The 57671-nt window shown below is 61.6% G+C and carries 48 protein-coding genes (1 of these 48 running past the window's edge); 21 read left to right on the top strand and 27 right to left on the bottom strand.

The genetic code is table 11. The annotated features are described in order from the left end of the window. From ACKJSM_RS20740 to ACKJSM_RS20710, 7 genes are all read left to right on the top strand, one after another. On the top strand, positions 1-435 hold the end of the coding sequence (locus ACKJSM_RS20740) for an acyl-CoA dehydrogenase family protein (RefSeq protein ID WP_410238685.1). Its footprint begins 564 nt before the window's first position; the window shows 435 of its 999 coding nt (coding positions 565-999); its start codon lies beyond the left edge, outside the window; the stop codon is at positions 433-435. Next, on the top strand, positions 432-1190 hold the full coding sequence (locus ACKJSM_RS20735) for a PIG-L deacetylase family protein (protein ID WP_410238684.1): 759 nt from the start codon (positions 432-434) through the stop codon (positions 1188-1190). Before ACKJSM_RS20740 ends, ACKJSM_RS20735 begins: the two co-directional genes overlap by 4 nt. Next, entirely contained in the window at positions 1187-1786 is a 600-nt protein-coding gene (locus tag ACKJSM_RS20730) for a class I SAM-dependent DNA methyltransferase (protein ID WP_236178454.1), read from the top strand. Before ACKJSM_RS20735 ends, ACKJSM_RS20730 begins: the two co-directional genes overlap by 4 nt. Beyond that, positions 1783-2442 carry a glycosyltransferase gene (locus ACKJSM_RS20725; RefSeq protein ID WP_410238683.1) on the top strand — a complete coding sequence of 220 codons (660 nt, stop codon included), beginning with the start codon at positions 1783-1785 and terminating at the stop codon, positions 2440-2442. Before ACKJSM_RS20730 ends, ACKJSM_RS20725 begins: the two co-directional genes overlap by 4 nt. 183 nt (positions 2443-2625) lie before the next feature. Continuing rightward, positions 2626-3387 carry a PIG-L deacetylase family protein gene (locus ACKJSM_RS20720; RefSeq protein WP_410238682.1) on the top strand — a complete coding sequence of 254 codons (762 nt, stop codon included), beginning with the start codon at positions 2626-2628 and terminating at the stop codon, positions 3385-3387. Positions 3388-3478: 91 nt separating this feature from the next. Continuing rightward, positions 3479-4276, top strand: coding sequence for an endonuclease/exonuclease/phosphatase family protein (locus ACKJSM_RS20715; RefSeq protein ID WP_410238681.1), 798 nt, complete (start codon positions 3479-3481; stop codon positions 4274-4276). A gap of 390 nt (positions 4277-4666) precedes the next feature. Continuing rightward, positions 4667-5737, top strand: a complete 1071-nt coding sequence (locus tag ACKJSM_RS20710) for an autotransporter domain-containing protein (protein ID WP_410238680.1) — start codon at positions 4667-4669, stop codon at positions 5735-5737. 65 nt (positions 5738-5802) lie between these two features. On the opposite strand, the gene glgB is transcribed toward ACKJSM_RS20710, so the two are convergent. From glgB to ACKJSM_RS20695, 3 genes are all read right to left on the bottom strand, one after another. Next, positions 5803-8043: a 1,4-alpha-glucan branching protein GlgB gene (gene glgB, locus ACKJSM_RS20705; protein WP_410238679.1), complete on the bottom strand. Its 2241-nt coding sequence runs from the start codon at positions 8041-8043 to the stop codon at positions 5803-5805. 2 nt (positions 8044-8045) lie between these two features. Then, positions 8046-11387 carry a maltose alpha-D-glucosyltransferase gene (gene treS / locus ACKJSM_RS20700; protein WP_410238678.1) on the bottom strand — a complete coding sequence of 1114 codons (3342 nt, stop codon included), beginning with the start codon at positions 11385-11387 and terminating at the stop codon, positions 8046-8048. 172 nt (positions 11388-11559) lie between these two features. Then, positions 11560-13557 carry an alpha-1,4-glucan--maltose-1-phosphate maltosyltransferase gene (locus ACKJSM_RS20695; protein WP_410238677.1) on the bottom strand — a complete coding sequence of 666 codons (1998 nt, stop codon included), beginning with the start codon at positions 13555-13557 and terminating at the stop codon, positions 11560-11562. 216 nt (positions 13558-13773) lie between these two features. On the opposite strand from ACKJSM_RS20695, the gene ACKJSM_RS20690 reads away from it, so the two are divergent. Continuing rightward, a complete protein-coding gene (locus ACKJSM_RS20690; RefSeq protein ID WP_236178446.1) occupies positions 13774-13932 on the top strand; it encodes a hypothetical protein in 159 nt (52 codons plus the stop codon). Here the strand turns inward: ACKJSM_RS20690 and ACKJSM_RS20685 are convergent, their stop codons facing one another. Beyond that, positions 13933-14469, bottom strand: a complete 537-nt coding sequence (locus tag ACKJSM_RS20685; protein ID WP_410238676.1) for an MgtC/SapB family protein — start codon at positions 14467-14469, stop codon at positions 13933-13935. A gap of 123 nt (positions 14470-14592) precedes the next feature. Between ACKJSM_RS20685 and ACKJSM_RS20680 the strand changes: the two genes are divergently transcribed. The 3 genes from ACKJSM_RS20680 (at position 14593) to mapR (ending at position 17962) form a co-directional block, all read left to right on the top strand. After that, positions 14593-14841 carry a DUF3203 family protein gene (locus tag ACKJSM_RS20680; RefSeq protein WP_236178444.1) on the top strand — a complete coding sequence of 83 codons (249 nt, stop codon included), beginning with the start codon at positions 14593-14595 and terminating at the stop codon, positions 14839-14841. Between the two features lie 195 nt (positions 14842-15036). Beyond that, positions 15037-16467 carry a cytochrome c oxidase accessory protein CcoG gene (ccoG, locus tag ACKJSM_RS20675; protein ID WP_236178443.1) on the top strand — a complete coding sequence of 477 codons (1431 nt, stop codon included), beginning with the start codon at positions 15037-15039 and terminating at the stop codon, positions 16465-16467. 85 nt (positions 16468-16552) lie between these two features. Continuing rightward, complete coding sequence (mapR, locus tag ACKJSM_RS20670; protein ID WP_410238675.1) at positions 16553-17962, top strand: GntR family transcriptional regulator MpaR; 1410 nt, start codon at positions 16553-16555, stop codon at positions 17960-17962. Positions 17963-18011: 49 nt separating this feature from the next. On the opposite strand, the gene ACKJSM_RS20665 is transcribed toward mapR, so the two are convergent. From ACKJSM_RS20665 to tpx, 7 genes are all read right to left on the bottom strand, one after another. Beyond that, a complete protein-coding gene (locus ACKJSM_RS20665; RefSeq protein ID WP_236178440.1) occupies positions 18012-18758 on the bottom strand; it encodes an SDR family oxidoreductase in 747 nt (248 codons plus the stop codon). Between the two features lie 85 nt (positions 18759-18843). After that, on the bottom strand, positions 18844-20925 hold the full coding sequence (locus ACKJSM_RS20660; RefSeq protein ID WP_410238674.1) for a putative bifunctional diguanylate cyclase/phosphodiesterase: 2082 nt from the start codon (positions 20923-20925) through the stop codon (positions 18844-18846). A 219-nt stretch (positions 20926-21144) separates the two neighbouring features. Beyond that, positions 21145-22614, bottom strand: a complete 1470-nt coding sequence (locus ACKJSM_RS20655; protein WP_410238673.1) for an efflux transporter outer membrane subunit — start codon at positions 22612-22614, stop codon at positions 21145-21147. Continuing rightward, positions 22611-25718: an efflux RND transporter permease subunit gene (locus ACKJSM_RS20650; RefSeq protein ID WP_410238672.1), complete on the bottom strand. Its 3108-nt coding sequence runs from the start codon at positions 25716-25718 to the stop codon at positions 22611-22613. Before ACKJSM_RS20650 ends, ACKJSM_RS20655 begins: the two co-directional genes overlap by 4 nt. Beyond that, the gene (locus tag ACKJSM_RS20645; RefSeq protein ID WP_410238671.1) at positions 25715-28819 is read right to left on the bottom strand and encodes an MdtB/MuxB family multidrug efflux RND transporter permease subunit; all 3105 of its coding nucleotides are present in this window, start codon (positions 28817-28819) and stop codon (positions 25715-25717) included. The genes ACKJSM_RS20650 and ACKJSM_RS20645 overlap by 4 nt, the downstream gene beginning before the upstream one ends. Next, positions 28816-30123 carry an MdtA/MuxA family multidrug efflux RND transporter periplasmic adaptor subunit gene (locus tag ACKJSM_RS20640; protein ID WP_410238670.1) on the bottom strand — a complete coding sequence of 436 codons (1308 nt, stop codon included), beginning with the start codon at positions 30121-30123 and terminating at the stop codon, positions 28816-28818. The genes ACKJSM_RS20645 and ACKJSM_RS20640 overlap by 4 nt, the downstream gene beginning before the upstream one ends. 188 nt (positions 30124-30311) lie before the next feature. Continuing rightward, positions 30312-30812: a thiol peroxidase gene (gene tpx / locus ACKJSM_RS20635; RefSeq protein WP_236178434.1), complete on the bottom strand. Its 501-nt coding sequence runs from the start codon at positions 30810-30812 to the stop codon at positions 30312-30314. Positions 30813-31083: 271 nt separating this feature from the next. On the opposite strand from tpx, the gene ACKJSM_RS20630 reads away from it, so the two are divergent. From ACKJSM_RS20630 to ACKJSM_RS20620, 3 genes are all read left to right on the top strand, one after another. Then, positions 31084-31509, top strand: coding sequence for a YciI family protein (locus ACKJSM_RS20630; RefSeq protein WP_410238669.1), 426 nt, complete (start codon positions 31084-31086; stop codon positions 31507-31509). A 149-nt stretch (positions 31510-31658) separates the two neighbouring features. Further along, on the top strand, positions 31659-33305 hold the full coding sequence (locus ACKJSM_RS20625) for a J domain-containing protein (protein ID WP_410238668.1): 1647 nt from the start codon (positions 31659-31661) through the stop codon (positions 33303-33305). Continuing rightward, positions 33302-34297 (top strand): DUF3829 domain-containing protein, encoded by a 996-nt coding sequence (locus tag ACKJSM_RS20620; protein WP_410238667.1) that lies wholly within the window; start codon positions 33302-33304, stop codon positions 34295-34297. The genes ACKJSM_RS20625 and ACKJSM_RS20620 overlap by 4 nt, the downstream gene beginning before the upstream one ends. Before the next feature lie 49 nt (positions 34298-34346). Here ACKJSM_RS20620 and ACKJSM_RS20615 read toward each other — a convergent pair whose 3' ends face one another. From ACKJSM_RS20615 to ACKJSM_RS20600, 4 genes are all read right to left on the bottom strand, one after another. Next, positions 34347-35018 (bottom strand): DUF3313 domain-containing protein, encoded by a 672-nt coding sequence (locus tag ACKJSM_RS20615; protein WP_236178430.1) that lies wholly within the window; start codon positions 35016-35018, stop codon positions 34347-34349. A gap of 147 nt (positions 35019-35165) precedes the next feature. Next, on the bottom strand, positions 35166-36140 hold the full coding sequence (locus ACKJSM_RS20610) for a hypothetical protein (RefSeq protein WP_236178429.1): 975 nt from the start codon (positions 36138-36140) through the stop codon (positions 35166-35168). 129 nt (positions 36141-36269) lie between these two features. Further along, positions 36270-36749 carry a DUF934 domain-containing protein gene (locus ACKJSM_RS20605; RefSeq protein ID WP_236178428.1) on the bottom strand — a complete coding sequence of 160 codons (480 nt, stop codon included), beginning with the start codon at positions 36747-36749 and terminating at the stop codon, positions 36270-36272. Continuing rightward, positions 36746-38419: a nitrite/sulfite reductase gene (locus ACKJSM_RS20600; RefSeq protein WP_236178427.1), complete on the bottom strand. Its 1674-nt coding sequence runs from the start codon at positions 38417-38419 to the stop codon at positions 36746-36748. Before ACKJSM_RS20600 ends, ACKJSM_RS20605 begins: the two co-directional genes overlap by 4 nt. A gap of 323 nt (positions 38420-38742) precedes the next feature. Between ACKJSM_RS20600 and ccoN the strand changes: the two genes are divergently transcribed. Next, a complete protein-coding gene (ccoN, locus tag ACKJSM_RS20595) occupies positions 38743-40170 on the top strand; it encodes a cytochrome-c oxidase, cbb3-type subunit I (RefSeq protein WP_410238665.1) in 1428 nt (475 codons plus the stop codon). A gap of 15 nt (positions 40171-40185) precedes the next feature. Then, positions 40186-40407, top strand: a complete 222-nt coding sequence (locus tag ACKJSM_RS20590) for a cbb3-type cytochrome c oxidase subunit 3 (protein ID WP_410238664.1) — start codon at positions 40186-40188, stop codon at positions 40405-40407. Positions 40408-40472: 65 nt separating this feature from the next. On the opposite strand, the gene ACKJSM_RS20585 is transcribed toward ACKJSM_RS20590, so the two are convergent. Then, positions 40473-40964 carry a hypothetical protein gene (locus ACKJSM_RS20585; RefSeq protein ID WP_410238663.1) on the bottom strand — a complete coding sequence of 164 codons (492 nt, stop codon included), beginning with the start codon at positions 40962-40964 and terminating at the stop codon, positions 40473-40475. Between the two features lie 239 nt (positions 40965-41203). Between ACKJSM_RS20585 and ACKJSM_RS20580 the strand changes: the two genes are divergently transcribed. Together ACKJSM_RS20580 and ACKJSM_RS20575 are read left to right on the top strand one after the other, a co-directional pair. Beyond that, positions 41204-42577 carry a hypothetical protein gene (locus ACKJSM_RS20580; protein ID WP_410238662.1) on the top strand — a complete coding sequence of 458 codons (1374 nt, stop codon included), beginning with the start codon at positions 41204-41206 and terminating at the stop codon, positions 42575-42577. A gap of 57 nt (positions 42578-42634) precedes the next feature. After that, positions 42635-43081 carry a DUF2599 domain-containing protein gene (locus ACKJSM_RS20575; RefSeq protein ID WP_410238661.1) on the top strand — a complete coding sequence of 149 codons (447 nt, stop codon included), beginning with the start codon at positions 42635-42637 and terminating at the stop codon, positions 43079-43081. A 98-nt stretch (positions 43082-43179) separates the two neighbouring features. Here ACKJSM_RS20575 and ACKJSM_RS20570 read toward each other — a convergent pair whose 3' ends face one another. Then, positions 43180-43695, bottom strand: a complete 516-nt coding sequence (locus ACKJSM_RS20570; RefSeq protein WP_410238660.1) for a GNAT family N-acetyltransferase — start codon at positions 43693-43695, stop codon at positions 43180-43182. Between the two features lie 379 nt (positions 43696-44074). Between ACKJSM_RS20570 and ACKJSM_RS20565 the strand changes: the two genes are divergently transcribed. Together ACKJSM_RS20565 and ACKJSM_RS20560 are read left to right on the top strand one after the other, a co-directional pair. Next, positions 44075-44446 carry a DUF6124 family protein gene (locus ACKJSM_RS20565; RefSeq protein WP_410238659.1) on the top strand — a complete coding sequence of 124 codons (372 nt, stop codon included), beginning with the start codon at positions 44075-44077 and terminating at the stop codon, positions 44444-44446. Positions 44447-44611: 165 nt separating this feature from the next. Continuing rightward, complete coding sequence (locus ACKJSM_RS20560) at positions 44612-45868, top strand: Ig-like domain-containing protein (protein ID WP_410238658.1); 1257 nt, start codon at positions 44612-44614, stop codon at positions 45866-45868. Positions 45869-45954: 86 nt separating this feature from the next. Here ACKJSM_RS20560 and ACKJSM_RS20555 read toward each other — a convergent pair whose 3' ends face one another. From ACKJSM_RS20555 to ACKJSM_RS20510, 10 genes are all read right to left on the bottom strand, one after another. After that, positions 45955-46932 carry a LysR family transcriptional regulator gene (locus tag ACKJSM_RS20555; RefSeq protein ID WP_410238657.1) on the bottom strand — a complete coding sequence of 326 codons (978 nt, stop codon included), beginning with the start codon at positions 46930-46932 and terminating at the stop codon, positions 45955-45957. Positions 46933-46971: 39 nt separating this feature from the next. Then, positions 46972-47904, bottom strand: a complete 933-nt coding sequence (locus ACKJSM_RS20550; RefSeq protein WP_410238721.1) for a peptidylprolyl isomerase — start codon at positions 47902-47904, stop codon at positions 46972-46974. An 11-nt stretch (positions 47905-47915) separates the two neighbouring features. Further along, positions 47916-48383, bottom strand: coding sequence for a YbjN domain-containing protein (locus ACKJSM_RS20545; RefSeq protein ID WP_410238656.1), 468 nt, complete (start codon positions 48381-48383; stop codon positions 47916-47918). A 17-nt stretch (positions 48384-48400) separates the two neighbouring features. Continuing rightward, positions 48401-49030: a DNA repair protein gene (locus tag ACKJSM_RS20540; RefSeq protein WP_410238655.1), complete on the bottom strand. Its 630-nt coding sequence runs from the start codon at positions 49028-49030 to the stop codon at positions 48401-48403. 17 nt (positions 49031-49047) lie between these two features. Then, positions 49048-50745 carry a putative porin gene (locus tag ACKJSM_RS20535; RefSeq protein ID WP_236182615.1) on the bottom strand — a complete coding sequence of 566 codons (1698 nt, stop codon included), beginning with the start codon at positions 50743-50745 and terminating at the stop codon, positions 49048-49050. Positions 50746-50784: 39 nt separating this feature from the next. Continuing rightward, positions 50785-51489, bottom strand: coding sequence for an energy transducer TonB (locus tag ACKJSM_RS20530; RefSeq protein ID WP_108561698.1), 705 nt, complete (start codon positions 51487-51489; stop codon positions 50785-50787). 3 nt (positions 51490-51492) lie between these two features. After that, positions 51493-51918 carry an ExbD/TolR family protein gene (locus tag ACKJSM_RS20525; protein WP_007955109.1) on the bottom strand — a complete coding sequence of 142 codons (426 nt, stop codon included), beginning with the start codon at positions 51916-51918 and terminating at the stop codon, positions 51493-51495. An 11-nt stretch (positions 51919-51929) separates the two neighbouring features. After that, complete coding sequence (locus ACKJSM_RS20520) at positions 51930-53729, bottom strand: DUF2341 domain-containing protein (RefSeq protein WP_410238654.1); 1800 nt, start codon at positions 53727-53729, stop codon at positions 51930-51932. Positions 53730-53743: 14 nt separating this feature from the next. Continuing rightward, positions 53744-55339: a ShlB/FhaC/HecB family hemolysin secretion/activation protein gene (locus ACKJSM_RS20515; RefSeq protein WP_410238653.1), complete on the bottom strand. Its 1596-nt coding sequence runs from the start codon at positions 55337-55339 to the stop codon at positions 53744-53746. 71 nt (positions 55340-55410) lie between these two features. Beyond that, entirely contained in the window at positions 55411-56022 is a 612-nt protein-coding gene (locus ACKJSM_RS20510) for a transposase (RefSeq protein WP_236182610.1), read from the bottom strand. A 269-nt stretch (positions 56023-56291) separates the two neighbouring features. On the opposite strand from ACKJSM_RS20510, the gene ACKJSM_RS20505 reads away from it, so the two are divergent. Then, positions 56292-57671: S-type pyocin domain-containing protein (locus ACKJSM_RS20505; RefSeq protein WP_410238652.1), on the top strand; the 1380-nt coding region annotated here is incomplete at its 3' end.

Here is a 57671-nt window from a genome sequence, read left to right as displayed (position 1 = left end):
CCGGGTTTCTGGCACGGCGGGATCGGGATCGCCGCGTGCTGGTACGGCGCCGCGAGGGAGATCGGCGAACGCCTGCGCCAACACTGTGCGCGCCGTGAAGAGCCGCATGCATTGGCCAGTCTCGGCGCCGTCGACGGTGCGTTGCACGCTGCCGCGCAGGTGCTGCGCGTCAGTGCCCTGGACATCGACAGCGATCCCGGAGCCAACGCCGAGTTGTTGGCCCGGCGGGTTCGCGGCGTGGTCGAAGATGCCGCCGAACAGGTCATCCGCGAGACGGGTCGGGCACTTGGCGCCGGACCGTTCTGCAAGGACCCGCACTTTGCCCGCCTGGCGGCCGACCTGCCGGTGTATCTGCGCCAGAGCCATGCCGAACGGGATCTGGCGGCACTGGGCCAACTGATTGCGCAGCAACCGTGCGCGAGTTGGGCCCTATGAAGCGCAATCCGATCGTCGGCGAGGGAACCTCCCTGCACGAGTGGCAGGGCTCACGGCATTTGGCGGCGGTGGAGAGCATCGACATTCTCGATCTGGTGCCGCCGGGCTCCCGGGCCGTGGTGATCGCGCCGCATCCGGACGATGAAGTGCTCGGTTGCGGCGGGCTGTTGCAACAGCTCGCTGCGGCGGGACGCACCCTGCAATTGATTTCGGTCACCGATGGCAGCGCCAGTCATCCGGGCTCGGAGCGCTGGCCGGTAGAGCGGCTGAGCGTGGTACGCCCGCAGGAGTCCGCTGAAGCCCTGCGTCGTCTCGGCCTGCCCATGCACCAGGTGCAATGGCTGCGCGGCGGTTTCCCCGACACCCGGGTCGCCGCACGCGAGTCGATGCTGTGTGACTACTTGACCGGTTACCTGCACGCCGACGACGTGATCTTCACCACTTGGCGCGAGGACGGCCACAGCGACCACGAAGCCGTCGGCCGCGCCAGCGTCGAAGCGGCGCGGCGCGTGGGTGCGATTTGCCACGAACTGCCGGTCTGGACCTGGCACTGGGCGACCCCGGAAGACGTCATCGTGCCCTGGGAGCGGGCACGCAAGATTCTGCTCAGTCCGGCGCAGGTCGCGCGAAAGCGTCACGCGGTACACGCTTTCGCCAGTCAGTTGGAAGGCGATCCTGATGCCGGCCTGGCTCCGGTGCTCGCGCCCTATGTCATCGACCGACTGCTGCAACCGTTCGAGGTGGTCTTTCTATGAGTGTCGAGGATCGCTACTTCGAAGGCCTGTTCGCCGGCAATAGCGACCCCTGGGGTTTCCGCCAGCGCTGGTACGAGCAGCGCAAACGCCTGGTGACTTTGGCGGCCCTGCCCCGCCCGCATTACCGGGCCATCTTCGAGCCGGGGTGCGCCAACGGTGAACTGAGCGCGGCGCTGGCCGAACGCTGTGATCGGCTGTTGTGCTGCGATACAAGCGAGGCCGCGGTCAATCTGGCGCGCACTCGCCTGAGCCTGTTCGACCACGCCGAGGTGCATCACGGTCGCCTGCCGGGCGACTGGCCCGCCGAAAAGTTCGATCTGATCGTCTTCAGCGAAATCGGCTACTACCTTGATCGACAAGATCTGACAGAGATCATCCGTCGCATCAGCGATTCGCTGACAGCGGACGGGCAATTGCTGGCCTGCCACTGGCGACCGCCCATCGAAGGTTGCCCGCTCAATGCGCGCCAGGTTCACGACCTGATTCACGAACAGTTGCACCTGCCACGGCTGGTCTTGCACCAGGAAGCGGATTTCCTGCTGGAAGTCTGGAGCCGCGAACCGCGTTCAGTGGCCGCGCTGGAGGGGTTGCGATGATTGGCATCCTGATCCCTGCACACAACGAAGAAGCGTGGCTCGATGACTGCCTGCATGCCGCCCTGCGCGCCGCCGGGCATCCCATGCTGGCAGGGGAACCGGTGGAGATCCTGGTGGTGCTCGACAGTTGCCACGACCGTTCGGCGCACATCGTCAGCCAGTATCCGGTGCAGGCGCTGAGCATCGAAGCGCGCAATGTCGGCCAGGCCCGGGCCATCGGTGCGCAACAACTGCTTGATCGGGGTGCCCGCTGGATTTCCTGCTCGGATGCCGACAGCCGCGTCGCCGAGGACTGGCTGGTTGAGCAACTGCGGCTGGGCGCCGATGCCGTGTGCGGCACGGTGACGGTCGAGCGTTGGCATGACTCATTCGATGAAGCCGCGCAGATTCGCTATCACGGTCATTACCAGGCCTGTGAAGGTCACCGGCACATTCATGGCGCCAATCTGGGCGTCAGCGCGCAAGCTTACGTGCGCGCCGGAGGGTTCGAGCCGTTGACCTGCGACGAAGATGTGCAGCTGGTGCGCCAACTGGAGCTTTGCGGGGCCAGCATCGCCTGGAGCCATCGTCCACAGGTCATTACCAGTGCCCGGCTGGACAGTCGCGCAAGCGGCGGTTTTGGCGACTATCTGCGACAGCTGGCACAGACTGAATAAAAAAAAACGGATCAGATTGATCTGTGACGCGACGAACCGCCCGTCTTGAGCAATACTCTGCTGCGCAGCAATCCAGGGTTCGGAGCGCAGCAGGGCTATCCACCAGCCTTCACGGGTCGTACACGCCTGGCAACATCACGGCGCGGACGACTGAGGGCGAGACACAACAAGGACGTATCACCCATGAAACCGTTATCCCTCAGCGAGAACGGCCTGCCGGCGCAGATCTGGAACAGCGCCCCGCAGCTCGACAACATTCCCGTCATCAATACCCACACTTTGGTGCCACCCGGCGCCCGCGCCGTGGTCATCGCCCCGCACCCCGGCGATGAAGTCGTGACCTGCGGCGGCCTGCTGCAACTGCTTTCCAGCCTCGGGCATCCCTTGCAGTTACTGTCGATCACCGATGGCAGCGCCAGTCATCCGGGCTCACGCCAGTGGTCGGAGAAACGCCTGAGCGTATTCCGCCCGCAGGAAAGCGTCGAGGCCCTGCGCCGCCTCGGTTTGCCGATGCACAGCCTGAAATGGGTGCGTGGTGGTTTCACTGACAACGCCCTGCACGATCAGGAATCTCAATTGATCGAGTTCATCGCCCGCTATCTGCGCCCCGGTGATGTGGTCTTCAGCACGTGGTGCGAAGACGGCACTGCCGATCATGAAGTGGTCGGCCGCGCCAGCGCCAAAGCGGCACAACAGGTCGCGGCCACCTACCACGATGTCCCGGTCTGGGCCTGGCACTGGCCGGAACGGGATCAGACGCAGATTCCCTGGCATCGCGCACGCAAGCTGCGCCTCGACACCTGGACCGTCGCACGCAAGAGCCACGCCACCCATGCCTACGCCAGTCAGCTCAATGGCGAGCCGGCGATCGGAATCGCGCCACTGTTGCCCAAGTCGATCCTGGAACGCATGCGCCTGCCCTACGAGATCGTCTTCGTCGATTGACAGTCCGTCGGGCGCGGGCGGCCAGTCAAAGTGAACTGCCCGCGCCCGGATCAGTCGCATGAACAGGCAGTCATGATTCAGAGGAGTGAACGTGTCCAGCGATCCCAAGCGTCATGTCGTCGACGCGCAGACGTCCGCCCCGTCCGCGATCCATCGCCTGCGGGTGCTGACGGTCAACACACACAAGGGCTTCACCGCGCTCAATCGACGTTTCATCCTTCCGGAGCTGCGTGAAGCGGTACGCAGCACCTCGGCCGATCTGGTGTTTCTGCAGGAAGTGGTGGGCGAACACGAGCGGCATTCCAGCCGCTACCACGAATGGCCGCAAACCTCGCAGTACGAATTCCTCGCCGACAGCATGTGGAGCGACTTCGCCTACGGCCGCAATGCCGTGTATCCCGATGGCCATCACGGCAACGCCCTGTTGTCGAAATACCCGATCCGCGAATACCGCAATCTCGACGTCTCGATTACCGGCCCGGAACGGCGCGGGCTGTTGCACTGCGTACTGGATGTGCCGGGGCATGCCGAAGTACATGCCATCTGCGTGCACCTGAGCCTGCTCGAAAGCCATCGACAATTGCAGTTGCAGCTGCTCTGCCAATTGCTCGAATCCCTGCCCGACGATGCGCCGGTCATCATCGCCGGTGACTTCAATGACTGGCAGTTGCAGGGCAATGTCGCCCTCGCCCGCCGCGACTACCTGCACGAAGCCTTCGAACGCCATCACGGCCGCCCCGCCAAGACCTACCCTGCGCGCTTCCCGTTGCTGCGTCTGGATCGGATCTACCTGCGCAATGCCAGCAGCCACGACCCGCAAATCCTCGGCAACAAACCGTGGACACATCTTTCGGATCATTTGCCGCTGGCCGTCGAAGTGCATTTGTAGCGCGATTCTGACAGCAGTCCTCACCCGCACAGTGGTGCGAAACCGGTTGCCTGGCCCGGTTTCGCAGACCGACTGTCGGTTGCAAAAGGTCTCTGCCTCGCGGTTTTCTCAGTGATTGGCACTACAAACAAGAACTTGGATAAATACGCAAAAACAAAAACTTGCATCGCCCGTTCTGACCTTACCGCTCATCGTCCAATTTCTTGACGCGAGGGCTCGGGTCTTCTTAGCTCTACCTTACTACCCCCGGAAACACTACTCGGGGCGAGCCTCAGATCACTCGTCAAAACGAGCGACCACGGGTTCGCCACGCTTCATTCGGTCGCCCCTCGTTCGGGGTAGGAGAGACGCCAAGGCGAGATACCACATGCGCTAGCAAGGTAGACCTCCATGAAAACTTCAATCACTTCACAAGAGATCAAAATCACGTTTTGCACTGTTTCAAGTTCTATCTTGCTGTGCTCGTCCATGGAGGCGCAGGCGGGTCCTGTGGCGGACGAGGCGACGCCCTGGTATCGCCAGGACATTCCGGTCATGACCCTCCCCGCCACGGTCGTGACCCCGGGCCCGCAACGTCTGAGCCCGAAACCGGATCTGCGCGGTGCCCAGTTGATCACCGAGGACCTTGCCCCTTCGGCCTGGGAGCAGCTTTACGGAGAGACTTCCCGCCAGGCGCAAACCGACGTTCTCAGCCCGGGCTTCGCCATGCCCGGCACTGGCGAAGCCAAGGGCCCCGCCGTGTTGACCCTGAAAAACAGCAGCGGCCACACCCAGCAGGTCGGGTTGATCGGCGGGGTCAGTCAGATTCAGGGCAATGGCAACGGCCTGATTACCAGCCGCGCCCTCGCCGACCCGAGCACCGACACCCTCAATCTGCAAGGCCAGAGCCTGGGCGCTTACTACAGCCTGACCGGCCCGCAGGGCTGGCACGTTGACTTGTCGGCCAGTGGCGGTCGGGTCAGCGGTTTCAGTCGCAATGAGCAAGGCGCACGTCGCGCCACCGAAGGCAATGCGATGACGTTGTCGGTGGAAGGCGGATTTCCGATCGGGCTGGGAGAAAACTGGGTGGTTGAACCGCAGGCGCAGTTGGTCAACCAGCGCATCACCCTGGATACGCCGTACGCTGGCTCGGGCAACAGGTCTTCCAGCGATATTTCTTCATGGAGCGGCCGGGTCGGTGCACGCCTGAAAGGCAGTTACGACCTCAAGGGCATGCCCGTCGAACCCTACGTGCGCACGAACCTGTGGCACACGGTGTACACCGGTAATTCGGTGACACTGGATCAGGTGGACAAGATCAGCAGCAGTCGCAAGTCTTCGACCGTGGAAGTCGGACTGGGGCTGGTGGCGAGAATGACGCCGATGGTGAGCGTGTACGTCAGTGCCGATTACAGCAGCGATGTGGACGATAACGACCTGAATGGGTTGATCGGGAGTTTGGGGATCCGGATGCGGTGGTGAGCACCCGTCATGATCGTTCCCACGCGGTGCGTGGGAACGATCAGTACTCCGCGTGGGGCGATCCGTTACGCGCTCGGGCCCTCAGGTTTGAGGATCAACACCGCCAACGGCGGCAGGTTCAGCTCCAGTGACAGCGCCTGGCCATGGCTCGCCACCTCTTCGGTGAACGCCCCGCCACCATTGCCATAATTGGAACCGGCGTAGGTGTCGGCGTCACTGTTGAGCAATTCCTTCCAGCGCCCGGCAAACGGTACACCGACGCGGTACGACTGACGCGGCACCGGGGTGAAGTTGGCCACCACCAGCACCGGCGTGCCGTCCTTGCTCCAGCGTAACCAGGCGTAAACGCTGTTGATCGCATCGTCGCCGATCAACCACTGAAACCCTTGCGGCGCATCGTCCTGCTCGTGCAGCGCCGGCTCGTCGCGGTACAGCCGGTTGAGGTCGCCAACCAGTTTCTGCACGCCTTTGTGTTCCGAGTATTGCAGCAGGTACCAGTCCAGTTGCTGGTCATGATTCCACTCGCGCCACTGGCCGAACTCGCACCCCATGAACAGCAGTTTCTTGCCCGGATGGGTCCACATGAAGCTCAAGTAGGCGCGCAGGTTGGCAAACTTCTGCCAGCGGTCGCCGGGCATCTTGTCAATCAGCGAATGCTTGCCGTGCACCACTTCGTCATGGGAAATCGGCAGGATGAACCGCTCGGACCAGGCGTAGACCAGACCGAAACTCAACTCATTGTGATGATGGGCGCGGTACACCGGATCCTGCTGGATGTAATGCAGCGAATCGTGCATCCAGCCCATGTTCCATTTATAGGCAAAACCGAGACCGCCCTGCTGGGTGCTCTGGCTGACGCCCGGCCATGCCGTGGATTCCTCGGCGATCACCAGCGCGCCCGGCGCTTCCAGTGCCACCACGTCGTTCAAGTGCCGCAGGAAATCGATGGCTTCCAGGTTCTCGCGCCCCCCATGACGATTGGGTACCCACTCGCCGGCCTTTCGCGAATAGTCGCGATACAGCATCGACGCCACCGCATCGACCCGCAGCCCATCGACATGGAAATGCTTCAACCAGTGCAGCGCCGACGCCAGCATGTAGCCGTGCACTTCGGTGCGGCCGAGGTTGTAGATCAGCGTGTCCCAGTCCTGATGGAAACCCTCCAGCGGGTTGCCATATTCGTACAACGCGGTGCCGTCGAACTGCGCCAGACCGTGGGTATCGGTGGGAAAATGCGCCGGCACCCAATCGAGAATCACACCGATGCCCGCCTGGTGGCAGGCATTGACGAAATCGCCGAACTGCTCGGGCGTACCGTATCGCGCACTCGGAGCGAACTGCGACAGCAACTGATAGCCCCATGAACCGCCGAACGGGTGCTCCATGATCGGCATCAGTTCGATGTGGGTGAAGCCCAGCTCTTTCACATAAGGAATCAGACGTTCGGCCAGTTCCGGCCAGGAGTACTGGCGCGCGACTTCGCCCAGATCATCCAGCTCGCACTGCCAGGAGCCGGCATGCAATTCATAGATCGACAGCGGCGCGTTGTGCTGCTGGCGCTCGCGACGGCCGGTCATCCAGTCCTCATCCTGCCAGTCGATCTGCAACGGCGCGGCGACTTTCGAAGCGGTGTCCGGCGGCAGGCTGGTGGCCAGCGCCATCGGGTCGGCCTTCAGCGGCAGAATGCCGTGGGCCCCAAGGATTTCGTATTTGTACAGCTCCCCTGCCTGCAGGCGCGGAATGAACAATTCCCACACGCCAGACGGATGCCGCAAGCGCATCGGATGCCGCCGCCCGTCCCAGACGTTGAAATCGCCGACCACCGACACCCGGCGAGCATTCGGGGCCCACACGGCAAAGCGCACGCCGTCTACGCCGTCGACGGTTTTCAACTGCGCGCCCAGGCAACTGCTGAGGTCGCGGTGATTGCCTTCGGCAAACAGGTACAGGTCCATTTCACCCAGCAACTGACCGAAGCTGTAAGGATCTTCCGCGACCTGCTCACCACCGGCCCAGCGGGTGCGCAACAGGTACGGCCGCGCCGACTCGAAATGGCCGACAAACAGCCCCGGCGTTTCAGTGGCATCCAGCGGCCCGAGCTCTTCGCCACTGTTCTTGTCCAGCACCGAAACGCTCAACGCGCCGGGCAGGTAAGCCCGGACAAATTGCCCGCCGGCACCATCGCCGTGGGGGCCAAGAATGGAAAACGGGTCGTGGTGTTCTGCGCGCACCAAGGCATCAATGTCTTTTGCAGCGGGCAGCAATCTTTCTTTAGCGTGACCCTGTTCCCTGTTCGAGAAACTCATGACTACTCTCCACCAAGATCGGAAAAGGGTTTGAGCCCCGTCAATAACCCATACAGACCGTGCAGCGGCACGGGCAGCCAGGTGGGGCGATTTTCGGCTTCATAGGCCACTTCGTAGGCCGCTTTCTCCAGACCGAACAACGCCAGTGCGGCGTCGGCACCTTCAGGATCTTGCCAGGCATGATCAAGACTAGCTGCCGCTTGGCGATATGCCTGGAGAAATGCGTCCCGTGCTTCACGCAAATACCGCTCCGTGACCCGCCGGCGCGCGGCTTCAGCCTCGGGGCTGTTGTCGACGTTGTGCACATTCAGGGCCATGGCCGCGGCATAGTCGAAGGAGCGCAGCACCCCACTGACGTCCTTGTACGGACTGTGCTTGCCCCGGCGCTCGGCCAGTGGCCGTGCCGGTTCGCCCTCGAAATCGATCAGGAAGGCATCGCCCTTGATCACCAGCACTTGTCCCAAATGCAGATCGCCGTGCACACGAATGCGTAAGCCGCCCGCGGATTGTTTTGCCAGTTCCTGCACATGGGCCAGGATGGTTTTCTTGTTGTCGAGCAATCGAGCGACAAGCTTCTGATCCGCCGCGTCGAGTTCGCCCTGATGTTGCTTCAGGAGTTTCAAAGCGTGCTCGACCTGCGCCCCGACGTCCTTGCCGATCGCCTGGGCATCCTTGGCCGAACTGACCTGCGGCGCGAAGTCGTTGTTGTCGCTCGGCGCTGCCAGCACCTGATGCATTTCCCCCAGGCGCTGGCCGAGCATGCCGGCGAAATCCTTCAGCTCACCGAGGGCGTTGTAGTGTTGCGCCTGTTCAGACATGGCGTCAGCCAGCTCATCGCGCAGCGCCCGTTCGAGGTTGTTCTGCGTCCATTCCCAGGCATCGCCCTGGTTGCTCAGATAGCCCTGCGCAATCATCAGCAGGTTGTCCTCGCCATCGGCGCCGCGGCGAATCACCGAACCCAGCAGCGGGGAGATATTGGCAAATCCGGCGGCGGTCAGGTAAGCGCTCATTTCCAGTTCCGGGTGTACGCCAGAAGCGACTTTGCGGATCAGCTTGAGCACCAGGCTGTTGCCGATCACCACCGAACTGTTGGATTGCTCGGCGGACAGATAGCGCACTTCGGATTCGGCGCCTAGGCCAAGGTTTTCCAGTTGCGGCGTTGCCTCGAAACGGATCTCGCCGTCACCGGATTCCAGCACCGTACCGCCCTGCATGCCTTGCAGCACCGCGCGAATAAACGCTTCAAGGCTGAAGGCATCGGTAATCAACCCGACCTGACGCACCCGGCGCACGCGGGCCAAAGCCAGTTGCTGCGGCAATGCCGGCCCGACCTGATCTTCGGATATGAAGCCGAACGGCAATTGATAGCGACTGGTCTGCCCGCCGCTCTGCACTTCGATTTCGCTCAACAGCACCGGATGCTGCGCATCGCCGAAGCGCACGCCATAGGCCAGGCTCACCTGGTCGATGGCGGCGTCCTTGCCGGCGAACCAGCGACGATTCTGCAGCCAGTTCGGCAGGATGGTCTGCTCGAGCATGGCCCGGGACGGTGCTTCGAGCAGTTCCTCCATGCGCTTTTTCAGCACCAGCGTGGTGAAGTCCGGCAGGCTCTGCGCCGGCTCGACGTGCCAGCTCGGCATCTGGTTTTCCGCCGCCAGGCCGAACCAGTAGAAACCGTAAGGCGGCAAGGTCAGCAGGAAACTCAACTGGCCGATGGGCGGGAACGCGTTACCGCCCAGCATCTCCACCGGCACCATGCCGACGTAGGCCGACAGGTCGAGCTCCACCGCTTGCGCGCTGCGCGACACGTTGGCCACGCACAGAATGATTTCGTGCTTGCCGTCCGGTCCGGTGTATTCGCGGGTGTACGCCAGAACGCGGCGGTTGGCCGGCGAAAGCATTTTCAACGTACCGCGACCAAACGCCTTCGATTGCTTGCGCACGGCCAGCAGACGACGGGTCCAGTTCAGCAGTGAATGCGGATCGCCGGCCTGGGTTTCGACGTTCACCGACTGATAGCCGTATTGCGGGTCCATGATCGGAGGCAGCACCAGACTGGCCGGATCGGCGCGGGAGAACCCACCGTTGCGGTCGATCGACCATTGCATCGGCGTACGCACGCCATCGCGGTCGCCCAGATAAATGTTGTCGCCCATGCCGATTTCATCGCCGTAATACAGGGTCGGCGTGCCGGGCATCGACAGCAGCAGACTGTTGAGCAGCTCGATGCGGCGGCGGTCGCGCTCCATCAGCGGCGCCAGACGCCGGCGGATACCCAGGTTGATCCGCGCGCGACGGTCGGCGGCGTAGTAATTCCACAGGTAGTCGCGTTCCTTGTCGGTGACCATCTCCAGCGTCAGTTCATCGTGGTTGCGCAGAAAGATCGCCCACTGGCAGTTGGCCGGAATCTCCGGGGTCTGGCGCAAGATGTCGGTGATCGGGAAGCGATCTTCCTGGGCCAGCGCCATGTACATGCGCGGCATCAGCGGAAAGTGGAACGCCATGTGGCACTCGTCGCCATTGACGCCCTCGGCGTCGGTGTCGCCGAAGTACAGCTGGGTGTCTTCCGGCCATTGGTTGGCTTCGGCCAGTAGCATGCGATCGGGGTAGTTGGCGTCGATTTCGGCGCGGATCTGCTTGAGAACGTCGTGGGTTTCCGGGAGGTTTTCGTTGTTGGTGCCGTCGCGTTCGATCAGGTACGGAATCGCATCCAGTCGCAGGCCGTCGATGCCCATGTCCAGCCAGTAGCGCATCACCGACAGCACGGCTTTCATGACTTGCGGGTTATCGAAGTTGAGATCCGGCTGATGCGAATAGAAGCGGTGCCAGAAGTACTGGCCGGCCACCGGGTCCCAGGTCCAGTTGGACTTTTCGGTGTCGAGGAAAATGATCCGGGTGCCGTCGTATTTCTGGTCGTCATCCGACCACACATAAAAGTCCCGCGCCGCCGATCCGGGCTTGGCCTTGCGCGCACGCTGGAACCACGGGTGCTGATCGGAGGTGTGGTTGATGACCAGCTCGGTAATCACCCGCAGGCCACGCTTGTGCGCCTCGGCGATAAAGCGCTTGGCGTCGGCCATCGTCCCGTAATCGCTGTGGACGCCTCGGTATTCGGCGATGTCGTAACCGTCGTCGCGGCGTGGCGAAGGGTAGAACGGCAACAGCCAGATGGTGTTGACGCCAAGATCGGCGATGTAATCGAGTTTGGCGATCAGGCCGGGAAAGTCGCCGATCCCGTCGTTGTTCGAGTCGAAAAAGGATTTGACGTGAACTTGATAGATGACCGCGTCCTTGTACCAGAGCGGGTCTTTGATGAAGGTGGCTGCCTTGGGTTTCTTCGCCATGTGAAACTCCTGTTGAATTCAATAAGGGCGCCCTGCGCAGATCGCTGATCGCTGATCGTTCCCACGCTCCGCGTCGGAATGCCGCCATGGACGCTCTGCGTCCGCTTTGGGACGCGGAGCGTCGCGGGATGCATTCCCACGCGGACGGTTCGACGCCTCGACGTGGGAACGATCAAGGGGAAGTAATGCGCCAGATTCCGAACGGCTGATACGCCGGGTCGATCCGCATGAACTGGTATTTGCCGTGCCAGTCCCAGCGATGGCCGTTCATCAGGTCTTCGCCGTGGGTGGTGGCATTGTCCGGCAGGCCCATTTCCCACAGCGGCAGCTCGAAATTCGCCTCCTGCACGTTATGCGGGTCGAGGCTGACAGCGACCAGAATGAAGTTGCTGCCGTCCGCGCTGCGCTTGCCGAAATACAGAATGTTGTCGTTCCAGGCGTTGTAGATCTTCAGGCCCAGGTGACTGTGCAGCGCCGGGTTCTGGCGGCGGATGCGGTTGAGCTGGGCGATTTCGGCAATGATGTTGCCGGGCTGGTTGAAGTCGCGGACACGGATCTCGTACTTCTCGGAATCGAGGTATTCCTCCTTGCCCGGCACCGGCGCCGATTCGCACAGCTCAAACCCTGAATACATGCCCCACAGGCCCGAGCCCATGGTCGCCAGCGCGGCGCGGATGAGAAATCCGGGACGTCCCGACTCATGCAGGAACGCCGGGTTGATGTCCGGTGTGTTGACGAAGAAATTCGGCCGATAGCATTCGCGCCACGGCGACTCATTCAGTTCGGTGAAGTAGGTCGCCAATTCGGTCTTGGTATTGCGCCAGGTGAAATAGGTGTAGCTCTGGGTGTAACCGACCTTGCCCAGGCGCGCCATCATCGCCGGCGTGGTAAAGGCTTCGGCGAGGAAGATCACTTCCGGGTACAGCGTGCGCACATCGGCGATCAGCCATTGCCAGAACGGCAGCGGCTTGGTGTGCGGGTTATCGACGCGAAAAATCTTCACGCCCTCCTGCACCCAGCCGACCACGATGTCGCGCAACTCGACCCACAGACTCGGGATCGCTTCCGGCGCATAGAAGTCGACGTTGACGATGTCCTGGTATTTCTTCGGCGGGTTCTCCGCGTATTTGATCGTGCCGTCCGGCCGCCAGTTGAACCAGCCCGGATGCTGCTTGAGCCACGGGTGATCCTGGGAACACTGGATGGCGAAGTCGAGGGCGATTTCCAGACCGTGCTCGGCAGCGGCCGCCACCAGCCGGCGGAAATCCTCGCGGGTGCCGAGTTGCGAGTGAATCGCTTCGTGGCCGCCCTCCTCGCTGCCGATCGCATACGGGCTGCCAGGATCATCCGGGCCGGCGGTCAGGGAATTGTTGCGCCCCTTGCGATGGCTGCGACCAATCGGGTGAATCGGCGTGAAGTACAACACGTCAAACCCCATGTCCTGAATCATCGGCAGCCGCGAATGCACGTCATTGAAAGTGCCGTGGCGGACAGGATCGTCGGTGATCGAGCGGGGAAACAGTTCGTACCAACTGGCAAACTCCGCCAGCTCGCGTTCGACGTCCACCGGAAATTCCGCACTGATGCTCAGGTAGGCGCGATGATCGGCCTCGGCCATCAGTTGCGCACTGCGCGAGTGCAAAAACAACGCAACCTGCTCGGTTTCGAGCAGGCCGGACAATTCGTGGTGCAGGCCGGCCAGCTGTTCGCTGAGCTGACCTTCGCTGCGCTCGGCAGCCTGCTGCACCAGGGTGCGGCCCTCTTGCAGCTCGAGGCTGACCGGGACGCCCGCAGTGTGTTTCTTCTCCAGCTCGTATTGAAAACTGGCGAACTGGTCGATCCACGCTTCGATCAGAAACAGATAGCGGCCCATGCGCTGTGGCTGGAACACACCGCGCCAGCCGTTATTGCCCTGATCGGACATGACCTCGGTCTGCCACGACTCGTCGCCCTCTTCGCGCCAGCGGATACGCACCGCCAGTTTGTCGTGACCGTCGGCGAACACCTTGCTGGTGACCACGATCTTGCGGCCAGCAATGGCCTTGACGGCAAACTGGCCGCCATCGAGGGTTGGCGCGGTGTCTTCAATGACGATGCGCGGCAACAGCAAAGCCTGCGACAGCGGCATGTGCGGGTTGTAGCTCTGTTCGGCGGGTTTTTCAGCAGTCATTGAGCATCTCTCCTTAACGCCCCAAGGACGCTCGTTTGCCTGTTTGGCGTTCACGGCCGGGCCTGGGCCCGGATGAACTCTCTCAGGTTCCGAGCGGCCGTCGCCGGGAAAAGTTCACAGGGATTTGCCCCGCTACAAAATCGGATCGATTTCGCAGTGAAGTGGTCAATCCACTTAAGCACGTCCCACGCCAAGTGCCACACGGAGGTTCACCCGATGACTATCCCGATTCCCGCCGAAACACCGGATCCGAACATCGACAAACCGATCCTGCCCGAGACCGAGCCACAGCCGATTCCCGAACAGGAGCCGCCTGGCACCACGCCACCGCCCAAGGAAGAACCGCCGACGACCATGCCGCCGGTGATCGTCTGATCAGCGCGGATCGTTGGGGTCCTTCTCGATACGATCCTTATCCGGTTCATCCTTCTCGAAGACGCTGACGATCCGCGGCATGACGCTGAAGATCCCCAGCGCCAGCAACGTACTGAGCACCGCTGTCGACTCGCGGCCCAACCCGGCCGCGACGCCGATGGCGGCGGTCAACCACAGGCCGGCGGCGGTGGTCAGGCCCTTGACGTGGCCTTCGTCACCTTCGTGGTTCTTCAGGATGGTGCCGGCGCCGAGAAAGCCGATGCCGGCGATGACCCCTTGCACCACCCGGCTCATGGCGTCGGCCTGGGACCCGGACAATTGCGGCACCAATACAAACAGCGCCGCGCCGAGGGCCACCAGCATGTGCGTTCGCACCCCGGCGGCTTTGCCTTTGTGTTCACGCTCGAAGCCGAGAATCCCGCCCAATATCGCCGCCGTCAGCAGGCGCACGGTGATCCGGGTCAGCTGCGACGCATCGTCGATGTCAGCGAATTCCGCTTGCAGGGTTTCCCACACTTCATGCCACCAGGCGTTCATCGTCCAGTCCTTGTAATGCGTTGATAAAGGATGGACAGCGGCGACCATTAATCGGTTGCGTCGAACGATCTGCAGAACCGCGCACCCTAACGTCTCAGACTCCCGTGAAAAAAGGACACGCCCATGCCCGTTCGTATCGATGAAAGCAATCCGGAATCGAAAGTCTGTTTTTTCACCGTGGAAAACGGTGAGGAAATCCGGATCTGCGACACGCTGGAAGTCAGGACAGATAGCGAAAAAGCCATGTCGTTCGTCGAAGTGGAAGGACGGCGCATCTACGTCACCGAAGCGGAAGCCGATGCATTGACCGTCGCAGGCGCCCGGGATGGTCGCAAACACCTGAAGGCCGACGACAGTGATTCGGTCATTTGACTGACCTCGATCAACAACCGGCGCAGAGCTCTGGGATAGGCCTCTGCGCTTTGGCCTGCGGGCTGCTTCAAGTTGTCGCAGGCATTGACTCAGAATCCATCTGATCCGCTTTTTATTGAAATACCTGAGTCTGTTATGCAAACAGATCGACGCTCATAGTTCCCTGGCCTGATGGAGGCTGATGAGCGAACGACCATGAGCGAACGAATCCCCGTCCGAACCGTAGAAGCATCTCCCCAGATCAAAAAAGTACCGGCGCGCCCAATGAAGGCGAAACACGCCACCAGCGACAACCAGATCTTCACCCGCAGCTTCACCGGCCTGTTCCGCACCTTGCGCATGAGCGGCGCGGGGTTTCTGTTTTTGCTGTTCTTCGGCACGGTGTGGCTGAACTGGGGCGGTCGTCAGGCAGTGCTCTGGGACCTTTCCGAAAGCAAATTCCACATCTTTGGCGCGACCTTCTGGCCGCAGGATTTCATTCTGCTGTCGGCGCTGCTGATCATCGCCGCATTCGGCCTGTTCGCCATTACCGTGTTCGCCGGTCGGGTCTGGTGTGGTTACACCTGCCCACAGAGTTCGTGGACGTGGATCTTCATGTGGTGCGAGAAGATCACCGAAGGCGAACGCAACCAGCGGATCAAGCTGCAAGCGGCACCGTGGAGCCTGAACAAACTGGCACGACGTGCGGCCAAGCACACGCTGTGGCTGGCGATCAGCGTGCTGACCGGCCTGACCTTCGTCGGCTACTTCACCCCGATCCGGCCGCTGGCCGAAGAGCTGCTGACCCTGCAGATCGGCGGTGTCAGTCTGTTCTGGGTGCTGTTCTTTACCGCCGCCACCTACATCAATGCCGGCTGGCTGCGTGAAGCGGTGTGCATGCACATGTGCCCGTATGCGCGGTTCCAGAGCGTGATGTTCGACAAGGACACCCTGACCATTTCCTACGACGTCGCCCGCGGCGAAAGCCGTGGCCCGCGCAAACGCGAGGTCAAACCGGCCGAAGCCGGCCTCGGTGACTGCATCGATTGCCAGTTGTGCGTGCAGGTCTGCCCGACCGGCATCGACATCCGCGACGGCCTGCAAATGGAATGCATCGGCTGCGCAGCGTGCATCGACGCCTGCGATTCGATCATGGACAAGATGAATTACGCCCGTGGCCTGATTCGCTACACCTCCGAACGTGAATTGCAGGGAGGCAAGACGCATCTGCTGCGCCCACGGCTGATCGGCTACGTCGCGGTGCTGGTGGTGATGATCGGCGCCCTCACCCTGGCACTGGTCGAACGGCCAATGGTGTCGCTGGACGTGACCAAGGACCGTGGTCTGTTCCGCGAGAATGGTCAGGGCCAGATCGAAAACATCTACACCCTCAAAGTCATCAACAAGACCCAGCAGCGCCAGGACTACAACCTGAGCCTGGTGGACGGTGACGGCTTCCAGCTGCAAGGCAAGACCGAACTGAGCCTGGCGCCGGGCGAGATCGTCGATGTGCCGGTGTCCGTGGCAATGACCACCGACCGTCCCGCCAGCAGCTCGCAGACCTTGAGCTTCAGGATTGCCGACAGTGATGAGCCCGAGATTTATAGCGTGGCGAAGAGCCGGTTTGTTGCGCCGATGAATCGGTGAGGCTTTAAGATGCTGTCCGTTGTGCCAATGGTATGGCTTGCATTGGCACAGCCGTTTTTCAAATTCCTTCCATTGCAGGACATCGATGAAACGCTACGAAAAATTCGCCGACGACATCGCTGAACTGATCCGCTCCGGCGTCCTCGGCCCCGGTCAGCGGGTGCCGTCGGTGCGCTACGCGAGCCAGACTTACGGCGTCAGCCCGTCCACGGTGTTCCAGGCCTACTATCTGCTGGAACGTCGCGGCCTGATCCGTGCCCGCCCGCGCTCCGGCTATTTCGTCAACACCCACGCCCCGAGCCCGTTCTCGGAGCCGGTGATCAGCAGCCAGGTCAACGAGTCGACCAAGGTCGACGTCAGCGAACTGGTGTTCTCGGTGCTGGAATCGATCAAGGACCCGAGCACCGTGCCGTTCGGCTCGGCGTTCCCCAGCCCGACCCTGTTTCCGCTGCAACGCCTGTCCCGCTCGCTGGCCAGCGCCGCGCGGGAGATGGACCCGCGCATGGTGGTCACCGACATGTCGCCGGGCAACCCGCAACTGCGCCGGCAGATCGCCCTGCGCTACATGGTCGGCGGCCTGATGCTGCCGATGGAGGAATTGCTGATCACCAACGGCGCCCTTGAAGCGCTGAACCTGTGCCTGCAAGCCGTGACCGAGCCCGGTGATCTGGTGGCCATCGAAGCCCCGGCGTTCTACGCCAGCCTGCAAGTGCTGGAGCGCCTGAAACTCAAAGCCGTGGAAATCCCCGTGCATCCGCGCGACGGCATCGACCTCGGCGTGCTCGCCCAGACGCTGGAACGACACCCGATCAAGGCCTGCTGGTGCATGACCAGTTTTCAGAATCCGATGGGCGCAACCATGCCCGAGGCCAAGAAACAGGAACTGGTGGAACTGCTGAAACAGCATCAGGTGCCGCTGATCGAAGACGATGTTTACGCCGAACTCTATTACGGCCAGCAGGCACCGAAACCGGCCAAGGCTTTCGATACCGAAGGTCTGGTGATGCATTGCGGTTCATTTGCCAAGAGCCTGGCCCCCGGCTACCGCATCGGTTGGGTCGCCGCCGGACGCTATGCGCAGAAAATCGAACGACTGAAACTGATGACTTCGCTGTGCGCCTCGATGCCGGCCCAAGCAGCCATCGCCGACTATTTGCAACACGGGGGCTACGACCGTCACCTGCGCAAACTGCGCTACGCCCTGGAAGAACAGCAAAGCGCGATGCTCGCGGCCATCGCCCGTTACTTCCCGGCGCAGACGCGCGTCAGTCAACCAGCCGGCGGCTACTTCCTGTGGCTGGAACTGCCACCGCAGATGGATTCGTTGAAGTTGTTTCAGATGGCGTTGGCGCAGGGGATCAGCATTGCACCGGGGCCGATCTTTTCACCGACCCAGCGCTTCAGGAATTGCATTCGTTTGAACTACGGCAGCCCGTGGACCGAGGACTCGGAGAAGGCGATGGAGACGTTGGGACGGATTGTGCGGTCGTTCTGAGTGACCGCTGATCGTTCCCACTCCAGAGCGTGGGAACGATCATTGGGGGTTAGCGCCCGCCACCGAGGTCGACGAAAGTCCCGGTGGCATACGAAGCCTTGTCCGACAGCAACCACACAATCGCCTCTGCGACCTCATCCGGCCGGCCGCCCCGGGCCATCGGGATCGCCGACTCCAGCTTGCTGACCCGATCCGGATCGCCGCTCAAGGCGTGAAAATCGGTATAGATGTATCCCGGGCGCACCGCATTCACCCGAATCCCCTCGCCCGCCACTTCCTTGGACAGACCGATGGTGAAGCTATCCAGCGCACCTTTGGAGGCGGCGTAATCGACATATTCATTGGGCGAGCCCAGCCGCGCGGCGACCGAGGAGACGTTGACGATACTGCCGCCCTGCCCGCCGTGTTTGGGTGACATGCGCAAGATCGCGTGCTTGGCGCAGAGGATCGGCGCCAGCACGTTGGTTTTCATGATTTTGAGGATGCGGAATTCGGACATTTCGTCGACCCGCGACTTGTGCCCGACGGTGCCGGCGTTGTTCACCAGGGCAGTGACCCGGCCCAGCTCGGTGTCGACCCGGTGGAACAGCGCGATCACTTCGTCTTCGATACTGACGTCGGCACGCACGGCGATGGCCGTCGCGCCGCGTTCCCGAACCTGATCGAGCACATGGTGTGCGGCCTGTTCGTCCGTCTGGTAATTGATGCAGATCCGATAGCCTTGCTCGGCAGCCAACAGCGCGGTGGCCGCACCGATTCCACGACCGCCGCCGGTGATCACAATGACTTTATCCATGCTGGCTTTTCCCCCGATGCACACGTAACAGTCGGGGCAAGAATAACCGTCATTGCAGGGTTTTGCATGACCTGCAATGAGTGGCTCAGCTCACCGCCAATGGTTTGCCGCGCGCGACGTCCTGCAGAAAGCGATCCGCCGGCATCGGGTGACCAAGCAGATAACCTTGCAGCGAATCGCAGCCCAGTTGCGTCAGGAAGTCCTGTTGCGAGTCGGTCTCGACGCCTTCGGCCACAATGCGCAGCCCCAGCGCCTGACCCAGGGCGACAATTGCCGAAACGATCGCCGCATCGTCGCTGTCGTGTTCCAGATCACGGACGAAACCGCGATCGATCTTCAGCTCATTGGCCGGCAGACGCTTGAGGTACATCAGGCTGGAATAGCCGGTTCCGAAGTCATCGATGGACAGATCGACGCCCATGTCCGACAGCTCCTGCAATACCGTCATGCTCGCATCGGCGTCGCTCATGGCGGTGGTTTCGGTGATTTCCAGGGTCAGGCTGTTGGCCGGCAAATGGTGGGTGGCCAAGGCCTTGGCCACGCTTCGCACCAGCCCGGCGTGGCAGAACTGCAACGCCGACAGGTTCACCGCGATCCGCCAGTCGGTGTAGCCCAGCACGTACCATTCGCGCATCTGCCGGCAGGCTTCGTTGAGCACCCATTCGCCAATCGGAATGATCAGCCCGGTCTTCTCCGCCAGATCAATGAACGTGTCCGGCATCAGCATGCCGTGGACCGGATGTTCCCAGCGCAGCAACGCTTCGGCACCGACCGGGTGACCGTCAGCGGCGTGGAATTTGGGTTGGTAATGCAGGCAGAACTCGCTGTGCTCCAGTGCTGCACGCAGGTCCTGCAACAGTTGCAATTGCTTGCGGGCGTTACTGTTCATCGAAACGTCGAAGAAGCTGTAACCGTTCTTGCCGCCGCCCTTGGCGTGGTACATCGCGGCGTCGGCGTTCATCAGCAGTTCCTGGGCGCTTTCCCCGTTGCCGGGGTAGAGCGCAATGCCGACGCTGGCGGAAATCTGCAGTTCATGCTCGGCGACCCGGAATGACTGAGCGATCAGGCCCACCTGACGCGCCGCCAGGCCCAGTGCATCGTCGGGTTCGGTCAGGCGCACCAGCAGGACAAACTCATCGCCGCCGATCCGCGCCAGCGTGTCGAGGCTGCGCAAGTCTTCGCGCAGACGCACCGCCACTTCGCGCAGCAACTGGTCACCCATGTGGTGCCCGAACGCGTCGTTGACCGGTTTGAAGCCGTCCAGATCGATGAACATCAGCGCAAAACAGCCACCCTGCTCGTTGACCTCTTTCATCGCCTGATTGATCCGGTCGTCCAGCAACATGCGGTTCGGCAGGCCGGTCAGGGGGTCGTGCAGGGCCAATTGGGTGAGTTCGCGGTTGGCCACGGTCAAGGAATGAGCCAGATCAGCCGTACGGGCTTCGAGGCGCGCATCGAGAATCGAGGTCAGCAACGCGATGGCCAACACCGCCAGCGTGGTGATCAGCACCAGATTGTCGAGGCCTTTGCCGTTCAGGCCGCTGAGCGCCGCGCCGCAGAAACTGCCGTCGGGAAACCGCGCCGCGGCCATGCCGGTGTAATGCATGCCGACAATCGCCACGCCCATGACAATCGCCGCCCCGGCCCGAAACAGCCGCACGTAAGGCGAATGCTGACGCAGGCGGAAGGCGATCCACAGCGCTGCCGCCGAAGCACCGACGGCGATCAACAACGAGGCGCCGAACAGGGTCGGATCGTAGTCGATGCCCGGCTGCATGCGCATCGCGGCCATGCCGGTGTAATGCATGGCGCTGATGCCGGCGCCCATGATCAGCGCGCCAAAGGCCAGTTGCCAGGCCGGCAGTTTCGGCTGGCTCACCAGCCACAGGGCAAAACCGCAGGACAGCACGGCGATCAGCAATGAGAGCGCCGTGATCGAAATGTCATAACCGAGGCTGATCGGCAGTTTGAATGCCAGCATGCCAATGAAATGCATCGACCAGACGCCGATGCCCATGGCAAATGCCCCGCCGGCCGTCCACAAATGCACGGCGCGGCCCTTGGCAGTGGCAATGCGCCCGGTGAGATCGAGCGCGGTGTACGAAGCGAGGATCGCCACACACAGCGAAATGAAAACCAGCGTGAAGGAATAGCTACCGATGAGCATGAGCATTCTCGTGACCACCTCGCGGTACTGCATCCATTCTCAGCGAGGCCAAATGCGGCGATTGTACTGATTGCGCAGCAGAACGCACTGACTAAGTAATCAAATGGCCATCAACCCGATGAAACGCTTGTTTGATCGTCTGACAAGGCTCTACCCCGGTGGCCAAGACACAGAACAGATCGTTCCCACGCTCTGCGTGGGAACGATCATGGCTTCACGTCAGCGGTTATCCGTGGTTTCCAGCTGCCCGTCCCAGCCACCGCCCAGCGCCGCAATCAGCTGCACACTGGCAATCAAACGGCTCTGCAGGATATTCAGGACCGTGCGTTCATTGCTCAGCGCCGTCGCCTGCACCGTCACTACATCGAGATAAGCAATCACCCCGGCCTTGTACTGGTTTTCGGTCAGGCGCAGCGAATCCCGTGCCGCGTCGAGGGCTTCCTGGCGCACGGCCGCTTCGTCTTCGTACACCTTCAATTGCACCAGATAGTTTTCCACCTCGCGGAAACCGTCGAGCACCGTCTGGCGGTATTTGGCCACGGTCTGGTCGTACACGGCTTCGGTGCGGTCGACTTCGGCCGAACGGATGCCGCCGTCGAACAGCGGCAAGGTCATTTTCGGCCCCACCGACCAGAAGCGGTTCGGCAGGCTGATGAGGTTCTGCGAGGTACTGCTGCTGTAGCCGCCGCTCATGCTCAGGCTGAAATCCGGGTAGTACGCAGCCTTGGCCACGCCGATGTTGGCGTTGGCAGCCATCACCGAGCGCTCGGCCGAGGCGATGTCCGGGCGGCGCTCGAGCAACTGCGACGGCAGGCTCAGCGGGATCTGCGGCAGCTTGGGAATGTCCTGGGTTTCGGCAATGTTGAATTCGGCGGGCGGCTGGCCGGTCAGCACCGCGATGGCGTTTTCGAACTGCGCCCGCTGCCAGATCAGGTCCACCAGATCGCCCTGGGTGGTTTTCAGCTGGGTCTGCGCCTGGGCTACCGCATCGCGCCCGGAAACCCCGGCGTTGTACTGGTTCATGGTCATTTTCAGCGAGCGCTCGTAAGCCGCCACTGTCGATTCGAGCAAACGTTTCTGCTGATCGATCACCCGCAATTGCAGGTAGTTCTGCACCAGCTCCGACTGCTGGCTCAAACGCATCGCCGCCAGATCGGCGTAGCTCGCCTGGGCGCTGGCCTCATTGGCTTCCAGGCCACGACGCAGCTTGCCCCAGACATCGGCTTCCCAGCTCACGCCCAGTTGCGCGCTGTAGGTGTCACGAATGCCGCTGGAGGAACTGCTCAGGCTCGAACTGCTGCTGCCGGTGCCCTGGCTGGAACGGGTCTTGCCGGCACTCAGATCAACGCTCGGGTAAAACGCCCCGCGCGCGCTGCGTACCAACGCCTGGGCCTGACGGTACTGGGCTTCGGACTGGGCGACAGTCTGGTTGGAACTGTTGAGTTTCTCGATCAGCTCGTTGAGCTGACGATCGCCATACAGCTCCCACCAGGCACCGCGCGCCAGGGAATCGCTCGGGTTGGCCTGACGCCAGCCTTCGGCTTCCTTGTACTGGGCGATTTCGGCGGTCTGCGGGCGCTGATAATCCGGGCCGACAGCGCAGGCACTGAGCATCGCCACGCACAGTGACAGGCTCAACAAACGCGAGCCGCGGACACTGGCCAGTTGGATAAGCGAACGATCATTCATAGCGGAGTTTCCAGAGCGGCATCGGTACGCACGCCACGCCACCTGTTGAAACGATGGCGCAACTTGTCGAGATAGAGGTAAACCACAGGCGTGGTGTAAAGGGTCAGCACCTGGCTGAAAACCAGCCCGCCGATGATGGTCAGGCCCAGCGGCTGACGCATTTCCGCGCCTTCGGCCCGGCCCAGCAGCAACGGCAAGGCGCCAAGGATCGCCGCCAGCGTGGTCATCAGGATCGGTCGCAAGCGTTGCAGACAGGCGCTGCGGATCGACTCCTGCGGCGCCATGCCCTGATGACGCTCCAGTTGCAGCGCCAGGTCGATCATCAGGATTGCGTTTTTCTTCACCACGCCGATCAGCAGGAACAGTCCGAGCAGCGAGATCAGACTGAACTCGCCGCCCAGCACATAGATCGACAGCAACGCGCCGACCCCGGCCGACGGCAGCGTCGACAGGATCGTCAGCGGGTGAATGTAGCTTTCATACAGCACGCCCAGCACCAGATACACCGCCAGCAGCGCACCGAGGATCATGAACGGCTGGCCCTTCTGGGTGGCGGCGAACGCATCGGCGGTGCCGGCCATTTTCACGATCACGTCTTCCGGCAGGCCAAGTTTGGCAATCGCCCGCTCGATGGCGGCACTGCCCTGCTCCACTGTCACGCCTTCGGCCATGTCGAAGGAAATGCTCTCGGAGGCGAACTGGCCTTCGTGGCTGACCCGGTCGTCTTCCAGGCTGTTTTCATAGTGAGCGAAGGTCGACAGCGGAATCCGCGCACCGTCGGCGGTAATCACCTGAACCTGTTTGAGTGTCACCGGATCCTGGGCGTATTTCGGATTGACCTCCATCACCACCTGATACTGGTTGAGGCTGTCGTAAATCGTGGAGATCTGCCGCTGGCTGTAGGCGTTGTTAAGCACCGCCGTGACCATCTCCATGTCCACGCCCAGGCGCTTGGCCTGATCGCGGTCGACGATCAATGTCACTTGCTGCGCACCCGCCCCTTCGCGGGCGTCGATGGCGGTCAGCTCGGGCAAGGCCCGCAGCGCGGTGACCACTTTCGGGTACCACTCGCGCAACTCACCCAGATCACCGCTTTGCAGAATGTAGCTGTACTGCGAAGTGGTCTGCTCGCGGCCGCCGCCAAATTGCAGGTCCTGGTCGGCCATCAGCATCAACTGCGCACCGGCCACCTTGGGCATTTCCTTGCGCAGGCGCTCGATGACCTTCTGCGCCGAGATATTGCGCTCCTTGATCGGCTTCAGGCGCACCAGCATGAAGGCGTTGTTGGTGCCGTTGGTGCCACCGATGAAACCGGCGACACTCTCGACCGCTTCGTCCTTGAGCACGGCGCGGCGGAAGGTCTCCATTTTCGGCTGCATCACGCTGAACGACAGGCCGTCATCACCACGCACGAAACCGATCAACTGGCCGGTGTCCTGCTGCGGCATGAAGGTTTTCGGCACCACCACATAGAGGGCAACGTTCACCCCGACGGTGATGATCAGGCTCAGCAAGGTCAGGCGCCGGTGACGCAACACCCAGTCGAGGCTGGTGGCGTATTTGCCGACCATCCAGTCGTTGGTGCGGCGGCTCCAGCGTTGCAAGCGGTTTTCCTTGCCCGGCGTATGGGGTTTGAGCCAGCGGGCGCAGAGCATCGGGGTCAGCGTCAGGGAAACCACCAGCGACACCACGATGGCCGCCGCCAGGGTGATGGAAAATTCACGGAACAGGCTTTCGATGATCCCGCCCATGAACAGGATCGACAGGAACACCGCCACCAGCGAAACGTTCATCGACAGCAAGGTGAAACCGACTTCCTTGGCCCCGAGGTAGGCGGCCTTCATCGGTTTGACGCCTTCGTCGATGTGCCGGGAAATGTTCTCCAGCACCACGATGGCGTCGTCCACCACCAGCCCGGTGGCGAGAATCAGCGCCATCAGCGACAGGTTGTTCAGCGAGAATCCGTAGAGGTACATCACCGCAAAGGTGCCGACCAGCGACACCGGCACCGCCAGTGTCGGAATCAGGGACGCACGGAAGTTACCGAGGAACAGGAACACCACCAGGATCACCAGTGCAACGGCGATCAGCAGGGTCATTTCCGCTTCGTGCAGGGTGGCCTTGATTACCGGCGAGCGGTCCATCGCCAGGTTCAGTTTGACGCTGGCCGGCAGCACCGCCTGCAACGCCGGCAACTGGGCCTTGATCTCGTTGACCGTCTCGATGATGTTGGCGCCGGCCTGGCGGTTGATCACCAGCAGCACCGCCGCGTCATCGTTGAAGAAACCACTGTTGTAGCGGTCTTCCACGCCGTCACTGACCTTGGCCACGTCCTTCAGGCGCAGCGCCGCGCCGCCGTTGTAGTGGATGATCAGCGATTCGTAATCCTTGGCTTTCTCCAGCTGGTCGTTGGCCTGGATCTGCCACAGACGCTGGTCGTCTTCGACCGAGCCCTTGGGCCGGCGTACGTTGGCTTCGGCGATGGTCTTGCGCACATCGTCGAGCGCCACGCCGTACTGGTTCAGTGCCTGGGGTTCGAGCTCGATGCGCACCGCCGGCAGGGAGCTGCCGCCGATCTGCACTTCACCGACGCCCTGCACCTGGGACAGGCTCTGGGACAGGATGGTCGAGGCCAGGTCATAGAGCTGGCCTTTTTCCAGCACGTCCGAGGTCAGCGACAGCACCATGATCGGTGCCTGCGACGGGTTGACCTTCTTGTAGGTCGGCATGCTGCGCATCCCGCTCGGCAGCAGGTTGCGCGAGGCGTTGATCGCCGCCTGCACTTCCCGCGCCGCGCCGTTGATGTCGCGGTCGAGGTCGAATTGCAGGATGACCCGGGTCGAGCCCTGGCTGGAGCGGCTGCTCATGGTGTTGACGCCGGCGATGGCGCCGAACGAGCGCTCCAGCGGCGTGGCCACGGTGGACGCCATGACCTCCGGACTGGCGCCGGGCAGGCTGGCCTGCACCACGATCACCGGGAAGTCCATTTGCGGCAGCGGCGACACCGGCAGCAGACCGAAGCTCACGCCGCCCAGCAGCATGATCGCCAGGCTCAGGAGCATGGTCGCCACCGGGCGTTTGATGAAAGGACCGGACAGGTTCATGGCTGTTCCACCGGCTCCACGGCTGACGGTGCACGGCCCCAGCGCCGGCCGAGACGATCGAAGTACAGGTAGATCACCGGCGTGGTGAACAGCGTCAGCACCTGGCTCACCAGCAACCCGCCGACCATCACCAACCCCAGCGGTTGACGCAATTCAGCACCGGAACCGGTCGCCAGCATCAATGGCACCGCGCCGAACAGCGCCGCCAGTGTCGTCATCAGAATCGGCCGGAAGCGCAACAGCGCCGCCTGATAGATCGCCTGCTCCGGCGCCATGCCCTGAGTGCGTTCGGCGTCGAGGGCGAAGTCGATCATCATGATCGCGTTCTTCTTCACGATACCGATCAGCAGAATGATGCCGATGATCGCGATCATGCCCAGGTCATTGCTGCTGAGCAGCAAGGCCAGCAAGGCACCGACCGCCGCCGACGGCAACGTCGAGAGGATGGTGATCGGGTGGATGTAGCTCTCGTAAAGCACGCCGAGCACGATGTACATGGTCACCACCGCCGCCAGGATCAGCAGCAAGGTGCTCGACAGCGATGCCTGGAACGCTTCGGCTGCGCCCTGGAACTGGGTCTGCACGCCGATCGGCATGCCGATGTCCTTCTGCACCTGCTCGATGATGTCCACCGCATGCCCGAGCGCCACGCCGGGTGCGAGGTTGAACGACATCATTACCGCCGGGAACTGGCCGATGTGGGTGATCGCCAGTTGTGCCTGCCGTTCCTCGACGCGGGCCAGACTCGACAACCGCACCTGACCGCCATCGGTGGTCTTGACGTGAATCTGATCCAGCGCCTGGGGGCCGATTTTCTCCCCGGCCTGAGCCTGCAGCACCACGCGGTACTGGCTGGCCTGGGTGTAAATGGTCGAGATCTGCCGCTGGCCGAACGCGTCATACAGCGCGTCGGTGATGTTCGACACCGACACACCCAGCCGTGAAGCGGCATCGCGGTCGATCACCAGGAACACCTGCAAGCCCTTGTCCTGCAAATCGCTGGCGACGTCGGTCAGTTCCGGACGCTGGGCCAGTGCCTCGACCAGACGGCCGCTCCACAGGCTGAGCAATTCGGAATCCGGCGAGGACATGCTGAACTGGTACTGGGTACGGCTGACGCGGTCTTCAATGGTCAGATCCTGCACCGGCTGCATGAACAGGCGGATGCCCACCAGTTTGTCCAGTTGCGGTTGCAGGCGCGCAATCACCTCGGTCGCGGTCAGATCGCGTTGGCCATGGGGCTTGAGGTTGATCAGCAATCGACCGCTGTTGAGTGTGGCGTTGTCACCGTCGACACCGATGTAGGACGACAGGCTTTCCACTGCCGGATCGTCGAGAATCACCTTGGCCAGCGCCTGCTGACGCTCACTCATGGCGGCGAAGGAAATCGACTGCGGTGCTTCGGAAATACCCTGGATCACCCCGGTGTCCTGCACCGGGAAGAAGCCCTTGGGCACCACCATATACAGGAACACGGTCAGGGCCAGCGTACCAATGGCCACCAGCAGGGTCAGCGGCTGGTGCTTGAGCACCCACTGCAACTTGCGCCCGTAAGCGGCGATCATCCAGTCGATGAACGCACCACTGGCGCGGTAGAAACGGCCCTGTTCGTGTGCTTCCGGTTCACGCTTGAGCAGACGCGCGCACATCATCGGCGTCAGGGTCAGCGAGACCACCAGGGAAATCAGGATCGCCACCGCCAGGGTGATGGCGAACTCGCGGAACAACCGCCCTACGACGTCGGCCATAAACAGCAGCGGAATCAGCACCGCAATCAGCGACAGGGTCAGGGAAATCAGGGTGAAGCCGATCTGCTTCGCGCCCTTGAGCGCGGCCTGCATCGGACTGTCACCCTCCTCGATGAAACGCGCGATGTTCTCCAGCATCACGATCGCATCGTCGACCACAAAACCGGTGGCGATAGTCAGCGCCATCAGCGTCAGGTTGTTGACCGAGAACCCCGCCAGATACATCACGCCGAATGTACCAATCAGCGACAGCGGCACGGCCACCGACGGAATGATCGTGGCACTGGCGCGGCGCAGGAACAGGAACGTCACCATCACCACCAGCGCAATGGCGATCAGCAGTTCATGTTGCACGTCGGTGACCGAGGCACGGATGGTCTGGGTGCGGTCGGTCAGCACGACCACGTCGAGGCCGGCCGGCAGGTTGTCGGTGATGCTCGGCAGCAGCGCCTTGATCCGGTCGACCACTTCGATCACGTTGGCGCCCGGCTGACGCTGAATGTTCAGCAGCACGGCCTGATTCTGGTTGGCCCACGCCGCCAGACGCTCGTTCTCGGCGCCGTCGACGATCTGTGCGACATCCTTGAGCCGCAGCGGTGCGCCGTTGGCGTAGGCGAGGATCAGGCTGGCGTAATCCTTGGGCGAGGTCAGTTGGTCGTTGGCGTCGAGCATCGACACTCGGGTCGGGCCGTCGAAGTTGCCCTTGGGCTGGTTGACGTTGGACGCACTGATCAGCGTGCGCACGTCCGACAGGTTCAGGCCGTTGGCGGCGAGTGCCTCGGGATTGACCTTGATCCGCACTGCCTGACGCTGGCCGCCGGCGATGCTGACCATGCCGACGCCGCTGATCTGGGCGATTTTCTGCGCCATGCGCGTATCGACCAGATCATTGAGTTTGGGCAGCAACATGGTTTTCGAGGTGATGGCCAGGGTCAGCACCGGGGTGTCTGCCGGGTTGACCTTGTTGTACACCGGCGGCGCCGGCAAATCGGTCGGCAACAGGTTGGTCGCGGCGTTGATCGCGGCCTGCACCTGCTGTTCGGCGACATCCATGTTGATGTCGAGGCTGAAACGCAGGGTCAGCACCGAGGCACCACCGGAACTGGTCGAGGCCATTTGCGTGAGGCCCGGCATCTGCCCGAACTGGCGTTCCAGCGGCGCGGTGACGGCGCTGGTCATCACGTCCGGGCTGGCGCCCGGATACAAAGTCATGACCCGGATCGTCGGGTAATCGACCTGGGGCAAGGCCGAGACCGGCAACAGGCGATAGGCAATCAGACCGGCCAGCACGATGGCCAGCATGCTCAGCGTGGTGGCGACCGGGCGGAGGATGAACAGACGCGAAATGTTCATGCGCCCTTCTTGGCCTTGTCGGTGACGGTGGCGTCAGGTGCGGTGGCGGCCGACTTGCCTTGCAGGTGTTCGGTCGGCGTGGTCGGCACGTCCTTGCTGTCGTTGACCACTTCCACTTCGCTGCCTTCCTTCAAGCGGTCAGTGCCTTCCAGCACCACCCGGTCGCCGGCGGCCAGGCCTTCGGTGATTACGGTGTTTTCGCCGTCGCTGGCACCGATCTTCAATTGGCGGATGGTGACTTTCTTGTCGCCATCCAGTGCGTAGACGAAGGTGCCGTTGGTGCCGAACTGAATGGCGGCCGACGGCGCGAGCACCACACCTTTCAAGGTGTCAGCGAGCAGGTGAACGTTGACGAACTGGTTGGGGAACAGCGACTGATCGCGGTTTTCGTAGCGAGCCTTGAATTTCAGGGTGCCGGTGGTCACGTCGATCTGGTTGTCGAGGCTTTGCAGCACGCCGGTGGCCTGCAGTTTGGTGTCGCCGCGATCCCAGGCTTCGGCAGGCAGCTTGGCACCGCTGCGGTAGCGGGCAAGTACGGTGTCCAGGCTGTTTTCCGGCAGGGTAAAGGCGACGCTGATCGGTTGGGTCTGGGTGATGACCGCCAGGGAGGTCGTGTCGTTCGCCGCCACCAGGTTGCCGACGTCGAGCTGACGCAGGCCGACGCGACCGGTAATCGGTGCGCGAATCTTGGTGAATTCGAGATTGAGCTTGGCGTCGTTGACCGCCGCCTGATTGGTCTTCACGGTGCCGAGGTACTGGCCGACCAGCGCTTCGGCGGTGTCCAGCGTCTGCTTGGCGATGCTGTCTTCCTTATACAGGCCGCGATAGCGCTCGACATCGACCTGGGCGTTCTTCAACTGTGCCTGGTTCTGCAGCAAGGTGCCTTCAGCCTGCAGCAAGGCGTTCTGGTACGGGCGCGGGTCGATTTCCGCCAGCAGGTCGCCGGCCTTGACCATCTGCCCTTCCTCGAAATAAATCTTCACCAGCTCGCCACCGACCCGGCTGCGCACATTGATGGTGTTGAGTGCCGTCACCGTGCCCAGGGCCTTGTAGTACAGCGGGAAGTCCCCGGTGACCGCCGGCGCCACGCGCACCGGAATCGGCCCCGCGGCCCCGCCGAAGCCCGGACGCATCATCCCCGAACGGCCGGTGTGGCCGGCCTGCGCCTTCTCGCCGCCCTCTTTTTGAGTCGAACCGGCGGGCCAGAATTTCCAGCACAGACCGGCAATGACCAGCAGGACGAGCAGGCTCAACAGCCAGCGACGGGAGTTTCGGGAAGACGATTGCATGGAGTGATTAACCATTGGGCGCGTGGGCTTCTTTTACGGGAGGCTGAACGATAAGCACTGGTGGGGATTTAGCAAAGCAGCTTTACCGGCAATTTACCTTCCACTTACGTTTCAAGGTGTGAGGCAAAACACTGATACACAAATGAAAACGGCCTGGACAGGGCCAGGCCGTTAACAATTGTAAAGCGCTTATTTCAGAACATTTACTTCAATACAGCGAGTGCCGCATCGTAGTCAGGCTCTTCTGCAATTTCCTTGACCAGTTCGCTGTGCAGGACGTTGTCGTTTTCGTCCAGAACAACCACCGCACGGGCGGTCAGGCCTTTCAGCGGGCCGTCAGCGATGGCCACGCCGTAGTTCTCGAGGAACTCGGTGCCGCGCAGGGTCGACAGGTTTTGTACGTTTTCCAGGCCTTCGGCGCCGCAGAAACGAGCTTGGGCGAACGGCAGGTCAGCCGAGATGCACAGCACCACAGTGTTGCTGATGTCGTTGGCCTGAGCGTTGAACTTGCGTACCGAAGTGGCGCAGGTCGGGGTGTCGACGCTTGGGAAGATGTTCAGCACTTTGCGCTTGCCGGCGAAGTCTTTCAGGGTGACGTCAGACAGATTGCCGGCTACCAGGGAAAAGGCTGGCGCCTTGGAACCGGCTTGTGGCAGTTGGCCGTTGACTTGAACCGGGTTGCCTTTGAGCGTGACTTGAGCCATGAACGGAGTCCTTCTTAACGTTGTTGGGAAAGCATGCAAGAGGCGGAAGTTAACCACGAAATTGTCCGACGACCTATGCCTGAACCGAAATTGTCATGTGTTGGCACACAAAACTGGATACACGCTCTCCAGTGCCCGCCACAGCCGTGTGTCCAAAGCAAGTGAAGCTTGTGAAAGAGACAATCTGCGGCTTTTCTTTAACGACCTGTCGATTCCGACCAGAGCCGTTCGACTAAGCCATGAATCCTTCACTCACCTGCGGAGAAACACCATGCGCTTCATGATCATTGTCAAAGCCAGCCACGACTCCGAAGCCGGCGTGATGCCCAGCGAGCAACTGCTGACCGACATGGGCAACTACAACGAACAACTGGCCAAGGCCGGCATCCTGGTTTCTGCCGACGGCCTGCACCCCAGCAGCAAAGGCGCCCGCGTGCGCTTCAGCGGCGAAAGCCGCAGCGTGATCGACGGCCCGTTCGCCGAAACCAAGGAGCTGATCGCCGGTTACTGGATCTGGGACGTGAAATCCAAAGAAGAAGCCATCGAATGGGTCAAGCGCTGCCCGAATCCCATGCCGGGTACTGAATCGGAAATCGAGATTCGCCAGGTGTTCAGCGCGGAAGATTTTGGCGCCGAGTTCACTCCGGAACTGCGTGAGCAGGAAGGACGCATACGCGAGCAAGCCAAAAAACACTGAAGCCTCGAATGAAAAACGTCCGTATTTTCTGTAAGGCCGGTGGCGACTGAGCGAGACACGAGGACTTTTCGACGCGAAACAGGTAGGGTGCGCAACATCACAATGCCACCACTGGATCGCGTCGCGGTTTTCATGGAGTTGTCATCGCAATGAGTTGCTGGACCGTCCTTGGCCTGTCGGCCGACGCCGATGTGCGCACCATCAAACGCCAATATGCCGCCCTGCTCAAACAAACCCGCCCCGACGATGACCCCGAGGGCTTCCAGCGGCTGCGCGACGCCTATGAGCAGGCGCTGGCCTACAAGGAATGGCAGCAGTATCACAAGCAGGATGAAGAACAAGCGCAGGACAAGGGCATTGAAGAATCCTGGGACCTGAGCGGCCTCACCGTGGTCGAGGTCGATGCCCTGCAACTGGCGACACGCTCGCTGGACGGGCTCAGCGTTGAAGAGCTGAAACGCCGCCATACCGTCGCCCTCGAACAAGGCTGTGCGCACATCTTCGAGGACACACTGCTGCATCACTGCATCGAGCACCCCGAGTCGTCCGACTCGCTGGTGGACTGGGCGGTGCCGACCTTTTTCTGGTTCAGCGCCTGGCAACGCCTGGAGCTGGATGAGGAATCGATCGAGCTGTTGCTGGCCCGCCAGCGCGCGCGTATCACGCAACCCATGCGTAATGCCCTCGAGCGGGAAGACGTCGACGGATTTCTCCAGGCCTACGCCCGTTGCGCGGAATTCAACTGGCTGACTACTGAGCAACATCAGAAATGGTTCAACCATGCTCTGAGCCATTTGTTGCTGGATGCGCCGTTCTGGTCTCCCGAGATTTTCGAACGGGTGCGCGCCGGTCAAGGCTGGCACGGCTGCACGGGGAATCCCTGCCCTGACGGCGAATGGCAACGCCTGCTGGCTCGACAGAATGCGCCGTTTTTTGTGGCTCGCCAGCAACAGCTCGCTCTGGAACCGCCGGCCACCCCCGAACACCGCGCCGCCCGCCTGCTGCTGGGCACCGGCTCGTTCAGTGCCCGCCGTGCACTGGCCCGACGCCTGCGCGAAGACGACTGGGCGCAGTGCCGTAAGTTGAGTTCCGAGCTGTACGCCAATCACCCCAAGGTCTGCGCGCAGATGCCCGGCGGTACGGCGTTTTTCTGGCGTGACTGGGAACTCAGTTTCAATGACTGGCCGACCTACGTGGGCGTGGTGCTGGCCTGCCTGATCGGCGCGTTCACCCATTACATTCCGCTGGGTGTGCGCCTCAGTGGACTGATCAATATCGTCATGATCTCGAGCGTGGTGTTTGGCGTGATCGTGGCCGGGCTCAACTGGCTGGTACACAACGTTGCCCATCGCGTATGGCGGCTGGATGACCGGCTCAGCGCAAGCCTCTGCCCCGGTTTTCTCAAAGACTCGCCGCCGTTCGGGGTACTGCGCGACCTTGTGCCCGGCGCATTGATGGTGGCCGGGCTCGGCTGGTTTTTCGGCCCGATTGCCGGCGGGGTGTACGCTGCGACACTGGCGACCTTCGGGCTGGTGCGGCGCTGGCAGTCCAGGCCCCGGGTGTCCTGGGAAGAGAGCCGTCCGGCCATGAAAGTCGGCGTGACGATCCTCGGCGTTCTGGTGCTGACCCTCGTGCTCGGCGTATTCAAAGTGGTCGCCAGCCAAGGCACGGTCAATCGCAATCAGGGCCTGCAACCCTGGACCGAACGCCTGTGCAGCCGTTTGCCGGCCACCACCAGCGAATGCAGCGCACCGGCCACCGATGAACAGTGGTACGGCAAGGAGGCGCGCCCATGAGTACAAAAATCATGTTCTGTTGCGGCCTGTTCGTGGCGCTGGTGGTGATGGTCCTGACGAGTGCGACCCGGCCCTTCCTCCAGCTCGATCTCTGGCTGGACGGGCGCGATGCGCCGGTCACCGCCCAGGCCAATGCCCTGAGCCCGGTGATCGCCTGCGTCAACCGGATCGACGTGCAATGGCGAGTGGCCTACGACCGCTACAGGAATCCTCAACCGCCCTTGCCTCGCGACCAGCGCTGGTTGAAGAGCCTCAAGGATTTCGACGACAGTGACGCGTTCAATGTGCGAGACATTCAGCGCGATGTCTGCGGTCAGGGCCTCACGGAAAAACTCGAACGGCTGGACTGGCAGCCTGAACTGGCGCGACAGGCCAACGAGTACGTCCGGGCGCTGAATCACGTCACGACGACCATTCCTCCAACGCGGTTTTACCGAGAGGCGAGCTTCGTCTCCGGGTCGCATCAGCCCTCCCCTGGAGAACTGGCTGCCATCGAGCGTGTGTCACAGGAGTACATCGGTGCCTCGACGGCTCTGCGGCAAAGCCTGTTGCCCCTCGACGCCGCGCAACGTCCCGAACAGCTCAAGCTGATCGAGGCACGCCTGGGCAGGGACATTCACTGGGACTTGCTGGCGTACATGATTCAGGCGCGTGAGACCGTCGACGTGCTCGAAGAAGCGATGAACAACCGCACCCTGACCCCGCGATTGCTGGCCGACACCACCGCAAAGCTGCAACAGGCGTGGAACCGTCGCGAACCCTGGCTCGCGCCACGCACGGGCGGATTCCAGACCAAGACCGATGCCGCACGGGATCTGTGGCTGCGCATCGGCGAGCCAGGGCAAAACTATCTCGAGGCGTTGAACACCCTGCAAGCCGACTGGCAGAACCACGCGCCGCCCCAGCGCTTGAGCGAGGACTACTACGCCGTGACCCGCCGCTACGACGGTTTGCTCAGCCATTACAACCGACTGGCGCGCGCCAACTTCTGACGCGGCGCTCACGCCGGATCGCCCTCTTGGGCGACCCGGCGTGCCGGTCTTACTTGGCCTTGAGCTTGAGGTAGGACTGATGCAGATCCGAGGCCCAGCCATCAATCACGCTTTTCACGTCATCGGCCTTCATCACCTGCGAATCGTTTTCCAGCGGTTTGCCGGTGCCTTTGCGCACCACCTGCGCCGCCACTTTGTTGGTGCCACCCTCGAGGAACACCGCTTCGGTCGCCAGGGTGGTTTCCTGGTCGCGAATGCCGCTGGCAGTGCTGACCGCTGCCGCTACCAGGGCAATCGGAATCACTTCATAGGCGTGCAGGCCTTCGGTCTTGCTGCTCACGGCGGTGATCGCCGCGCGCACCACGATCACACCCGGTCCGGGGCCTGAGGCCAGCGGCAGGGATTTGCCCAGCTCACGCTTGAGCGCCTGATCGTAGTAGCTGGTGATGCCATTGAGGGTCTGCTGCGGAATCTTCACGGTGGGTTGCGGTTTGGGATAGAGCTGGGTCGGTTCGACGTAGACGCTGGTGAATTTGCTGATATCGATTTTCGGGTCAATCCAGCGCATCACCTCAGCCCCCGACGGGGATTTGGCCTCCCTCAGCTGGCTGTAGTCCTTGAGGAAGCCTGAATACTCATCGGGTGCGACGGTTTTGCTGGAGCAACCCACCACGCCCAGCGTGGCAATGCACAGGGTGCTCATCATTACGGCTAGCTTCATGCTGTAACTCCTGTCGGAAGGCCGAATTTATTGCGTCGGGGGAGTTACAGGTATAGCTAAAACCGCGCCGTTTGCGATCAGTACCCGCAATATTGCACAACACCTGGCCCGGACATCCGCCAGATCCGGGCCACTGCAGGTGCCTCGTTACCAGGTAGAGGTCTCCCCACTGCGCAACGCCATCTCCCGCCGGCTGTTGGCTCGCATCGCCTTGATCAGCGACACCGTGCCCACCAGCAGAATCGCCGCGCCGAACAGAAAATCAATGTTGTACAACTGGAAATCCTGCACCGGCCCCACCAGCACCGTGCGCACCACACCGATGCCCACCAGCGTGGCAAGGAAGTCGATCCCCGGCTCATCGCGGTAGAACACCAGCAGCAACGGCAGGCACAGCACCAGCAGCATCAACAGCACCACGACCTTGAACGAGCCTTTGCGCTCGACGCTGAACGCACATTCGTGGGGGCCGTAGGCTTTGTAGTCCACGTCGCGGATCATCGAGTTTTTCTCGTTGATGTAGTCGGCGCGGTTGTACTTCTGGATCGGCGTGAAGGTATTGGACATCTCCATCAGCGTGGTGATGTTCTTGAAGCGCAGGTCGATACGCTCGCTGCCCTTGAGGTAATACAGCACCGGCTTGTAGCCGTAGCGATAGGTGTCGAAGGGAAATTCGGTGACCCGGCCCTGAACGCTGATCGGGCGTGATTCGAGTTCGGCGAAGGCGCTCTTGTCGGTCGAGGCGAGGTTGCGGCTCAGGGGCAGGACTTTCACCTGTTCAAGGAAGATCGGCGTGACGCCAAACGACCACTGCAACGGCTCCAGGCGCAGACGCAGTTCGTTGCGGCCCAGGTCATAGCGGTTGAAGGTACGTTCGGAGACCACCACCGCGCCGCTGAGCATGAACTCGCCGCGCAGGTTGTTGGTGACGCGCAGGGTCAGTTGGTCCTTGCCCAGCAGCGCCGCTTCGGTGTTCGGCGGCGTGCCGCACCACGCGGTGCTTTCGCCCACGCCACCGAGCTGACCGCCACGGTTTTCGTTGAACACATAGATGTAACCGGCCCACAGCGTCACCATCAGCAGCAACGCGGTGATGCCCAGAATTTTTTTGCCCGGACTCACTGATCAGACTCCCTTCTTCGTTCCGTCGTCCAGCCGAAAACCCGCTGGCGACGGGGACTCTACCAAAAGGCCACCATCGACCCAAGGAAAAATCCCCGATTCATCAGGGTTCTAAGGGTTTCCCCTGCATCACCGGCGCCGGAACAACGGCCGCGGCTCGATCACCGAGCGCCCGTACAACACGCTCATCCCGGCCAGGCCCTTGAGCGCATCCTCGGCGGATTTGTCCTCGCGCACGGCGAAGCTGTCGAAACCGCACTGACGCATGTGGCTGAGCTGGTCGCGCAGCACATCGCCGATGGCGCGCAACTCGCCTTTCCAGCCGAAACGACTGCGCAGCAGATAGGCCTGGCTGTAGGCGCGACCGTCGCGAAAGTTCGGGAAGTCGAGGGCGATCAGTGGCAGCGAGGTGAGCCAGGGCAGCAGACTTTCGACGTCGTCGTCCGGGCCCAGCCAGACTGCGTGGGTCGAGGGCGATTCGAGCCAGTGGGCCAGCGGCAGAATCAACATCCCGGCGCTGGAATCCGTTTCAGGCGAGCGAATCAGCGTCCACGGATCATCCAGCACGAGCCGCGCCCCACTCGCCTCCATTCGCAGCAGATTGTTCATGCCGAGGCCTCCAGCGCTTTCGGATAGACCCGCTCCTTGAACGGCTCCAGCCCAATGCGCGCCACGGTGTCGACGAACAGTTCTTCAGCCTCGCGATAACGCACGAAGGTGCCGATGATCCGTTCGATCACCAGCGGCACTTCGGCGGCGCTGAACGACGGGCCGATGACTTTGCCCAATGCGCTGTTCTTGCCCTGGGCGCCGCCGAGGGTGATCTGGTACCACTCGCTGCCGTTTTTATCGACGCCGAGAATCCCGATGTTGCCGATGTGGTGATGGCCGCAGGCGTTCATGCAGCCGGAAATGTTCAGGCTGATGTCGCCCAGATCGTGCAGGTAATCGAGGTTCTCGAAGCGCGCCTGAATCGCCTGGGCGATCGGGATAGATTTGGCATTGGCCAGCGCACAGAAATCGCCGCCGGGGCAGGCAATGATGTCGGTCAGCAGGCCGACGTTGGCGGCGCCCAGCCCCTGCTCTTTCGCTTGCTGCCACAGCGCATACAACTCGGACTTGGGCACATCCGGCAGGACGATGTTCTGCTCATGGGCGATGCGGATTTCGCCGAAGCCGAAGCGCTCGGACCAGTCGGCCACCGCCAGCATCTGCGCATCGGTGACGTCCCCCGGCGGCGAGGCCAGGCCCGGTTTGGTCGACAGCACCACGCTGGTGTAGCCCGGCACTTTATGCGGCTGCACATTGCGCGCGACCCAGCGGGCGAACGCCGGGTTGTCGGCCAGGTGCGTACCGAAATCCAGATCAGTGCCCGCCAGCGGGCGATAGCTCGGCGGCACGAATGCACTGGCGACGCGCTGGTATTCATCCTCGGTCAGTTGCGCCGGGCCGTCCTTGAGGTGTTGCCATTCCTCTTCGACTTCCCTGGCGAACGCCTCGATGCCCAGCGCCTTGACCAGAATCTTGATCCGCGCCTTGTATTTGTTGTCGCGTCGGCCGTGGCGGTTATAGACCCGCAGCACCGCCTCGACGTAAGACAGCAAATGCTGCCACGGCAGACCGTCGCGGATCTGCAGGCCGAGAATCGGCGTGCGTCCCAGACCACCGCCGACGATTACCCGAAGCAGCATCTGGCCGTCGCGACCGGGGTAAAGGTACAGGCCGATGTCGTGCATCATGATCGCCGCGCGATCCTGCTTCGCCGAGCAGATGGCGATCTTGAACTTGCGCGGCAGGAACAGGAATTCCGGGTTGATCGTCGACCATTGCCGCAGGATTTCGGCCAGCGGACGCGGGTCGATCAGTTCGTCCGCCGCGACCCCGGCAAAGGCTTCGGTGGTGATGTTGCGCACGCAGTTGCCCGAGGTCTGGATCGCATGCATGTTGACCTGCGCCAGACGTTCGAGAATGTCCGGCACCTCGTGCAGTTCGATCCAGTTGAACTGCAGGTTCTGCCGGGTGGTGAAGTGACCGTAGCCACGGTCGTAGTCCCGGGCGATGCTCGCCAGTGTGCGCATCTGCTCGGCGCTCAGGGTGCCGTAGGGAATCGCCACCCGCAGCATGTAAGCGTGCTTTTGCAGGTACAGGCCGTTCTGCAGGCGCAGCGGCAGGAACTCTTCTTCGCTCAACTCCCCGGCCATGAAGCGCTCGACCTGATCGCGAAACTGCGCAACGCGCTCGAACACCAGCGCCCGGTCGTAATCATCGTACTGGTACATGCAGCGGCTACCTCATCAGAACTTCAGCACACTCCTGTGGGAACGAGGCTTCTAGAGATTGCGCGATCTGGCGCAATCTCTAGAAGCCTCGTTCCCACAGATTCCTGAAAGCACTATGACGTTGCAGCGCAGCCCGTTACAGATTCACCTGAACGCATAAAAACCGTATCAGGGCGCGGCAGATGGCCGCAGGCAGCGCTTTGATCTGATCCGCATAAATGAACAATTCCTGAGCCTGTTTTGTTTCCGGTGGGGTTTCTACAGTGCAGCTCGTGCCAGACCGGGTGGCCTGGCAAGACTTTGCAACCGTGGATGAACTGACCATGAGCACAGCAACAATCGGACAGGCTTATAACTACAAGGTCGTCCGCCAATTCGTCATCGCGACTGTTTTCTGGGGCGTCGTGGGCATGGCGATGGGGGTATGGATCGCCTCGCAACTGGTATGGCCGGACATGAATCTCGACCTGCCGTGGACCACCTTCGGCCGCTTGCGACCGTTGCACACCAGCCTGGTGATTTTCGGCTTCGCCGGCAGCGCACAATTCGCCGCCAGTTACTACGCCGTGCAGCGTACCTGCCAGGTGCGGCTGTACTCGGACAAACTCGCCGCCTTCACCTTTTGGGGCTGGCAATCAGTCATCGTGATCATGCTGGTCACCCTGCCGCTGGGCTACACCACCACCAAGGAATACGCCGAGATCGAATTCTCCGGCGCGGTGTGGATGGCCGTGGTCTGGGTCGCGTATGCCGTGGTGTTCTTCACCACCGTGGTGCAGCGCAAGACCAGGCACATCTACGTCGGCAACTGGTTCTTCGGCGCGTTCATCCTGGTGATCGCCATGCTGCACGTCGTCAATCACCTGTCGATTCCGGTGGACTGGTTCAAGTCCTATCCCGTGTATTCCGGCGCCACCGATGCGATGGTGCAGTGGTGGTACGGGCACAACGCGGTGGGGTTCTTCCTGACCACCGGGTTCCTCGGGATGATGTATTACTTCGTGCCCAAGCAAGTGAATCGACCGGTGTATTCGTACCGGTTGTCGATCGTGCACTTCTGGGCGCTGATCACCCTGTACATCTGGGCCGGCCCGCACCATTTGCACTACACCGCGCTGCCGGACTGGGCGCAGTCGCTGGGCATGGCGATGTCGCTGATCCTGCTGGCGCCGAGCTGGGGCGGGATGATCAACGGCATGATGACCCTTTCAGGCGCGTGGCATAAGTTGCGCACTGACCCGATCCTGCGCTTCCTGGTTTTGTCGCTGGCGTTCTACGGCATGTCGACCTTCGAAGGGCCGATGATGGCGATCAAGACCGTCAACGCCCTCTCCCATTACACCGACTGGACCATCGGCCACGTCCACGCCGGCGCCCTCGGCTGGGTGGCGATGATCACCTTCGGCGCGACCTATCACATGGTGCCCAAAGTCTTTGGCCGCGAGCGCATGCACAGCACGCCGCTGATCAATCTGCACTTCTGGCTGGCGACCATCGGCACGGTGTTGTACATCGCCTCGATGTGGGTCAACGGGATTACCCAGGGCTTGATGTGGCGGGCGATCAACGAGGACGGCACGCTGACTTATTCGTTCGTCGAAACGCTGCAGGCCAGCCATCCGGGGTTCATCGTGCGCTTTGCCGGCGGGGTGTTCTTCCTCAGCGGCATGTTGCTGATGGCCTATAACGTGTGGCGCACGGTGCGGGTGGCGGATGTTGCGATGGCCCACCGTGAAGCGCAGATCGCCTGATCAAGGGAGCTGGTCATGTTCGATGTTTTATTGAATGTGTTGGGTGTGGTCTTTCTATGGCTGGCGGTTGAGTACTGCTTGCGCTACGAGACGGCCGAAAGCCTGGATGAGGCGAGTCTGACGCCGTTTGCCGATGATCCGGAGGTGGCGCGGCGGGTGGAGTTGGCTACCGGTAAAACCGTGAAGGCGGTGGCGCCGGAGGTGGCGAAGCCGGGGTGGGTCAATCTCAAGATGTGAGCGACTTCCAATGATCGTTCCCACGTCGAGGCGTCGAACCTTCTGCGTGGGAACGATCAAGTGTGTCAACCTCGGTCGCGGGGGATCAGGCTCTGCAGTTGCTGCGCGAGAAAATTCGCATCGAAGGCAAAGGTATCCGGGTCCTTCAAGCCATTGGTCTTGCGCCACTGCCACTCCCCGCCCGGTAGCCCCACCAACGAAACACTCCCGTAACGCGCCGCTGTCAGCCCCATCACCGCCAACGAAATCTGCCCGCCGCTGCCCATCACATCCGGCACGAACTCCACCGGTTTACCGGTAATCACGATGCTCAGCTTTTCAGTCTTGAAGGTTGAGGTCTCAACCGGGGTGCTCGGCCCGGACGCCACATAGGGTTCGCGATTTACCGCCAGCAACCCCGGCGCCTGCACCGGTTCCAGCCATTGCTGGATCTGCCCGAACAACTCGGTAATTCGTGTAGCCCAGGTCGCCGACTGCGTCTCGAACAGTTGCTTCTTGTGCGCTTCGCTGTCGGCATAGTGGCGAAGCATCTCGCCCAGTTGCTGTACGTCGTCCATCTGATTGCCCTCGAAGAGTAGCGATACCGCGAAGGTCGATCATGGCAGGTTCAATGAGTCGACGTACGACAAAACGTGGATCAGATGGCTGATACCTCACCGACAGATTCGACGAACGGGAGGTTTTTTCGGGGTTTACCTGTCAGATCTGACAGTAGGCAAAAAGCAGTATGCGGTGTTTGATGACGGTACCCGATGCAGGTCACGCAACTACCGTCAAGGACACTGGAGTGCAAAAGATGAATAGCCCGTTTGTGGTGTATCCCGCGAAAGTCGTTGGGGGAGTCCAGAACCCTATTTACTACCCCAACCCTGCTGTGAAGCCTCACTACGGCATACCCCTTGCGCTCTTCAACATGACCAACGATTCGCTGCGCCTGGAGATTATTCCCTGGGACAATCAGACGGTGAACGACAGTGCCTGGTTGATCATCAACAAAGGCACTCCAATGTTCATCAAATCCATTCAAACGGGAGAAGAAAACAAGTCTTTCGACCACAACGTCCCTAAAGCCTTTTTCAATGACGGCATCAACACGCTGGTGGTGCGGGTCACGAATACAGTGGAGCCCGAAGGAACGGATTCAATTGAACTGTTGACGCTCGTCCACATTCCGCGCCCGGGGGGAGAAGTGCCAGGCTCCGGGGACAATTCGAACCTGATCCTGTCGCTGTCCCACACAAGCGTGGGCCCCATAGAGGCGGCAAACGGAGTCGATGCCACACTGACCTACACCTACATGCGAGAAGGCGACGACATCAATCTTGATCTTGATGGCAGGGCCTATCCGCATAAAGTGACCGCAGCAGAGGCTAAGCGTGGCCAAGTGGTAATAAAGCTCCTTGCCAAAGACTTCTGGCAGGACAACGCGCAATTCGCCATTCGTTACCGAGTGACCGACAGCCTCAGCAACTCATCAGGGCCATTATCGATCTGGTCAAAAACCACCACCGTCGACGTGCATGTGAAACAGCCCGACCTGGACTTGCTTCCTCCCAAAGTACTGGAAGCAACGGGCTCGAACGGTACAGTGCTGGACTTCGACAAGAACTTTTACCAAGCACAACACGCGACCGTAGACGTGAAGTACACAGGCTCGGCGCCGGGACAGACCGTCAAGGTTTACTGGACGGGTCGCGCCACCACCTACGGCAGCGAGATTAAAACCGTTACATACGCCGGGCAAACGCTGAGGTTTCTCATACCTCGACATGAGGTGATCGACTGTTTAGGCAGCAAGGCTGAAGTCACCTATACCGTCAAGATTCCGAATGACCCGAAGACCTATCTGTCCAGGGATCTCGATCTGACCGTCACCGCTCAGAAGCACCACCTCCCGGAACCGACGCTCAACGCGAGCAGAACCAACCTCAGAATCTATTACCCCACCCTCGAAGCACAATATACGGGGCGTATCTCGTTGCTCGTCGGCACCACCCGTTACGACAGCAGCGAGTTTCCTGTCACTCAGTCCTCCTACACCGATGTCGCGGTTCCGCAAAGCTGGTACAGCGGCAATCAGGGAAAACCAGGCCTGTTCAACTTCACTATCCGGCGCACGGGCTCTCTCGACAACATCATCTTTTCCTGGTTTCTCAGGCTGACGCTTTAAGGGCCGCAGCGTCGGCAGCAACTCCACAACTTGCCCGCAAAAAGCTGAGGACACATCATGCACAGAATAATCGGCGCACCACGGATGGCGTTGCTGGCTGTTTGCGCGCAAATGGCAACCTCTCCGGTCGACGTGCGCGCATCCGAGCGCACAGACGCAGACAGCTACATCCAGACGGTAGAACGCTGCACGAGTTACGTCGCCAGCGCGCAATGGATCTACCGGAGCTACGAGTGGACGCTTTCCATCAAGCCAACCGACTGTGCCAGACGCACACCTCCGGAAGGGACGGCCTATTTATGGGACGAACTCAGCCGCGATTACGCCAACAGCCGTTACTGGACAAACACCCATGGCCTGCGCCACCAGTTGATCTGTCATCTGATGGTTGCCCGGGACAAGCCGGAATGGAACCTGGAGCCCTGGCGTCCTGACGTAGGGCTTTCAAAAACAGTGGCAGAAGGTTGTAACCACGAAAAGCCGTTACCTGAAATAGCGCCCTGAACGCAGGCTGAACAGCAAACGCGCGATGAATCCGAGAAACATCGACCTGACCATCGTGATTGCAACAGTGTTCCAGTACGTCGACGCGGATCAACGGGTCAAGCCGTAACCCGACGCAGCCGCGCCATGCTCAAGGTATCGACCCACTGCCCGTCGCGCACGGCGTAGTCGCGAAACAGGCCTTCGGTCTCGAAGCCGAACTTGCGGTAAAGACCGATCGCCGCCTCGTTATCGGCGTACACCGAAAGCTCGACCCGGTGCAGGTTCATCCAGTTGTCGGCGATATCCAGCGCCGCTGCCAACAGCTTCGAACCCACGCCCTTGCCCTGCCACGCCACCGCAACGGCCATGCCAATGCTGCCGGCATGGCTGCGGCGAATTCGCGAGTATTGTTCCAGCCCCAGATTGCCGATCACCACCCCCTGATGCAGCGCCACCAGTTGCACCACCCGCTCGTTGTCCGGCGCCAGACGTTTGCGCCAGACCTCGGTGGTCTGAAACGGCATCTGCAACACCTGCCGGGTCACGGCCGGGTCGTTATAGAGCGCGGTGATGCCCTCGACGTGGGATTCGTTGAAGCGCTCGAGATGAATGGCGGGGTTGTGCTCAGGCATGAAAGATCCCTCCTGGATCAGTGCGTGGCCGGTCACTGTAAACCGCTTCTTCACGAACTCGCCATGACTGTTTAAAGCCGTTGACCGAAACGTCCGGCAAGCCACAACGCCTTGCGCCATTGCCTACGCATCCGCCAGAATCCGCCGGCTTGTGCGCCTTGAGGCTGGATCTTATCGTTTCCGGGTCGCTGACGAATCAGCGATCGGGTCTCGCAGCCCGCGATCTCTAGACGCACAACATCCTCCAGTTTATGGCGGCTGTACGTGGGAGACCCTCGGGTCTGCCGGTTCTAGAGTCCCGGTCTGCGACCCGCGTATAGCTGCCACCTCTTCGTATCGCAGCGAATCGTGGCGGCTCCATGACTCTGGAGATTCAATCATGATCAAACCAACACCCAACCCACCCGAAACCGACACCACCTCGCCCTACGAATCCCTCGACTCAAAAACCTTCCACGAAGCCGCCGAACGCGCCCTCGATCACTACTTCAATCCCCTACTCCCCAGAAAACCGCTGCTCAAGCCCAACACTCGCTACCTCATCGCCCCCGGCATCGACAGCGAAGAACTGCTGGCCGACGCCTGCGAAACCCTGACCTCGGCCAAAACCATGGCCAGCGATTTCGCCGGGATGATCGATGCGCCGCAGCGGCATGTGCTGCTGGGCATCGGGCAACTGATCATGCTGGCGGAATTGGCGGTGAATCAGGTGCTGGATAATCTGGAGGTGGCGGCGGATTCGGCTGTTTGATCCGCTAAAAAAGAACGGCCTGCGGGTCCATGTAGAAAACGGGGGTGAATCAATCATGACCACTCGTCACTACTGTCAGAGTTGACAGTAGCGATGCTCCAGGCGAATGGCGTTCGATGGCTGAGGCCACTGCGGCGTCATTCAAATCACGAAGGATCGTTTGCCATGAGCACCCAGAATCCGTTTTTCTCTTTTTTTACCACGCACCCGGGCGGGACCCCGCTGAATAACCCCGATATTACGCAATCCGAAGGCATTGAGATTGGAGCTGACGGGCCGCCCGGAGATCCGCTGGAAATAACCGACACCCATGGCGGCACCCTTAAGGTTCTGACGCCACCCGACAGCGTGTTTAACCAGAGCGGCCGCTACCTCCATCAGGAGCTGAACATGCTTGACGGGATGCACACCTTTGGCTTGCGTGCAAACTCAAGTTCGGCACCCTTCGACCAATGGAAGTTGACCGTGAGTGCTTCGGAGTCGGAAGTACCGATTCTTGTGGAAGTTCTCGGGGATAATAATGATGATCCGACCACCGTTGATCTGGACAAGATGAAGGGTGGGCCGTTGTGGGCGCTGGTTCACTTGGTTCCCTCAATTTGGCAAGGGGGGGATCGGATTCATCTAACGTTCGAGGCATGGTTGAATGGTGCGATGGTTGCCACCCACGATGAGACTTTGCCGATCGGCCATGTTCCGGGGCAGTTTTCTTGGCCAATTCCCAATGTGAAGGTGGTTGCCAACAGTCAGGTGAAGGTCAAGTTCGAACACATCAGGGCAGGCAACGTCATCGGGGTTTCCAAAACCGCCGAGGCGCAGGTCGTGGGGGTCAGTGCGCCTGAACTGGTATTCGACACCTCTCCGGTTGAGTTGCCCGGCAAACATTTTTACGTTACGGCTCTCTCTGGAGAACTCCCTGAGTTCTACAAGCACCCATCTGCCCCAGCCCCCAAAAGTCATGTTCATCGGAAAGCGAGCGGCGGTAGTGGAATCATTACGTATCGTTCCAGCAACACAGACGTTGCAATGGTTGATTCAGAGGGAGGGGTATTCGCCAGAGCAAACGGTGTTGCAACTATCACCGCTAGTGATGAAGCGAATCAATCCAAGAGTTACGAGGTGAGAACGACGGGTATAGCGCAGCAACTTGTTCACGTTGAATCACAAACTTGGAAAATCGCCACGCAGATCGCAGCGGCGCACGATGGAAGACTACTAACGCTACAAGAACTTCAAGACCACTACCCCAGTTTCACCAACAAAAGTATATGGGTCGATGGAGCAACTCACTCTGTATGGTCATCGACTGAAGGGCCTGTCGGACATACTCGCAGCTTTTGGCTGCAATATTATAGTGGTCGGCAGTATATCCACTTGGATCGTCCAGACCATTTCGCTAATTCCATCTATCTAATACCATGACTCCTCGTTCACCCGCGACGGTCTGCACACACCAAGCAAAAATGACGGATTTGTTTAATGAAATAAATCCGTCATTTTTCACGCGATTATTCAAACCACTCCCGACGCTCACTAAACGTCCGCTGAATCAGCTCCAGCAGCACCTGCACTTCCTCAATATCCTGCGACTCGTTGTTCACCGCCAGCCAAGCCTGCAACCGCATCGCCTCGTCAAACAACCCCGGCAGCGCCACCAATCCGCGATCAAACCGGCTCATGTACATCGGCAGCAAACCAATGCACGCGCTGCAGCGGATCATCTCCAGCATCAGCTCGTAAGACTGCATCTGCACCACCCCGGCCAACCGCTGTTCGACCAGTTCATTCCACGGTCGAAAGCTGTCGATCTGCCGGTCATGCTGCCATTGCACCAGCATGAAATCGGCGAGGTCATCCGGGCTTTCCGGGCGTGCAGTCACGCGGGAGTAGCGTTTGGCGATGTGCGGCTGGTATTCCAGTTGCGCGAGGCATTGCGGCTCGCTGGTGGCGAAAGTCGGGCCGGGGTGCGGGGTGTCGCCGTGGGCGAGCCACAGCACAAGGTCGGCGCTGACGGCGCGCAGGGCCAGTTCGCTGTCGAGGGCGATGATTTCAAGACGCACGCTGGCGTTGCGGCGCAGCAGTGCGATGAGGTCGCGACCGAGGATGTCATGCAGGATCGATTCGGCGACGGCCAGCCTTATCAACGGCTGCTCGATCACCGGCAGTTTGCGTTCGTGGGCCAGGGCGATCAGTTGCGCCTGCAACTGCTGGCCTTCGCGGGTCAGGCTCAGGGCGCTGCCCTGAAAGCTGAACAGCGCGCATTGCAGTTGCTGTTCGAGCTGCGCCAGTTGCTTGCGCAACAGGGTCGAGCGCACGTTGAGGCTGCGGGCGGCCTGCATGAAGCAGCCGCATCGAGCGCTGACCAGAAAGTATTGCGCGACGTCGCCGTCGAGGGTCGCGGCTTGCGCCAGCCAGGGTTCGTCCTTGTCCCGGGGCCAGCGGAAATCGGCGCTGCTCTGTCGTGCTGCAGGTTCGGTGAATGACATCGATGACTCCCTGTCGATCTTTGTTTGGGGGTGCAGCGTTTAGGGTTTGGTCTCCAGCACCTTGTTGAGCTCGGCGCCGTCGATGCTCAGCGTCGCGGTGTTGAGCATGCCGTCCAGATAGGCCTGGGCGATCTGCTCCTGACGCTGGGCACGCAGGGCCTGGGTCAGTTGGTCACGCAGTTCGTCGAGGGTCGCGGTGCGGGCCGGTTGTTGTTCGGTGAGTTTGATCACGTGGAAACCGGCGCTGCTTTGAACGGGATCGGAAACCGCGCCGACCTTGAGCCGCGCCACCGCACCACGCACTTCCGGCACCAGTTGCTGCAACGGTTGCAGGCCGCTGTCGCCGCCGCGTTCGGCAGTGAGGCGATCCTGGGAAAATGCCTTGGCCAGCGCTGCAAAGTCCACCGAGGTTGCCTGGGCTTTCTTGCTCAGCTCCGTCGCCTGCTTGCGCACGGTTTCAAGACTCTGCGGCTCATTCACCCCGAGGAAGATCTGACTGACCCGATACAGCGCCGGCGTCTGCCAATTGGCCTTGCCGGCGTCATACGCCTGCTGCAACTCGGCAGCGCTCGGGTAATCCGCCGGCACCTGGCTCACCGACTGCAAATAGTCGCGGAACACGATCTGTTCGGTGGCGGCGCGGGTCTGCCGCACCACGTCCGGACGCTGCGCCCAGCCTTGGGCGTCGGCCTGTTCCAGCACGGCTTTTTCGGCCAGGCGTGAACGGATCCAGCGCTCCAGCGCCTCGCGATTGCCGCGCAGTTGCTCGCGAGTCTGTGGTGGTACGGCCGCCAGCAGCGCCTGCAATTCCTCCGGTGAGACCTGCTGATTACCCAACCGTGCCACCGCAGGCCCGGCATTCGCCGCAATCACCGGCGCCGGTTGCTGGGCGGCGACCGGGTCATTGCCCGGCCGCACCACCAGCGCCACGGCCACCACCAACAGCGCCACCGCAGCGGCGCTGATTACCATGGCAGGTTTGGTCACAGTGCGACTTCCTCTTGCTCAACCTTGGGAGCCTGGGCGACGGCGGCGGACTGGGTGAAATCACGCAGGTACACAATGAATTCCTGCAGCAGGCGATCCCACAATTCCAGGTTGCCGCGCAGGTGATCGTTGCTGACGCCCGCAGCCACCACCACGTCCATTTCCATCACCAGAAACTCGCCCTGCAACGACAACCGGGCAAACCGGCGAGTCGCGTTCCACTGCTCGGCCACACCCGCCGGCAATTCACCCTGTACCCGCAACGCACAGCTGAAGGTGAAGTCGACGTAACTGCCCTGCTCCGCCACCGACGGGTTGCCGAAACGCACGGCGTAACCGATGCCCTGGCTGGCGCTGAGCAACTGGACGATGCCGTTCTGTTCGGTCTGGTTGACGCGGTAACCGGCGGCTTGCAGCACGTCGGTCAGGGATTGCGGGGATACGTGGGAGATCAATTGAGTCATGACTTCTTCCTTGTCTATCAGTGTGCAATCGCGGCTTGCGGCGCGTCGAATTGGGTCTTGTACAGCTCATCGCCAAAGCCCTGAGCCAGCTCATCGAACTTGACCCGGGCGCTGCCGGCGAAGGGCTGGCGGATCTTCATCACCTCGGCCACATCGATGTTTTCGTAGGCGGTGAGAATCTGCTTGGCCACCCCATACATTTGCTGATTCTTGACCGAACATTGCTGTACTTGTGTGTCACGTTCAGTCAATTGCGCTTGAAGCTTAGACCGTTCGGCCTCTTTGGCACGGGCCATGACCAACAGCTCGTCGTAGGCTTTTTTGAACTTGCCGATCTGCTCGTTACTCGCCGCGACTTGCGCCTGGGCCTGGCTGTGCAGGCTTTGCTGCTGCCCGGCCAGTTGCTCGGCGAGGCCTTTGGCCTTGGCCAGTTCGGCGGTCAATTGCTTGATTTGCGCCTGGGCTGCCTTGGCCTCGTTCTGCGCCGCCAGTTGCGCGGCGCTGGCCTGGGCCTGCTGGCTTTGCAGGGTTTGCAGCTGCTGGGTGGTGCTGCGCAATTGCGTGCGCAGGCGTTCTTCCATGCCTTCGGCGCTCGCCCCGGTAGCGATCAACATCCCGAGTCCAAGCCATAAAAAGCGGATTTTCATAACCCTCTCCCGGCGCCTTAGAAGCGCGTATTGATCTCAAGCTGCATGACGTCGATGTCGAACGGCGCGCCATACACCGCCTCCGAACTCAGCCAGCGGCCGGTGGCGTAGACGTTCTTCGCCAGACCGTAATTGCCGCCCAGGAAGTAGCCCTTGGCGTTGGTGCCGCCGAGGTGGAACGACGAGTCGTTGAAGCCGTCCGGCAAGGCATCCGGCTGGATGTACTTGTAGCCGGCGAACAGGTTCCAGTCGCCCTGCTTCTTCAGCTCCAGTGCGTTGCCGAGGGTGAACTGGACCATCCACGCATTGGCGCCGCTTTCGATGTTGCCGTTGCTGTCGAGGTTGTTGACCAGTTGCCCGGCCGAACGCTTGCGCATGTCGCCTTCGTCGTAGCCCAGGTTGTGGATGTAGTTGCCCTGGCTGCGCAGTTTGAAGTCTTCGGGAAGGTCGGCGTCCCACACCACGTTCAGATCCAGCAAGTTGAATTCGGACGCCAGGCCGACGAACTGCGGTTGTGGCGTGGTGCTGGGGTTGAGCGGGTTCGGCGTGATGTCACGCAGCAGGAACACGCTGTTGCCCTTCTGCATGAACGCCGCGCGGGTGCCGTCGCTGTCGCAGCCCGGCGCGCCGGCCCACGGTTCGCAAGGGCTGGAACGCTGGCCTTCGATGTCGTCGAAGCGGTAGTAGGCCAGCGCGCCTTTCAGGCGGTTGTTGCTGTTGATCGCCCATTTGGCGCCGATCTGCGCGCCGTACAGCCATTTGTTGTCGCTTTCTTCCTTGTCGAAGCCGTTGCTGGTGGTGGTGTCGTTGGTGTAGTCCACCGGGAACGCGCCGACGGTGCCGAACACGCCCCAGTCGCGGCTGAGCTTGTGGTCGAAAATCGCCGCCACGCCGTCGAAGTTCAGGTCGTTGGAATACAGCATGTCGGTGGACATGAACGGGTTGGCGAAGCGGCCACCGGTCAGGGTCAACTCATCCGAGGGTTTCCAGGTCAGATACCCCTGATCGAGCCAGATGTCTTTTTTCGAGAAGCCGCCGCCGAGGTTCTGGGTGGTCGACACCGGGTTGTTGTCCGAGCCGGTGCCGATGCGGATGCCGGCGGTCCATTGCGGCGAAATCTCCGCTTTCATGCCCAGCCGGGCGCGCAGGCGGAACAGGTTTTCGCGGTCTTCGCGGGTGTTGAGCAACGGCGGCAACGCGGTGCTGCTGTTGGGGTTCACGTCGTACGGGCCATTGTTGTTGAGCTTGGCGAAGTCGACGATTTCGTTGCTGTTGTTGCCCGAGTAATAGCGCGATTCGTCACGCAGACGAATGTCGCCGTCAAAGCTGATGCGTGACGCCCAGTCCGGGAAGGTGTTGGGCGCGGCCCAGTTTTCCTGCTTGGCGGTGGCCATGACCTCGGCCTTGACCTGATCGCGGATCTGGTCGCGCACCGCGGCCGGCACGTATTGCACCCGCACATCCCCCGGCGCAGCGACCGGCCCCGCCGCCACGGCGGTGGACGCCGCAGCCTGCTTGGCCTGGGCCGCTTCGTTCTGGGCCTGGGCGATCAAAGCGTCGGCCTTGTCCTGTTTCAGAATGCCTTGCTCGACCAGCAAGCGGATCAGATTGATCGTGGCGTTCTCCGAGGGCGCAGGCGCTGCCGCGGCCTGACCGACCAGGGTCGCGATGACCATGCCGACCGCCAGGGACAATCGATTCACGTTGGAAATCATCTGCACACAACTCCTTTTCATACAGCTTTATGAATTCGGTTAACCCGGACGCCGTCCTTGCAGGGACATGCGCACAGGCAAGGTGATGGAGGCCGGGGGCCGTTCGCTCAGATGGGGCGCGTTACGCAATGCGGCCAGCACCTGACTGTCGATCTCGGGGTTGCCGCTGGACTTGGTCAGCTCGACCCGGGTGATCTCGCCGACGCTGCTGAGCCACACATCGGCCTGCAGCGAAAACGCGAGGTTGCGCAGGTCGGGGTTCTCGCGCAGCAGCTTCTGGAAGGTGAACGCGAGGAACTGGCTGTAGGTGCCGTTGCCCAGTCGCCCACCGCCGGAACCGGCCATGCCGCCGCCCTTGCCCGCGCCGATGTTGAATGCGTCGCTGCCGCTCTGGGCGTCGCCGTCCATTTGCATCGGGTTGGCCAGGTCGTCCGCCGGCGATGGCGGTGCTTCTTCCTCGGGCTTGACCTCCTCTGGCTCTGGCGTTGGCTCGGGCTCGACGACTTTTTCTTCCACCGGGGTTTCCGGCTCCGGCGGTTTTTCCGGCGGCGGCGGTGGCGGTGGCGGCAAGGGAATGATCGTCGGCACCTTGGGCGCCTCCCGGCGGATGCCGCTCATGTCGTTGGCCCACTGCCACAACAGAAACGCCGCGACGGCGCCCAGCAGCAGCCCGGCGCCCCACTTCACGTAACGCAGTGGCGACTTCTTCACCGGCAAAGGCTCGATTGGCAGTTGTGCAGTCATCACTCAGCCCTGCGTCGGTTTGCCGGTGACGAGACCGACCTGGGACAGTTCGAGCCGGCGCAGCAGATCCAGCACTTCGATGACCTTCTGGTACTGCACCGTGGCGTCGCCGCGCACGATCACCGGGAAGTCCGGGTTCTGCGCCTTCTCGATGCGCAGGCGCTCTTCCAGCTCCGGCAGGGTCACCGGGTAAGCGTCGAGGAATACTTGCCCGCCGTCGTTGACTGAAATCGCCTTGGTCTTGGCCTCGGACAGCGACACGGCGGCGCTGGCCTTGGGCAGGTTGATCTGGATCCCGGAGACCTGCGCGGTGGCGGTGAGGATGAACATCACCAGCACCACCATCAGCACGTCCACCAGTGGCGTGATGTTGATGCTGTCCACTGCGGCATCTTCGTCATCGTCGTGGGAGGCATTTACGGACGCCATGCTTGTGCTCCTCAGGCCGGTACGGAGTGGTTGGCGTGATGCCCGCGCTGATGCGCCGCTTCACTGGACTGACCTTCGCCGTGCATCTCCGCCAGACGGGTGATGAACTCGTCGACGAACACGCGCATGTCGGCGCTGACCTCTTTGTTGCGGGTGATCAGGCGGTTGTAGCCAAACAGCGCCGGGATCGCGACGAACAGGCCCATGGCGGTGGCCAGCAACGCGGCGGCCATACCCGGCGCAATGGCGTTGATGTTGACGTCGCCGGCCATCGCCGTGCCGAGGAACACCACCATGATCCCCAGTACGGTGCCGAGCAGACCGATGTACGGGCCGCCGGCGATAGCGTTGGACAGGGTCGAGAGTTTCGAGCCCAGTTGCTGGTTTTCCCGGGTGCGCACGCCGTCCATCGAGCAACGGATGGCTTCGATGGTCGCCGCCGAAACCGACGAGGTATCGGCGCCCTGCTCGCGGCGGGTGCGGATCTCTTTCACGGCCACCAGGTACAGGCGCCACAGCGGCGAGTGCTGCAGACGCTGGGCGAGTTGGGCGTCATCGGCAAACATTTCCAGGCGGGTGCCGACCTTGGCGAACTGCACGCGAAAGTCTTCGTTGGCGGCGGTGACACGGCTCAACGTGCGGTTCTTGCGCAGCATGATGATCCACGACTGGAACATCATCAGCACCAGCACCGCGATGATCACCCAGGCGTCCACCGGCACCGCGTTGAGCAGGAAGCCGAGGCTGCCGAATCCGAAGCCGGACTGTTCTTCATCGACGCCGTAAGCCACCAGTTTTGACTCGGCGCCCTGGGACGTGGCGTCGGCCAGCAACAACGGCGCCGGGCGGGCGACTTTCGACAGGCGCAGTTCATCAATGGCGCCCACGAATGGCTGGAACGCGCTCGGGAAAAGATCAGCACCAATGGCCATGACCGAGTTGAACGCCGGCATCGCCTGGGCCAGTGCCGCACCTTCGCGACCGTTGATGTACAGCGTCACTTTCGCGCCTTCAGCGGTCAGTGCGACGTGCTGCCATTGGCCCGGATTCAGCGGTTGAGTGGCAACGGCGCGCTGGCCGTCGATCTCCACGAACGGTACGCCCTGATTCACACCGACCAGCAGGCTGTTGGCGCCTTCGCGGCGGGCCAGGATCAGTTGCTCGCCATCGGCCTGATCCAGACGCAACCAGGCACTGAAGGTGAATGCGCTGCCAGCGTTGTGCTGCAACGATGGACTGGCTGGCAGCAACAACGGCTGGCCGCTGAACTGCAAGGCCCGCCCGACTACGCCGTCAATCGCGGCGCCGGTCGCGCTTTGCGCCTTGTTGCCGTAAGCGGTGGTGTCTTTCGCCGGGGTGCCGGTGGCGCCGTCGAAGTGATAGAGCGCGGTGTAATTCGGATCGAACGTCAGTTGGCCGTTGCCGGTGGCCGGCGCCTTCTGGTTGCCGTAGTACATCCAGATGTCCTGCCGCTGACCGCCCTCGACATTCGGCACATCGACCCAGATCAGCGCCATGCCCATCAGTGCGTCGAAACTTTCGATCTGGTGGTTGAGCACGGTCTTGTCATCGGCGGCGACGAAGCGCAGGTCCGAGCCGTCCTCTTTCACGCCGTCGAAGGTGAAGTTGCCGGTGTGCAGGCGCACCAGCAGCGCGGTGCGACCGAGGGCCTGATTGATCGCGGCGCCTTGCGGCGTGGTGTCGACGGCGATCTGTTTGCGGTAGTGCCAGTCGTCCTGCCACCAGGCCTGAGCCGTGGCCGGGAGCACGAAGCCCAGGCAGATCAACAACGAAAGGAAAAGGCGCTGCATGAAAAGTGCTCCTGTTAGAAAGTGGCCTGAAGGTTGAAGTGCAGGCGCGATTCCTGTTTCGAGGTGTTCGGCCCTTCGAGTAGCGGGTAGCCCCAGTCGAGGCTGCCGGACAACCATTTGCTCAGGCTGGCGCGGGTGCCGAGGCCGACGCTGGCCAGGGCGTAATTGGCGTCCTGATCCGGCAGTTCGTCGCGCAGGTACAGTTGCGCGCCTTCGGCGAAGGCGTAGAAGCGCCAATCCTGCATCCAGCCGCCGACGTACTTGGCCAGCGACGGTGTGCGCAGCTCTTCGCTGAGCAGGAAGCCGTCATCGGCGGTGCGTTCGGCGGCCAGATAACCGCGTACCGAAGTCGCGCCGCCGGCGGAGAATTGTTCGTTGGAAACCAGTGGCCCCGACGCCAGCTGGAACGCGGCTTTGCTCGCGCTCTGCCAGTCGCTGTCGAAGGTCCAGGTGAAGTTGGTATCACCCTTGAGCACGGCGAAACTCGGGTTGGCGCGGTAGCGTTTGTAGTCGAAGTCTTCGTCGGAACTGCCGTAACCGAAGAGGCTGCGGGTGGCGGCGACCAGGCTCAGGCCGAGACCGAGCTGGCTCTTTTCGCTGTAGCGATAGCCGTTGTAGGCGAAGGTGAACGGTGCATATTTGAGCGGCACCTTGTCGCTTTCGCCGGACAGCGTCAGGCGCTCGTCGAAGTCCTTGAAGTCGATGCCCACCGACAGCGAGTTCGACCAGTTGCCACTGGACGGGATCGTGTAGATCGCCGCTACGCCGTATGAATGGCCCTTGCCGAGCACGTTGCTGCCGCCGAGGGTGGCGACGTTGCTGTCGGACTGGTAACCGGAGAACTGCACGCTCCAGCGCTCGGTCAGCGGTGCGGTGTAGGAGCCGGACCAGACCTTGGCGTTGTCGGTTTCCTGAGGCGCAGTGAAGAACGTCAGGTTGACGCTGTGCCCCAACTGCCAAAGGTTGTTGTAACCAAGGCTGGTGACGGTGCGCAGTTTTTCGGTGTCGGCGCTGTAGTCGTTGTTCAAACCGACGCTGGCGGTCCACGGGTTCTGGTCTTCGACCTGCAAGTCCACGTCCATGGTGCCGGGGCGCTGGCCTTCGCGCACCAGTGGCATCACCTGGCGACCCGGGGTCTTGTTGAGCTGCGCCAGTTCGCCCTGGACCTTGGCAAAGTCCGGTACCTCGCCTTCCTTCAGCGCCGGGACGTTGTCGCGAATATCCAGCGGCGAATAGTGTTTGGCGCCGACCACCCGCACCCGGCCGACCTTGGTTTCGCTGACTTGCAGGTAGACGATGCCGTCGGCCACCGCCTGCTCCGGCAGTTCGACGAACACCGATTGGTAGCCGCGCTCCTGATAGGCCTTCTGCAGGGCATCCCGCGCGCCTTCGATGTCGCTCAAGGCTTTTTGCGGGCCGAGGAACGGGTACACCGCTTCCTCGATCGCCCGCGCATCGAGCACGGTGTTACCGCGCACGAAGTATTCGTTGACGTCCACCAGACGCTGCGCCGCTGCGTTTTCGGCCTCCTCGGCGAACGCCGGCTGCACGCCGGCCGTCACCAGCAGCCAGCCCCACAGCGCCAGCCGTGACGTGAAAATCTGTTCCACACTACCCCCTGAAATTCGCGATGACCTGTTGGCGCTCGTGCGCCTTGCGTGTGCGTCAGTTACTGGCGTTGTTAATTGCTGACGTGCGGCGCCCCGGTGTGCTTGCCCAGCCAGGTGTGCAGCAGCGCGAAGTTCAGCGAGAACTCGGGCATCTGCAGCAGCGCGCCGCAGAACACCTCACCGATGATTTTCTGGATGAGCTGCACCGCACGCGGCTCGTTGAGCAGCGTGGCGATGTCGCGACTGAGGACATTGAAGCTCCAGACTTTCTGGTTCAGGCCCAGGCCGACGAACCAGCGGAACAGCAGGTTGTAATTGAGCTGTTCGTAGAGCTGCTGCTCGCTGGGCACCGAATACAGCAGTTGCAGCAGCAGGATGTGCATGACCGTCTGCGGGGCGATCAGCATGCCGGGCCGGGTATTGAGGTCGTGCAGAAGGTCGCGGTGGGCATCGAGCAAATCGTCGATCTGCGGGCGCAGCAGCACCAGCGAATGTCCCGGCGGAATGTAGCTGGAGACCTCTTTCAAGGCACCCTGCCAGTCATCCTGCGACACGATCCAGACCCACGGCGCGCCGTAGCGATACACCGAAACCGGCTTCTTGCGCGCGGCTTCGACGATCTTCGACAGGCGTTGATCGAGTTCCTGCATGCCCACTTTCGAGTAGCGTTCCATAGTCCCCATTGCCTCACTCCCGGCGTCCCGCCTCGGCTTGTGAAAAGCGGCCCTCAGGCCCCCTCAAGCGCGTTACATAGGCATGACCGGACTGGCGATGTGCTACCGAACTTTTGTCATAAAAGCTTCATTACAGAAATCGAGTGAGGTTTGGGGAAACCGCAGCAACACCGCGAAACAGGAAATTTCAGCGCTGCATTTAGGAAACGTCCTAACGCCAGGTCAGGAGCATCCCGGTTAGGTTTCGCGCTTCTTCGGTTACATGCAGAAAAACAACCATGGCGCGGGACAAGGACATTCCCCAGGTCTGGGAGCATCGCGGCGGAATGGCCGGTGGCGGAAACGGCAGGCTCATTCCCCGCGACATGACGCAGACCGAGTTGGCCGAATTCAAAGCACGGCAAGCGACCTACGATGCAATGATCGCCCGCCAGCAGGCGTATGAAGATCGGCACTTGCGCCAGATCGAGCAGCGTCCGCAAGCGCCCGGCCGGGGTTGTGTGTTCGCCAAAAGCTGCAACCTTTCGGACGGCGTGATCGATCACAATAATCCGGCCGGTTTCATCCCGACCGAACGGTTGGCCGAGTATGGTCAGTGGGCCGTCCTCGGCAGCCAGGTGCCGATCAGCGCTGAAGGCGTTCCGTTGAAGTGGGTGGCGGGCTCCGGCACCGGTCGGGCGCTAGGGCAACGGCTCGGTGGTTCGCTCGGGCTCAGCCTGCTGAGCGGCGCCAGTGCCGCCGGCACCCTGGCATTGTTGATCCCCAACACCGATATCTCGTCCGACAGCGCTTTCTACACCAACGAACAATACGCGCAGCTCACCTGCGGCCGTACCCGCGTGCGCTTCAATGCCAAGACACTGCCCGACGGCTCCATCAGTGCCTACGGCTTCTACACGGGTGGCAAGAAGGACTGGGAGTTCGTCCCGGTCATCAAAGCCCGGCAAGAAGGCGAACACTTCGTCGCCGACCTCGGCCACGGCATCGGGCTGACCTGGACACCCGCCGCCAACCCCGATGACGCCCCCTCCATCCCGGCCCTCGAAGGCGCCCCGCCGCTGCCGACGATCTGGGTGTATCCGCCGGGCGAGAAGACTGACCGCATCCTCGTTAATCCGCAGCATCCGCCGGGTTATCACGACGCAATCGTCTGGTTTCCGGCGAATGCGGGGCTGGCACCGATTTATGTGGTGCTCAGCACGCGGTATGAGCCGGGGGTTGTGACGGGGGTGGGTGAGGATGTGGAGGGACGATGGCTCGACACTGCCCGTTCCGGACTCGGAGCGCCAATTCCAACCAATATGGCCAGTCAATTAAGAGGACGTCGTTTCTCCAGCTTCGATGCATTCCGACGAGCGTTCTGGACCGCCGTATCGAAAAGGCCGGAATTGAGTTCCCAGTTTTCGCGAAGGGATCTGGATCGTATGCGAGCAGGAAAAGCCCCGCGTGTCGATATTTCGGATGTGGCAGGCTCAAGGATCTCGCATGAGATACATCACGTGGAGCTGATTTCAGAGGGTGGTCCGGTTTACGACGTCGATAACATGCGAGTTAACACACCTCGAAACCACATTGACGTACTGTCTAGTCCTGAAATAGGTTTACACCTGTTTCACCCCAACGCCCGATGCATCGCATCGGGCGTTTTGTATTTCAAC

The sequence above is a fragment of the Pseudomonas sp. PHC1 genome, from assembly GCF_046487845.1.
GTDB lineage: Bacteria > Pseudomonadota > Gammaproteobacteria > Pseudomonadales > Pseudomonadaceae > Aquipseudomonas > Aquipseudomonas sputi.
Note: the sequence above shows the minus strand (reverse complement) of the source record. Positions and strands in the feature narration are given on the sequence as shown.

What these genes read in the sequence shown, in the direction of transcription:
- ACKJSM_RS20735 (WP_410238684.1), top strand. Translation starts at nt 432, where the DNA reads ATGAAGCGCAATCCGATCGTCGGCGAGGGAACCTCCCTGCACGAGTGG.
- ACKJSM_RS20730 (WP_236178454.1), top strand. Translation starts at nt 1,187, where the DNA reads ATGAGTGTCGAGGATCGCTACTTCGAAGGCCTGTTCGCCGGCAATAGC.
- ACKJSM_RS20725 (WP_410238683.1), top strand. Translation starts at nt 1,783, where the DNA reads ATGATTGGCATCCTGATCCCTGCACACAACGAAGAAGCGTGGCTCGAT.
- ACKJSM_RS20720 (WP_410238682.1), top strand. Translation starts at nt 2,626, where the DNA reads ATGAAACCGTTATCCCTCAGCGAGAACGGCCTGCCGGCGCAGATCTGG.
- ACKJSM_RS20710 (WP_410238680.1), top strand. Translation starts at nt 4,667, where the DNA reads ATGAAAACTTCAATCACTTCACAAGAGATCAAAATCACGTTTTGCACT.
- glgB (WP_410238679.1), bottom strand. Translation starts at nt 8,043, where the DNA reads ATGAGTTTCTCGAACAGGGAACAGGGTCACGCTAAAGAAAGATTGCTG.
- treS (WP_410238678.1), bottom strand. Translation starts at nt 11,387, where the DNA reads ATGGCGAAGAAACCCAAGGCAGCCACCTTCATCAAAGACCCGCTCTGG.
- ACKJSM_RS20695 (WP_410238677.1), bottom strand. Translation starts at nt 13,557, where the DNA reads ATGACTGCTGAAAAACCCGCCGAACAGAGCTACAACCCGCACATGCCG.
- ACKJSM_RS20690 (WP_236178446.1), top strand. Translation starts at nt 13,774, where the DNA reads ATGACTATCCCGATTCCCGCCGAAACACCGGATCCGAACATCGACAAA.
- ACKJSM_RS20685 (WP_410238676.1), bottom strand. Translation starts at nt 14,469, where the DNA reads ATGAACGCCTGGTGGCATGAAGTGTGGGAAACCCTGCAAGCGGAATTC.
- ACKJSM_RS20680 (WP_236178444.1), top strand. Translation starts at nt 14,593, where the DNA reads ATGCCCGTTCGTATCGATGAAAGCAATCCGGAATCGAAAGTCTGTTTT.
- ccoG (WP_236178443.1), top strand. Translation starts at nt 15,037, where the DNA reads ATGAGCGAACGAATCCCCGTCCGAACCGTAGAAGCATCTCCCCAGATC.
- mapR (WP_410238675.1), top strand. Translation starts at nt 16,553, where the DNA reads ATGAAACGCTACGAAAAATTCGCCGACGACATCGCTGAACTGATCCGC.
- ACKJSM_RS20665 (WP_236178440.1), bottom strand. Translation starts at nt 18,758, where the DNA reads ATGGATAAAGTCATTGTGATCACCGGCGGCGGTCGTGGAATCGGTGCG.
- ACKJSM_RS20660 (WP_410238674.1), bottom strand. Translation starts at nt 20,925, where the DNA reads ATGCTCATCGGTAGCTATTCCTTCACGCTGGTTTTCATTTCGCTGTGT.
- ACKJSM_RS20655 (WP_410238673.1), bottom strand. Translation starts at nt 22,614, where the DNA reads ATGAATGATCGTTCGCTTATCCAACTGGCCAGTGTCCGCGGCTCGCGT.
- ACKJSM_RS20650 (WP_410238672.1), bottom strand. Translation starts at nt 25,718, where the DNA reads ATGAACCTGTCCGGTCCTTTCATCAAACGCCCGGTGGCGACCATGCTC.
- ACKJSM_RS20645 (WP_410238671.1), bottom strand. Translation starts at nt 28,819, where the DNA reads ATGAACATTTCGCGTCTGTTCATCCTCCGCCCGGTCGCCACCACGCTG.
- ACKJSM_RS20640 (WP_410238670.1), bottom strand. Translation starts at nt 30,123, where the DNA reads ATGGTTAATCACTCCATGCAATCGTCTTCCCGAAACTCCCGTCGCTGG.
- tpx (WP_236178434.1), bottom strand. Translation starts at nt 30,812, where the DNA reads ATGGCTCAAGTCACGCTCAAAGGCAACCCGGTTCAAGTCAACGGCCAA.
- ACKJSM_RS20630 (WP_410238669.1), top strand. Translation starts at nt 31,084, where the DNA reads ATGCGCTTCATGATCATTGTCAAAGCCAGCCACGACTCCGAAGCCGGC.
- ACKJSM_RS20625 (WP_410238668.1), top strand. Translation starts at nt 31,659, where the DNA reads ATGAGTTGCTGGACCGTCCTTGGCCTGTCGGCCGACGCCGATGTGCGC.
- ACKJSM_RS20620 (WP_410238667.1), top strand. Translation starts at nt 33,302, where the DNA reads ATGAGTACAAAAATCATGTTCTGTTGCGGCCTGTTCGTGGCGCTGGTG.
- ACKJSM_RS20615 (WP_236178430.1), bottom strand. Translation starts at nt 35,018, where the DNA reads ATGAAGCTAGCCGTAATGATGAGCACCCTGTGCATTGCCACGCTGGGC.
- ACKJSM_RS20605 (WP_236178428.1), bottom strand. Translation starts at nt 36,749, where the DNA reads ATGAACAATCTGCTGCGAATGGAGGCGAGTGGGGCGCGGCTCGTGCTG.
- ACKJSM_RS20600 (WP_236178427.1), bottom strand. Translation starts at nt 38,419, where the DNA reads ATGTACCAGTACGATGATTACGACCGGGCGCTGGTGTTCGAGCGCGTT.
- ccoN (WP_410238665.1), top strand. Translation starts at nt 38,743, where the DNA reads ATGAGCACAGCAACAATCGGACAGGCTTATAACTACAAGGTCGTCCGC.
- ACKJSM_RS20590 (WP_410238664.1), top strand. Translation starts at nt 40,186, where the DNA reads ATGTTCGATGTTTTATTGAATGTGTTGGGTGTGGTCTTTCTATGGCTG.
- ACKJSM_RS20585 (WP_410238663.1), bottom strand. Translation starts at nt 40,964, where the DNA reads ATGGACGACGTACAGCAACTGGGCGAGATGCTTCGCCACTATGCCGAC.
- ACKJSM_RS20580 (WP_410238662.1), top strand. Translation starts at nt 41,204, where the DNA reads ATGAATAGCCCGTTTGTGGTGTATCCCGCGAAAGTCGTTGGGGGAGTC.
- ACKJSM_RS20575 (WP_410238661.1), top strand. Translation starts at nt 42,635, where the DNA reads ATGCACAGAATAATCGGCGCACCACGGATGGCGTTGCTGGCTGTTTGC.
- ACKJSM_RS20570 (WP_410238660.1), bottom strand. Translation starts at nt 43,695, where the DNA reads ATGCCTGAGCACAACCCCGCCATTCATCTCGAGCGCTTCAACGAATCC.
- ACKJSM_RS20565 (WP_410238659.1), top strand. Translation starts at nt 44,075, where the DNA reads ATGATCAAACCAACACCCAACCCACCCGAAACCGACACCACCTCGCCC.
- ACKJSM_RS20560 (WP_410238658.1), top strand. Translation starts at nt 44,612, where the DNA reads ATGAGCACCCAGAATCCGTTTTTCTCTTTTTTTACCACGCACCCGGGC.
- ACKJSM_RS20555 (WP_410238657.1), bottom strand. Translation starts at nt 46,932, where the DNA reads ATGTCATTCACCGAACCTGCAGCACGACAGAGCAGCGCCGATTTCCGC.
- ACKJSM_RS20550 (WP_410238721.1), bottom strand. Translation starts at nt 47,904, where the DNA reads ATGGTAATCAGCGCCGCTGCGGTGGCGCTGTTGGTGGTGGCCGTGGCG.
- ACKJSM_RS20545 (WP_410238656.1), bottom strand. Translation starts at nt 48,383, where the DNA reads ATGACTCAATTGATCTCCCACGTATCCCCGCAATCCCTGACCGACGTG.
- ACKJSM_RS20540 (WP_410238655.1), bottom strand. Translation starts at nt 49,030, where the DNA reads ATGAAAATCCGCTTTTTATGGCTTGGACTCGGGATGTTGATCGCTACC.
- ACKJSM_RS20535 (WP_236182615.1), bottom strand. Translation starts at nt 50,745, where the DNA reads ATGATTTCCAACGTGAATCGATTGTCCCTGGCGGTCGGCATGGTCATC.
- ACKJSM_RS20530 (WP_108561698.1), bottom strand. Translation starts at nt 51,489, where the DNA reads ATGACTGCACAACTGCCAATCGAGCCTTTGCCGGTGAAGAAGTCGCCA.
- ACKJSM_RS20525 (WP_007955109.1), bottom strand. Translation starts at nt 51,918, where the DNA reads ATGGCGTCCGTAAATGCCTCCCACGACGATGACGAAGATGCCGCAGTG.
- ACKJSM_RS20520 (WP_410238654.1), bottom strand. Translation starts at nt 53,729, where the DNA reads ATGCAGCGCCTTTTCCTTTCGTTGTTGATCTGCCTGGGCTTCGTGCTC.
- ACKJSM_RS20510 (WP_236182610.1), bottom strand. Translation starts at nt 56,022, where the DNA reads ATGGGGACTATGGAACGCTACTCGAAAGTGGGCATGCAGGAACTCGAT.